The 55,691-nt window shown below is 70.0% G+C and carries 55 protein-coding genes, 1 tRNA gene and 2 pseudogenes (1 of these 58 only partly in view); 11 read left to right on the forward strand and 47 right to left on the reverse strand.

Annotated features, from left to right (window positions below):
• Nucleotides 1-141 precede the first annotated feature (141 nt).
• From OOK31_RS10575 to OOK31_RS10590, 4 genes are all read right to left on the reverse strand, one after another.
• Entirely contained in the window at nucleotides 142-786 is a 645-nt protein-coding gene (locus tag OOK31_RS10575; protein WP_267012178.1) for a LysE family translocator, read from the reverse strand.
• A gap of 62 nt (nucleotides 787-848) precedes the next feature.
• On the reverse strand, nucleotides 849-1,172 hold the full coding sequence (locus tag OOK31_RS10580) for an STAS domain-containing protein (RefSeq protein WP_267012179.1): 324 nt from the start codon (nucleotides 1,170-1,172) through the stop codon (nucleotides 849-851).
• A 187-nt stretch (nucleotides 1,173-1,359) separates the two neighbouring features.
• Complete coding sequence (locus OOK31_RS10585) at nucleotides 1,360-2,208, reverse strand: 3-hydroxyacyl-CoA dehydrogenase family protein (protein WP_267012180.1); 849 nt, start codon at nucleotides 2,206-2,208, stop codon at nucleotides 1,360-1,362.
• 187 nt (nucleotides 2,209-2,395) lie between these two features.
• On the reverse strand, nucleotides 2,396-2,935 hold the full coding sequence (locus OOK31_RS10590; protein ID WP_267012181.1) for a hypothetical protein: 540 nt from the start codon (nucleotides 2,933-2,935) through the stop codon (nucleotides 2,396-2,398).
• 108 nt (nucleotides 2,936-3,043) lie between these two features.
• Here OOK31_RS10590 and OOK31_RS10595 point away from each other — a divergent pair, with 108 nt between their 5' ends.
• Complete coding sequence (locus OOK31_RS10595) at nucleotides 3,044-3,616, forward strand: cob(I)yrinic acid a,c-diamide adenosyltransferase (RefSeq protein WP_267012182.1); 573 nt, start codon at nucleotides 3,044-3,046, stop codon at nucleotides 3,614-3,616.
• Between the two features lie 5 nt (nucleotides 3,617-3,621).
• Here OOK31_RS10595 and OOK31_RS10600 read toward each other — a convergent pair whose 3' ends face one another.
• Nucleotides 3,622-4,194, reverse strand: a complete 573-nt coding sequence (locus OOK31_RS10600; RefSeq protein WP_267012183.1) for a hypothetical protein — start codon at nucleotides 4,192-4,194, stop codon at nucleotides 3,622-3,624.
• A 195-nt stretch (nucleotides 4,195-4,389) separates the two neighbouring features.
• Between OOK31_RS10600 and OOK31_RS10605 the strand changes: the two genes are divergently transcribed.
• The 3 genes from OOK31_RS10605 to OOK31_RS10615 all read left to right on the forward strand — a co-directional run bounded on the left by OOK31_RS10605 (nucleotide 4,390) and on the right by OOK31_RS10615 (nucleotide 8,290).
• Nucleotides 4,390-5,595 (forward strand): sensor histidine kinase, encoded by a 1,206-nt coding sequence (locus OOK31_RS10605; protein WP_267012184.1) that lies wholly within the window; start codon nucleotides 4,390-4,392, stop codon nucleotides 5,593-5,595.
• A complete protein-coding gene (locus OOK31_RS10610; RefSeq protein WP_267012185.1) occupies nucleotides 5,592-6,245 on the forward strand; it encodes a response regulator transcription factor in 654 nt (217 codons plus the stop codon). Before OOK31_RS10605 ends, OOK31_RS10610 begins: the two co-directional genes overlap by 4 nt.
• A 146-nt stretch (nucleotides 6,246-6,391) precedes the next feature.
• Nucleotides 6,392-8,290 carry a glycoside hydrolase family 18 chitinase gene (locus tag OOK31_RS10615; protein WP_267012186.1) on the forward strand — a complete coding sequence of 633 codons (1,899 nt, stop codon included), beginning with the start codon at nucleotides 6,392-6,394 and terminating at the stop codon, nucleotides 8,288-8,290.
• Nucleotides 8,291-8,375: 85 nt separating this feature from the next.
• Here the strand turns inward: OOK31_RS10615 and OOK31_RS10620 are convergent, their stop codons facing one another.
• From OOK31_RS10620 to OOK31_RS10740, 25 genes are all read right to left on the reverse strand, one after another.
• Complete coding sequence (locus OOK31_RS10620) at nucleotides 8,376-8,822, reverse strand: DUF2550 domain-containing protein (RefSeq protein WP_267012187.1); 447 nt, start codon at nucleotides 8,820-8,822, stop codon at nucleotides 8,376-8,378.
• A gap of 129 nt (nucleotides 8,823-8,951) precedes the next feature.
• Complete coding sequence (locus OOK31_RS10625) at nucleotides 8,952-9,326, reverse strand: F0F1 ATP synthase subunit epsilon (RefSeq protein WP_008738187.1); 375 nt, start codon at nucleotides 9,324-9,326, stop codon at nucleotides 8,952-8,954.
• 137 nt (nucleotides 9,327-9,463) lie between these two features.
• Complete coding sequence (atpD, locus tag OOK31_RS10630; protein ID WP_266842334.1) at nucleotides 9,464-10,906, reverse strand: F0F1 ATP synthase subunit beta; 1,443 nt, start codon at nucleotides 10,904-10,906, stop codon at nucleotides 9,464-9,466.
• The gene (locus tag OOK31_RS10635; protein ID WP_267012189.1) at nucleotides 10,906-11,823 is read right to left on the reverse strand and encodes a F0F1 ATP synthase subunit gamma; all 918 of its coding nucleotides are present in this window, start codon (nucleotides 11,821-11,823) and stop codon (nucleotides 10,906-10,908) included. Before OOK31_RS10635 ends, atpD begins: the two co-directional genes overlap by 1 nt.
• Nucleotides 11,824-11,843: 20 nt before the next feature.
• Nucleotides 11,844-13,439 (reverse strand): F0F1 ATP synthase subunit alpha, encoded by a 1,596-nt coding sequence (gene atpA / locus OOK31_RS10640; protein ID WP_215148869.1) that lies wholly within the window; start codon nucleotides 13,437-13,439, stop codon nucleotides 11,844-11,846.
• 131 nt (nucleotides 13,440-13,570) lie between these two features.
• Entirely contained in the window at nucleotides 13,571-14,386 is an 816-nt protein-coding gene (locus tag OOK31_RS10645) for a F0F1 ATP synthase subunit delta (protein WP_267012190.1), read from the reverse strand.
• Complete coding sequence (locus OOK31_RS10650) at nucleotides 14,383-14,895, reverse strand: F0F1 ATP synthase subunit B (RefSeq protein ID WP_267012191.1); 513 nt, start codon at nucleotides 14,893-14,895, stop codon at nucleotides 14,383-14,385. The genes OOK31_RS10645 and OOK31_RS10650 overlap by 4 nt, the downstream gene beginning before the upstream one ends.
• A gap of 70 nt (nucleotides 14,896-14,965) precedes the next feature.
• Nucleotides 14,966-15,199, reverse strand: a complete 234-nt coding sequence (gene atpE / locus OOK31_RS10655; RefSeq protein WP_007266589.1) for an ATP synthase F0 subunit C — start codon at nucleotides 15,197-15,199, stop codon at nucleotides 14,966-14,968.
• A 79-nt stretch (nucleotides 15,200-15,278) separates the two neighbouring features.
• Nucleotides 15,279-16,118, reverse strand: a complete 840-nt coding sequence (gene atpB / locus OOK31_RS10660) for a F0F1 ATP synthase subunit A (RefSeq protein ID WP_267012841.1) — start codon at nucleotides 16,116-16,118, stop codon at nucleotides 15,279-15,281.
• 210 nt (nucleotides 16,119-16,328) lie between these two features.
• Complete coding sequence (locus tag OOK31_RS10665; protein ID WP_267012192.1) at nucleotides 16,329-16,766, reverse strand: hypothetical protein; 438 nt, start codon at nucleotides 16,764-16,766, stop codon at nucleotides 16,329-16,331.
• A 274-nt stretch (nucleotides 16,767-17,040) separates the two neighbouring features.
• Nucleotides 17,041-18,375, reverse strand: coding sequence for an MraY family glycosyltransferase (locus OOK31_RS10670; RefSeq protein ID WP_267012193.1), 1,335 nt, complete (start codon nucleotides 18,373-18,375; stop codon nucleotides 17,041-17,043).
• Nucleotides 18,376-18,490: 115 nt separating this feature from the next.
• Nucleotides 18,491-19,723: a serine hydroxymethyltransferase gene (gene glyA, locus OOK31_RS10675; protein ID WP_267012194.1), complete on the reverse strand. Its 1,233-nt coding sequence runs from the start codon at nucleotides 19,721-19,723 to the stop codon at nucleotides 18,491-18,493.
• A 176-nt stretch (nucleotides 19,724-19,899) separates the two neighbouring features.
• Nucleotides 19,900-20,535, reverse strand: a complete 636-nt coding sequence (locus tag OOK31_RS10680) for a protein-tyrosine-phosphatase (protein ID WP_267012195.1) — start codon at nucleotides 20,533-20,535, stop codon at nucleotides 19,900-19,902.
• The gene (locus OOK31_RS10685; protein WP_267012196.1) at nucleotides 20,532-21,179 is read right to left on the reverse strand and encodes an L-threonylcarbamoyladenylate synthase; all 648 of its coding nucleotides are present in this window, start codon (nucleotides 21,177-21,179) and stop codon (nucleotides 20,532-20,534) included. Before OOK31_RS10685 ends, OOK31_RS10680 begins: the two co-directional genes overlap by 4 nt.
• 52 nt (nucleotides 21,180-21,231) lie before the next feature.
• Nucleotides 21,232-22,077, reverse strand: a complete 846-nt coding sequence (gene prmC / locus OOK31_RS10690; RefSeq protein ID WP_267012197.1) for a peptide chain release factor N(5)-glutamine methyltransferase — start codon at nucleotides 22,075-22,077, stop codon at nucleotides 21,232-21,234.
• 75 nt (nucleotides 22,078-22,152) lie between these two features.
• A complete protein-coding gene (gene prfA, locus OOK31_RS10695; protein WP_267012198.1) occupies nucleotides 22,153-23,232 on the reverse strand; it encodes a peptide chain release factor 1 in 1,080 nt (359 codons plus the stop codon).
• 118 nt (nucleotides 23,233-23,350) lie between these two features.
• Nucleotides 23,351-23,569, reverse strand: coding sequence for a 50S ribosomal protein L31 (rpmE, locus tag OOK31_RS10700; protein WP_030708126.1), 219 nt, complete (start codon nucleotides 23,567-23,569; stop codon nucleotides 23,351-23,353).
• 174 nt (nucleotides 23,570-23,743) lie between these two features.
• On the reverse strand, nucleotides 23,744-24,850 hold the full coding sequence (locus OOK31_RS10705; RefSeq protein ID WP_267012199.1) for an LCP family protein: 1,107 nt from the start codon (nucleotides 24,848-24,850) through the stop codon (nucleotides 23,744-23,746).
• A gap of 332 nt (nucleotides 24,851-25,182) precedes the next feature.
• Nucleotides 25,183-27,297, reverse strand: coding sequence for a transcription termination factor Rho (gene rho, locus OOK31_RS10710; protein ID WP_267012200.1), 2,115 nt, complete (start codon nucleotides 27,295-27,297; stop codon nucleotides 25,183-25,185).
• A gap of 416 nt (nucleotides 27,298-27,713) precedes the next feature.
• Nucleotides 27,714-28,652 (reverse strand): homoserine kinase, encoded by a 939-nt coding sequence (gene thrB / locus OOK31_RS10715; RefSeq protein WP_267012201.1) that lies wholly within the window; start codon nucleotides 28,650-28,652, stop codon nucleotides 27,714-27,716.
• A gap of 317 nt (nucleotides 28,653-28,969) precedes the next feature.
• On the reverse strand, nucleotides 28,970-30,040 hold the full coding sequence (thrC, locus tag OOK31_RS10720; RefSeq protein WP_267012202.1) for a threonine synthase: 1,071 nt from the start codon (nucleotides 30,038-30,040) through the stop codon (nucleotides 28,970-28,972).
• A 6-nt stretch (nucleotides 30,041-30,046) separates the two neighbouring features.
• Nucleotides 30,047-31,336 (reverse strand): homoserine dehydrogenase, encoded by a 1,290-nt coding sequence (locus OOK31_RS10725; protein ID WP_267012842.1) that lies wholly within the window; start codon nucleotides 31,334-31,336, stop codon nucleotides 30,047-30,049.
• A 160-nt stretch (nucleotides 31,337-31,496) separates the two neighbouring features.
• Nucleotides 31,497-32,888: a diaminopimelate decarboxylase gene (lysA, locus tag OOK31_RS10730; RefSeq protein WP_267012203.1), complete on the reverse strand. Its 1,392-nt coding sequence runs from the start codon at nucleotides 32,886-32,888 to the stop codon at nucleotides 31,497-31,499.
• 19 nt (nucleotides 32,889-32,907) lie between these two features.
• Nucleotides 32,908-33,840, reverse strand: coding sequence for an ArgS-related anticodon-binding protein NrtL (gene nrtL / locus OOK31_RS10735; RefSeq protein WP_267012204.1), 933 nt, complete (start codon nucleotides 33,838-33,840; stop codon nucleotides 32,908-32,910).
• A gap of 100 nt (nucleotides 33,841-33,940) precedes the next feature.
• Nucleotides 33,941-34,408 carry a response regulator gene (locus OOK31_RS10740; protein ID WP_267012843.1) on the reverse strand — a complete coding sequence of 156 codons (468 nt, stop codon included), beginning with the start codon at nucleotides 34,406-34,408 and terminating at the stop codon, nucleotides 33,941-33,943.
• Between the two features lie 106 nt (nucleotides 34,409-34,514).
• Between OOK31_RS10740 and OOK31_RS10745 the strand changes: the two genes are divergently transcribed.
• Nucleotides 34,515-34,586 (forward strand) — tRNA-Arg (locus OOK31_RS10745).
• Between the two features lie 217 nt (nucleotides 34,587-34,803).
• On the opposite strand, the gene OOK31_RS10750 is transcribed toward OOK31_RS10745, so the two are convergent.
• The 11 genes and pseudogenes from OOK31_RS10750 to OOK31_RS10800 form a co-directional block, all read right to left on the reverse strand.
• Nucleotides 34,804-36,177 (reverse strand): tyrosine-type recombinase/integrase, encoded by a 1,374-nt coding sequence (locus OOK31_RS10750; RefSeq protein ID WP_267012205.1) that lies wholly within the window; start codon nucleotides 36,175-36,177, stop codon nucleotides 34,804-34,806.
• A pseudogene (locus OOK31_RS10755) lies at nucleotides 36,174-36,347 on the reverse strand (helix-turn-helix transcriptional regulator). Before OOK31_RS10755 ends, OOK31_RS10750 begins: the two are co-directional and overlap by 4 nt.
• A gap of 11 nt (nucleotides 36,348-36,358) precedes the next feature.
• Nucleotides 36,359-37,759 carry a replication initiator protein RepSA gene (gene repSA / locus OOK31_RS10760; RefSeq protein ID WP_267012206.1) on the reverse strand — a complete coding sequence of 467 codons (1,401 nt, stop codon included), beginning with the start codon at nucleotides 37,757-37,759 and terminating at the stop codon, nucleotides 36,359-36,361.
• 4 nt (nucleotides 37,760-37,763) lie between these two features.
• Nucleotides 37,764-37,949 (reverse strand): hypothetical protein, encoded by a 186-nt coding sequence (locus OOK31_RS10765; RefSeq protein ID WP_267012207.1) that lies wholly within the window; start codon nucleotides 37,947-37,949, stop codon nucleotides 37,764-37,766.
• Nucleotides 37,950-37,954: 5 nt separating this feature from the next.
• Complete coding sequence (locus tag OOK31_RS10770; RefSeq protein ID WP_267012208.1) at nucleotides 37,955-38,134, reverse strand: hypothetical protein; 180 nt, start codon at nucleotides 38,132-38,134, stop codon at nucleotides 37,955-37,957.
• Nucleotides 38,135-38,277: 143 nt separating this feature from the next.
• Nucleotides 38,278-38,718, reverse strand: coding sequence for a GGDEF domain-containing protein (locus OOK31_RS10775; RefSeq protein WP_267012844.1), 441 nt, complete (start codon nucleotides 38,716-38,718; stop codon nucleotides 38,278-38,280).
• Nucleotides 38,719-38,723: 5 nt separating this feature from the next.
• Nucleotides 38,724-39,047 carry a SpdD-like protein gene (locus tag OOK31_RS10780; protein WP_267012209.1) on the reverse strand — a complete coding sequence of 108 codons (324 nt, stop codon included), beginning with the start codon at nucleotides 39,045-39,047 and terminating at the stop codon, nucleotides 38,724-38,726.
• An 11-nt stretch (nucleotides 39,048-39,058) separates the two neighbouring features.
• Entirely contained in the window at nucleotides 39,059-39,214 is a 156-nt protein-coding gene (locus OOK31_RS10785) for a hypothetical protein (protein WP_267012210.1), read from the reverse strand.
• 20 nt (nucleotides 39,215-39,234) lie between these two features.
• The gene (locus OOK31_RS10790; RefSeq protein ID WP_267012211.1) at nucleotides 39,235-39,423 is read right to left on the reverse strand and encodes a mobile element transfer protein; all 189 of its coding nucleotides are present in this window, start codon (nucleotides 39,421-39,423) and stop codon (nucleotides 39,235-39,237) included.
• 22 nt (nucleotides 39,424-39,445) lie between these two features.
• Nucleotides 39,446-40,132, reverse strand: a complete 687-nt coding sequence (locus tag OOK31_RS10795) for a DUF2637 domain-containing protein (RefSeq protein ID WP_267012212.1) — start codon at nucleotides 40,130-40,132, stop codon at nucleotides 39,446-39,448.
• Nucleotides 40,129-40,275 (reverse strand): hypothetical protein, encoded by a 147-nt coding sequence (locus OOK31_RS10800; protein WP_267012213.1) that lies wholly within the window; start codon nucleotides 40,273-40,275, stop codon nucleotides 40,129-40,131. The genes OOK31_RS10795 and OOK31_RS10800 overlap by 4 nt, the downstream gene beginning before the upstream one ends.
• A gap of 198 nt (nucleotides 40,276-40,473) precedes the next feature.
• Between OOK31_RS10800 and OOK31_RS10805 the strand changes: the two are divergent.
• A pseudogene (locus tag OOK31_RS10805) lies at nucleotides 40,474-40,944 on the forward strand (UTRA domain-containing protein); the annotation flags it as partial.
• Nucleotides 40,941-41,624, forward strand: a complete 684-nt coding sequence (locus tag OOK31_RS10810; protein ID WP_267012214.1) for a YdcF family protein — start codon at nucleotides 40,941-40,943, stop codon at nucleotides 41,622-41,624. The pseudogene OOK31_RS10805 and the gene OOK31_RS10810, both read left to right, overlap by 4 nt.
• Here the strand turns inward: OOK31_RS10810 and OOK31_RS10815 are convergent.
• On the reverse strand, nucleotides 41,597-42,376 hold the full coding sequence (locus OOK31_RS10815; RefSeq protein WP_267012845.1) for a nuclease-related domain-containing protein: 780 nt from the start codon (nucleotides 42,374-42,376) through the stop codon (nucleotides 41,597-41,599). The genes OOK31_RS10810 and OOK31_RS10815 overlap by 28 nt on opposite strands.
• A 793-nt stretch (nucleotides 42,377-43,169) precedes the next feature.
• Here OOK31_RS10815 and OOK31_RS10820 point away from each other — a divergent pair.
• The gene (locus OOK31_RS10820; protein ID WP_267012215.1) at nucleotides 43,170-43,307 is read left to right on the forward strand and encodes a hypothetical protein; all 138 of its coding nucleotides are present in this window, start codon (nucleotides 43,170-43,172) and stop codon (nucleotides 43,305-43,307) included.
• A gap of 319 nt (nucleotides 43,308-43,626) precedes the next feature.
• Nucleotides 43,627-44,037 (forward strand): YdcF family protein, encoded by a 411-nt coding sequence (locus OOK31_RS10825; protein WP_323188202.1) that lies wholly within the window; start codon nucleotides 43,627-43,629, stop codon nucleotides 44,035-44,037.
• A 147-nt stretch (nucleotides 44,038-44,184) separates the two neighbouring features.
• On the opposite strand, the gene OOK31_RS10830 is transcribed toward OOK31_RS10825, so the two are convergent.
• A complete protein-coding gene (locus OOK31_RS10830) occupies nucleotides 44,185-45,051 on the reverse strand; it encodes a hypothetical protein (RefSeq protein WP_267012216.1) in 867 nt (288 codons plus the stop codon).
• Between the two features lie 790 nt (nucleotides 45,052-45,841).
• On the reverse strand, nucleotides 45,842-46,624 hold the full coding sequence (locus tag OOK31_RS10835; RefSeq protein ID WP_267012217.1) for a site-specific integrase: 783 nt from the start codon (nucleotides 46,622-46,624) through the stop codon (nucleotides 45,842-45,844).
• A 377-nt stretch (nucleotides 46,625-47,001) separates the two neighbouring features.
• Here OOK31_RS10835 and OOK31_RS10840 point away from each other — a divergent pair, with 377 nt between their 5' ends.
• On the forward strand, nucleotides 47,002-47,721 hold the full coding sequence (locus OOK31_RS10840) for a GIY-YIG nuclease family protein (RefSeq protein WP_267012218.1): 720 nt from the start codon (nucleotides 47,002-47,004) through the stop codon (nucleotides 47,719-47,721).
• Between the two features lie 147 nt (nucleotides 47,722-47,868).
• Here the strand turns inward: OOK31_RS10840 and OOK31_RS10845 are convergent, their stop codons facing one another.
• The 3 genes from OOK31_RS10845 to OOK31_RS10855 form a co-directional block, all read right to left on the reverse strand.
• On the reverse strand, nucleotides 47,869-50,346 hold the full coding sequence (locus tag OOK31_RS10845; protein WP_267012219.1) for a helicase-associated domain-containing protein: 2,478 nt from the start codon (nucleotides 50,344-50,346) through the stop codon (nucleotides 47,869-47,871).
• A gap of 173 nt (nucleotides 50,347-50,519) precedes the next feature.
• Entirely contained in the window at nucleotides 50,520-51,953 is a 1,434-nt protein-coding gene (locus OOK31_RS10850; RefSeq protein WP_267012220.1) for a DUF234 domain-containing protein, read from the reverse strand.
• 447 nt (nucleotides 51,954-52,400) lie between these two features.
• Nucleotides 52,401-54,590 (reverse strand): competence protein CoiA family protein, encoded by a 2,190-nt coding sequence (locus OOK31_RS10855; RefSeq protein ID WP_267012221.1) that lies wholly within the window; start codon nucleotides 54,588-54,590, stop codon nucleotides 52,401-52,403.
• 277 nt (nucleotides 54,591-54,867) lie between these two features.
• Here OOK31_RS10855 and OOK31_RS10860 point away from each other — a divergent pair, with 277 nt between their 5' ends.
• Nucleotides 54,868-55,691, forward strand: the 5' portion of a protein-coding gene (locus OOK31_RS10860; protein ID WP_267012223.1) for an XdhC family protein. It continues 157 nt past the right edge of the window; 824 of the gene's 981 nt are visible here — the first part of the coding sequence; it begins with the start codon at nucleotides 54,868-54,870; its stop codon lies beyond the right edge, outside the window.

The following is a 55,691-nucleotide window of genomic DNA, read 5'->3' on the forward strand; positions in this document are numbered from 1 at the left end:
CACGGCGCTGTCGCTGCCGGTCCGGTTTCCGCCCGGAGCCTAGACCGTGGACGGGGCCGCGGAAACCTCAGGGGGTTCCCCGGCACCTGAACGTCATGCTTTCTCCGGACAATCCCGGACACCGCAACGGGAAGGGACGGACTAGTCCTTGCGCCCGGTGGCGGCGACGGTGACGCCGAGCCCGATCATCGTGAGCCCGCCGACCCCTCCGACGAGGGAGAGCCGGCGCGGGGAGCGGGCGAACCAGCCGCGCGTGGTGGCGGCGACCAGTCCCCACAGGCTGTCGCAGACCAGCGCGATGAGGTTGAAGACCAGGCCGAGCAGCAGCATCTGGAGGGTGACGTGCCCCTGTGAGGGGTCGACGAACTGGGGGAGCACGGCGGCGAAGAACACCATGGTCTTCGGGTTGGCCACGCCGACCACGAAGCCCTCCCCCAGGGTCCGCAGGGCGCCGCGCACCGCGGGGACGTCGGCGCCGGTGAGCGCGGCGTGCAGGGACCCGCGCTGCCGTACGGCTTTGACGCCCAGGTACACGAGGTACGCGGCGCCGGCGAGCTTGAGCGCCGTGAAGACGAGGGCGGAACGCTCGACGACGGCTCCGACGCCGAGCGCCACGGCCACGACGAGGACGTAGCAGCCGAGCGTGTTCCCGACGACGGAGGTCAGCGCGACGCGGCGGCCCTGGGCCAGGGCCCGGCCGATGACGAAGAGCACGCTGGGGCCGGGTATCACGATCAGTACGAGGGACATGGCCGCGAAGGCCAGCAGTCTGTCGGTGGACACCATGCGGCCATGAAAGCGGAACCCGAAGACCGCCCGCAGCCCATTTACGCCCGCTCGCGGTCCGCTCAGACGCGGGGCAGGGACTCCGCTTCCAGTCCGCCCTCGATGGCGAGGATGCGGTGCAGCCGGGTCGCGACGAGGAGCCGCTGCATCCGGTCGGGGACCCCGCGCAGGACCAGGCGCCGGCCGGTGCGGCCGGCCCGCCGGTGGGCTCCCATGATCACGCCGAGTCCGGTCGCGTCCCAGGAGTCGAGTCCGGTCAGGTCGAGCACGAGGTCGCCGTGGCCGTCGTCGAGGGCGGCGTGGAGGGCCGAACGGGCGTCCGCCGCGCTGCGCACGTCGAGGCGGCCCCCGACAGCGAGTTCGGCGTGGTCGCCCCTGATGTGCATGTGTGCTCCCCGGCTGTACTGCGTGCGTGTGGTCCGACTGGTCCGTGACCGGCTCCGTGGTCGGCAACTCTCACTTCAACTGACTGCCTCGCGGGCAGGGAAGTTGCCGACCGTGAGCGAACCGATACCTAATTCACCCCGTAGGGTGCGGGGATTCGAACGGTCGTGCTCACTGTTTGCGTCGTGCTCAGTGCTTGTAGAAGCCCTGGCCGCTCTTGCGGCCGAGGTCGCCCGCGTCGACCATCCGGCGCATCAGCTCCGGCGGCGCGAACTTCTCGTCCTGGGACTCGGTGTAGATGTTGCTCGTGGCGTGCAGCAGGATGTCGACGCCCGTGAGGTCGGCGGTGGCCAGCGGCCCCATGGCGTGTCCGAAGCCCAGCTTGCAGGCGATGTCGATGTCCTCGGCGGAGGCCACGCCGGATTCGTAGAGCTTCGCGGCCTCGACGACGAGCGCGGAGATCAGACGGGTCGTCACGAAACCGGCGACGTCGCGGTTGACGACGATGCAGGTCTTGCCGACGGACTCGGCGAAGGCACGGGTGGTGGCGAGGGTCTCGTCGCTCGTCTTGTAGCCGCGGACCAGCTCGCAGAGCTGCATCATCGGGACGGGCGAGAAGAAGTGGGCGCCGACGACCCGCTCCGGACGCTTCGTCACGGCCGCGATCTTGGTGATCGGGATGGCGGAGGTGTTGGAGGCCAGGACGGTGTCCTCGCGCACCAGCTCGTCCAGGGTGCGGAAGATCTCGTGCTTGACCTCCAGCTTCTCGAAGACGGCCTCGACGACGATGTCCACGTCGGCGACCGCTCCGAGGTCGGTGGTCGTGCTGATGCGGGCGAGCGCCGCCTCGGCGTCCTCGGCCGTCATCTTGCCCTTGGAGACGAACTTGTCGTACGAGGCCTTGATGCCGTCCGTGCCACGGGTGAGCGCGGCGTCGGTGACATCCCTCAGAACGACGTCCCATCCCGCCTGAGCGGAGACCTGAGCGATTCCGGAACCCATCAGTCCGGCACCGATGACGGCGAGCTTCCCAGCCACTGCACACCCCACGTTCTTAAGTCAGGCCCAGCCTCGACAAGGCCCGCTCTCGGAGCCTCTCCGGCGGAGACTAGCGTCCGTGAGGGGTCGTGTGACCGCGAAGTAACACGCGTCACGTCTCAGATGACGGACATCACACCGGTCCGGCCCAGCAGCCGTGCGCAGCCCCCCAGTTCACCCGTCCGGTTCATTCCTCGTCGGGGTCGGCGTAGCGGGCGGCCAGTTCGCGCAGCCGTTCCAGTTCCGCCCGCGCGGCCGGCAGGTGGCCGAATTCGACGGCCATGGCGACGCGTCCGGCGAGGTAGTGGGCGTCCGCGCGGGCGTCCGCGTCCGCCGCGGGCAGCGCGCAGAGCTTCCGGAGGGCGTAGGAGGCCATGGAGGCGGTCCAGCCCGCCTCCGGGATGTTCAGCTCGCCCGGCGGGAGCTCGGCGCGCAGCAGGTCCTTCGCGTAGTCCCAGACCCGGCGGTCGTGCTCGGCCGCGCCCGGCTCCGCCGGATGGTGCGGGTTCCCGGCCCAGCGTTCGGCGCGCTCGCGGAGCTCGTACCCGCAGGTGAAGGCCTCGTCCGTGTCGCCGGAGGCCACCGCCGCCCGGCCGGCCGCGGCGTACCCGTCCAGTTCCCGGCGGGACTGCGGGCTGTCCCGGTGGCGGAAGGCGAGGTACCCCGCCCAGAGGTCGATCTGCTGGGCGGCCCCGGCCCGCAGCCAGATGTCGTACAGGTCGGTCAATCCGCTGCTCCCCTTGTCCTACGGGCTCCGGCGGCCCTGCGCGAGGGTACTGCGCGGTGCGCGGGCTCCGCCCGGAATTTCCCCCGGCGGGGCGTCTACCCTGGCCGCATGGTGAACCTGACGCGCATCTACACCCGTACCGGCGACAAGGGCACGACGGCCCTCGGCGACATGAGCCGCACGCAGAAGACCGACCTGCGCATCTCCGCGTACGCCGACGCCAACGAGGCCAACGCGGCCATCGGGACGGCCATCGCGCTGGGCTCGCTGCCCGAGGAGCTGGTGAAGGTCCTGGTCCGGGTGCAGAACGACCTCTTCGACGTCGGCGCGGACCTGTGCACCCCGGTCGTCGAGGACCCGCAGTACCCGCCGCTGCGCGTGGAGCAGTTCTACGTGGACCGCCTGGAGGCGGACTGCGACACCTTCAACGAGCGGCTGGAGAAGCTGCGCAGCTTCATCCTCCCCGGCGGCACCCCCGGCGCGGCCCTGCTGCACCAGGCGTGCACGGTGGTCCGGCGGGCCGAGCGTTCGACGTGGGCGGCGATGGAGGTGCACGGCGAGGTGATGAACCCGCTGACGGCCACCTACCTCAACCGCCTGTCCGACCTCCTGTTCATCCTGGCCCGTGCGGCCAACCAGGAGGTCGGGGACGTGCTCTGGGTCCCGGGCGGCGAGCGCTAGACGAGCTAGCGGTCGACCCTGACCTGCTCCGGCTCGGGCTCCTTGCCCGCCGGGGCCTTGCGCGGCCAGATCGTGTAGGTCGCGGCGATCAGGGCCTGGATTCCGAGGATCCGCAGGGCGACGAGCTGCCAGTTCTGGAGCCCGCTGGTGTCGGCGGAGTCGCCGACGTACCAGATCGCGGTCTGGAGCAGGGCGAGGGCGACGGCGGCGCCGGCCAGGGTCCTGGCCCACAGCTTCCACTCGTGGACCGCGCGGGCCTTGCCGTACGTGGCGCCGGGGGGCTTCGGGCCCCCGGCGAAGCGGTGGGCGGCGTGCCCGTCGAGCCACTTCACGGTGTAGTGGCCGTAGCCGACGGTGTAGCCGATGTAGAGGGCGGCCAGGCCGTGCTTCCAGTCCGGCTCGCCGCCGTTCTTCAGGTCGACGACCGAGGCGATCAGCAGGACCAGCTCCAGCAGCGGCTCGCACAGCAGGACGGCGGCTCCCAGCCGTGGCATCCGCGCGAGGTAGCGCAGCGCCAGTCCGCCGGCCAGCAGCACCCAGAAGCCGATTTCGCAGGCGATGATCAGGGCGAGCAGCACGGCACCTCTCCGTTCCTCCGGGCCGGTGCCCGGTTCGTGCCCCCGGGGCGCTCCCCAGGGTTCCCTTCCAGGCTCGCGGCGGACGGGCCCCGCCGCGTCGTCCGCCGTGACGAAAGGGGGCTGCACCCTTCGATGTAGCGCCCTCTCCGCCCCCGTGCCGAGGCCCGGGCGCCCCGCACCCTGTTGGATGGGACCGTGCTGCTGAAAACCGCGCTGCCGAGGACCGGCCGCCCCCACCGCGACGACGTACTGCTCTGCGTGGTGAGCGTGCTCGCCGGTGTCCTGCTGTGGTCGCTGGGGGTGTACAGCAGCAACAACCGGCAGTTCCTCCCCGAGTGGGCGGTGCTGGTCCCGCTGCTGGTGATCGGCCCGATGGAGCTGGTGCGGCGCACGCTGCCCAACCTCACGCTCGCCGTGGGCACCCTCTGCGTGGTCGCGGACCAGTTCACGGTGGGCAGCATCGCCACCGTCCTGATCTTCACCGACCTGATGTACGCGGCGGTGGTCTACGGAACACCGGCCATGGCCCGGCGCCTGCCGGTCCACACCGGCCTGATCTCCGTTGCCGTCACCATCGGCTTCCTGGTGTGGCTGCGCACCCCGCAGGCCCTGCTGATCGGCGTGGTCACGGGCCTGGTGAGCTTCGCCCCGGCCCTCACCGGCTCCACCTTGCGCAACCACCGGGAGGCCGCCGTGGCCGCCCGGCTGCGCGCCGAGCAGACGGCGCTGCTGGCCGAGATGGACCGTACGCAGGCGGTGGCCGCGGAGCGCGCCCGGATGGCCCGCGAGCTGCACGACATGGTGGCCAACCACCTCTCGGCGATCGCCATCCACTCCACCGCCGCCCTGTCCATCGACTCCCCCGCCACCAGCCACGAGGCCCTCGGGGTGATCCGGGAGAACAGCGTCCAGGGGCTGGCCGAGATGCGCCGGCTGATCGGGCTGCTGCGCGACGCCGGGGGCGGGGCGGGCGAGGAGGCGAGCGCTGTGCCCACCCTCGACGGGCTGGAGTCCCTGCTCGGGCAGGCGCGGACCAACGGGGCGGCGAGCGGGCTGGAGTTCACCCTGTGCGACGACCGCCCGCCGGGGCCCGCGCTGCCGACGCCGGTGGAGCTGGCGGCGTACCGGATCGTGCAGGAGTCGCTGACCAACGCCCTCAAGCACGCCGCGCCGGGCACGGTCACGGTCCGGGTGGCCCGCCTCGGCGCCCTGCTGAGCGTGGAGGTGGACTCCCCGTACGGGGACCGGCCGGGCCCGCGCGCGCCCGGCTCCGGGGCGGGGCTGATGGGGATGGGCGAGCGGACGGAACTGCTCGGCGGCACGTTCGCCGCGGGCCCGCGGGGACATGTCTGGCAGGTGCGGGCGACCTTGCCCGCGGAGGAGAAGGCGGTACGGGAATGACCATCAGGGTCGTGGTGGCCGAGGACCAGGGCTCGGTACGGGCCGGTCTGGTGCTGATCCTGCGCAGTGCGGGCGACATCGAGGTGGTGGGCGAGGCGGGCGACGGCGAGGAGGCGGTGCGCCTGGCGCGTGAACTGCGGCCGGATCTGGTCCTCATGGACGTGCAGATGCCGCGCCTGGACGGGGTGTCGGCCACCCGTGAGGTGGTCGCGGAGGGCCTGGCGGACGTGCTGGTGCTGACCACCTTCGACCTCGACGAGTACGTCTTCGGAGCGCTGCGGGCGGGGGCCTCGGGCTTCCTGCTGAAGGACGCGGAGGCGGCGGAGCTGATCGCGGCGGTGCGCACGGTGGCGCGCGGGGAGGGTCTGATCGCCCCGGCGGTGACCCGGCGGCTGATCGCCGAGTTCGCCGCTCCCCGGGCGGTGCGCGCCCCGGTGTGCCCGCAGACCGCGGAGGCGGTGGCCTCGCTGACGCCGCGGGAGCGGCAGGTGCTGGGGGCGCTGGGCGAGGGGCTGTCGAACGCGGAGATCGCGGTCCGTCTGGAGATGGCGGAGGCCACGGCGAAGACGCACGTCAGCCGGCTGCTGGGGAAGCTGGAGCTGCGCAGTCGGGTCCAAGCGGCAGTCCTGGCCCAGGAGTTGGGGATCTAGACGGGCACTGGAGATGAGGTCTGGACCTCTTGACGCTTGGTCCAGACCTTTCTACTCTCACCGCAACACTGTGGTGAGCGTGCCATGACAAAGGCCGTTCCAGGTCATGACAAGGCGTGCTCACGGGCGGCGCAGGTCCCACCCCCATGTGGCAGTCGGCCCCACGACGGCCACGGACCTACGGAGGAGCACCCTTGAGCACAGCACCCCCACGACGCGTACGGTTCTTCAGGAGGCTGGCCGCCACGGTGGCCGCCCTCGCCCTGCCCGTGGCGGGCCTCGTCGGCCTGGCCGGTCCCGCGCAGGCCGCCGGATCCGCGACGGCCACCTTCACCAAGGTCTCCGACTGGGGCTCCGGCTTCGAGGGCAAGTGGACGGTGAAGAACACCGGCACCACCACCCTGACCAGCTGGACCGTGGAGTGGGACTACCCGGCCGGCACCCAGGTGACCTCGGCCTGGGACGCCACCGTCACCAGCTCCGGCACCCACTGGACGGCCAAGAACGTCGGCTGGAACGGCACCCTCTCCCCCGGCGCCACCGCCAGCTTCGGCTTCAACGGCAGCGGCTCCGGCGCCCCCGGCGGCTGCAAGATCAACGGCGGCACCTGCGACGGCGGCACGACCCCCACCGACACCCCGCCCTCGGCCCCCGGCACCCCCACCGCGACCGGCGTCACCGAGACCGCGCTGACCCTGTCCTGGTCGGCGGCCACCGACGACAAGGGCGTCAAGAACTACGACGTCCACCGCAACGGCACCAAGCTCACCACCGTCACGGGCACCAGCTTCAACGACAGCGGCCTGACCAAGGGCACCGCGTACAGCTACACGGTCACCGCCCGCGACACCGCCGACCAGACCGGCCCCGCCTCCGGCGCCCTCTCCGTCACCACCCCCGGCGGCGGCACCGGCCCCGGACCCGACCCGGGCGCCAAGGTCAAGCTCGGCTACTTCACCGACTGGGGCGTCTACCAGCGCAACTACCACGTGAAGAACCTGGTCACCTCCGGCTCCGCCGCGAAGATCACCCACATCAACTACGCCTTCGGCAACGTCCAGAACGGCAAGTGCACCATCGGTGACTCCTACGCCGACTACGACAAGGCCTACACCGCCGACCAGAGCGTCGACGGCGTCGCCGACACCTGGGACCAGCCCCTGCGCGGCAACTTCAACCAGCTGCGCAAGCTGAAGGCCAAGTACCCGAACATCAAGGTCATCTACTCCTTCGGCGGCTGGACCTGGTCCGGCGGCTTCGGCCAGGCCGCCCAGAACCCGGCCGCCTTCGCCCAGTCCTGCCACGACCTGGTCGAGGACCCCCGCTGGGCGGACGTCTTCGACGGCATCGACATCGACTGGGAGTACCCGAACGCCTGCGGCCTGTCCTGCGACACCAGCGGCGCCGCGTCCTTCAAGAACCTGATGTCGGCCCTGCGCACCAAGTTCGGCGGCTCCAACCTGGTCACCGCCGCCATCTCCGCCGACGGCTCCAACGGCGGCAAGCTCGACCTCGCCGACTACGGCGGCGCCGCCCAGTACGTCGACTTCTACAACGTCATGACGTACGACTTCTTCGGCGCCTGGGACGCGAAGGGCCCGACCGCCCCGCACTCCCCGCTGACCTCCTACAACGGCATCCCGATCGCCGGCTTCAACTCCGAGGCCGCCATCACCAAGCTCAAGGGCAAGGGGATCGCCGGCTCCAAGCTCAACCTCGGCATCGGCTTCTACGGCCGCGGCTGGACCGGCGTCACCCAGGACGCCCCCGGCGGCGCCGCCACCGGCCCGGCCCCGGGCACCTACGAGCAGGGCATCGAGGACTACAAGGTCCTCAAGACCAGCTGCCCCACCACCGGGACCGTCGCCGGCACCGCCTACGCCAAGTGCGGCAGCAACTGGTGGAGCTACGACACCCCCGCCACCATCGCCGGGAAGATGACCTGGGCCAAGAACCAGGGCCTCAAGGGGGCTTTCTTCTGGGAGTTCAGCGGTGACACCGCGAACGGCGAACTGGCGAACGCGATCCACACCGGCCTGCAGTAGCCCCCACGCACTGCCCCGGTGACGAAACGAAGCCGGGGAGACGGGTCCGCCCCCGTCTCCCCGGCTTCCTCACGTCCAGCGGCCCTCAGGCCACGTTCACCCTCTGCCCCGGAGGAGCCGCCTCCAGCCAGGCCAGGAACCCGGTCAGCGCGTCCTCGCTCATCGCCAGCTCCAGGCGGGTCCCTTTGTGGGAACAGCCGAGCACGACGGCGTCGGACAGCAGGGCCAGCTCCTCCTCGCCCTCGGGCGCGCGGCGGGCGAGCACCTCGATGGAGGAACGCTCCAGCAGCCGGCGCGGCCGCGGGGAGTACGAGAACACGCGGAACCATTCGATGCGGTCACCGCTGTAGCGGGCGACCCCGTAGACCCAGCCCTTGCCGGAGACGTCGGTCTCCTCGGCCACGTCCCAGCGCAGGCTGCAGTCGAAGGTTCCGCCGGAGCGCTGGATCAGTCTGCGGCGCAGGCCGAACACAAACAGCCCGATCACCACCAGGGCTACGACCAGGCCGCTCACAAGCAGAGCGAGGAGCATCTTCACCGACCTCCTCGCTCATCGAATTCCCGCAAAACAAAAAAGGATCCGCATCGCCTCAGCCGCGACCCGGTCTGGAAAATTCCAGAACGGACCGCGGCTGAGGAATCAAACTCTTCGGTACGAGGCTCAGTGCCCCGTCACCGCGCGCAGCCGGACATCGGCGCGACGTTCGGCGGCCGCGTCGGCCTCCGACTTCGCGCGCTCCAGTGCCCGCTCCGCCCGCTGGACGTCGATCTCGTCAGCGAGCTCGGCGATCTCGGCCAGCAGGGACAGCTTGTTGTCCGCGAACGAGATGAAACCGCCGTGCACCGCGGCGACGACAGTGTTGCCCTCGCTGGTGCGGATGGTCACCGGGCCCGATTCCAGCACACCGAGAAGCGGCTGGTGACCGGGCATGACGCCGATGTCGCCGGACGTGGTGCGGGCGACAACAAGGGTGGCCTCGCCGGACCAGACATTGCGGTCCGCCGCGACCAGCTCGACGTGCAGCTCAGCAGCCAAGGTGGCTCCTCGGGTCACCACCCGGCGGGTCGGCCGGGTGTTGGGTCAAATTCTAATGGGCGTGGGGAGAGGGACGGGACATACCCGCCCCTCTCCGTCGTTCTGCGAATCGGATGCGCTCCGGGGAGCGCGCCCGACTAGGAGACGCCCAGCTCCTTGGCGTTGGCCTTCAGGTCCTCGATACCACCGCACAGGAAGAACGCCTGCTCGGGGAAGTGGTCGTAGTCACCGTCGCAGATGGCGTTGAACGCGGTGATCGACTCGTCGAGCGGAACGTCCGAACCGTCCACGCCGGTGAACTGCTTGGCGACGTGGGTGTTCTGCGACAGGAAGCGCTCGACACGACGGGCACGGTGGACAACGAGCTTGTCCTCCTCGCCCAGCTCGTCGATACCGAGGATCGCGATGATGTCCTGGAGGTCCTTGTACTTCTGCAGGATCCCCTTGACGCGCATCGCGGTGGCGTAGTGGTCCGCCGCGATGTACCGCGGGTCGAGGATGCGGGACGTCGAGTCCAGCGGGTCCACGGCCGGGTAGATGCCCTTCTCGGAGATCGGACGGGAAAGAACCGTCGTCGCGTCGAGGTGGGCGAAGGTGGTGGCCGGCGCCGGGTCGGTCAGGTCGTCCGCGGGGACGTAGATCGCCTGCATCGAGGTGATCGAGTGACCGCGGGTCGAGGTGATGCGCTCCTGCAGCAGACCCATCTCGTCAGCCAGGTTCGGCTGGTAACCCACGGCGGACGGCATGCGGCCCAGAAGGGTCGACACCTCCGAACCGGCCTGGGTGTAACGGAAGATGTTGTCGATGAAGAAGAGCACGTCCTGCTTCTGCACATCGCGGAAGTACTCCGCCATGGTCAGACCGGCCAGGGCGACGCGCAGACGGGTGCCCGGGGGCTCGTCCATCTGGCCGAAGACAAGCGCCGTCTTGTCGATGACGCCCGAGTCGGCCATTTCCTCGATGAGGTCGTTGCCCTCACGGGTACGCTCACCGACGCCCGCGAACACCGACACACCGTCGTGGTTGTTGGCGACGCGGTAGATCATTTCCTGGATCAGAACGGTCTTGCCGACACCGGCACCACCGAACAGACCGATCTTTCCACCCTTGACGTACGGGGTGAGAAGGTCGATGACCTTGACGCCGGTCTCGAACATCTCGGTCTTCGACTCGAGCTCGTCGAAGCGGGGCGCCTTGCGGTGGATGGGCCAGCGCTCGGTGACCTCGGCGTTCGCCTCGGGGTAGTTCAGCACCTCACCCAGGGTGTTGAACACCTTGCCCTTGGTGAAGTCACCGACGGGGACGGTGATGCCCTCGCCCGTGTCGGTCACCGGGGCCTGGCGGACCAGACCGTCGGTCGGCTGCATCGAGATGGTACGGACGAGGCCGTCACCCAGGTGCTGCGCGACCTCGAGGGTCAGGGTCTTGAGCTTGCCGTCCTCGGCCGGGTCAGCGACCTGGACCTTGAGGGCGTTGTAGATCTCGGGCATGGCGTCGACGGGGAACTCCACGTCGACGACCGGGCCGATGACCCGGGCGACGCGGCCCGTGGCGGCGGCCGTCTCAACAGTGGTCGTCATTACTTGTCACTCCCCGCGGTCGCGTCAGCCATGGCGCTCGCGCCACCGACGATCTCGCTGATTTCCTGGGTGATTTCGGCCTGGCGGGCCGCGTTGGCAAGCCGGGAGAGGCTCTTGATGAGGTCCCCGGCGTTGTCGGTGGCCGACTTCATCGCGCGGCGGCGGGCGGCGTGCTCGGAAGCGGCCGACTGCAGCAGTGCGTTGTAGATACGGCTCTCGACGTAGCGCGGCAGAAGGGCGTCGAGGACGTCCTCCGCCGACGGCTCGAAGTCGAACAGCGGAAGGATCTCGCCCTTCGCACCGTCCTCCTCCGCGGCCTTCTCGAGGCTGAGCGGCAGCATCCGGCCGTCGACCGGGTTCTGCGTCATCATCGACACGAATTCCGTGTAGACGATGTGCAGCTCGTCGACGCCGCCGTCGGCCGTCTCCTTCTCGATGGCCTCGATCAGCGGTCCGGCGACGCGCTTGGCGTCGGCGTAGGCCGGGCTGTCGGTGAAGCCGGTCCACGAATCCGCGACCTTGCGCTCGCGGAACCCGAAGTAGGCGACACCCTTGCGGCCGACGATGTACGAGTCGACCTCCTTGCCCTCAGCGCGCAGCCGCTCGGTGAGCCGCTCCGCCTGCTTGATGGCGTTCGAGGAGTAGCCGCCGGCCAGACCGCGGTCGCTCGTGATGAGCAGGATCGCGGCACGGGTCGGCTTCTCGACCTCGGTCGTCAGGGCGTGCTTGGTGTTCGAGCCGGTCGCCACCGCGGTCACCGCACGGGTGAGCTCGGTCGCGTACGGCATCGACGCCGCCACCTTGCGCTGCGCCTTGACGATGCGCGAGGCGGCGATCATCTCCATCGCCTTGGTGATCTTCTTGGTCGCCGTGATGGCACGGATGCGACGCTTGTAGACCCGGAGCTGCGCTCCCATGAGTCAGGTCCCTTCCGTCGTCACTTGGAGACGTTGACGGCCGGTGCGTCCTCGCCCAGGAGCTTGCCGTCCGAGGTCTCGAACTGGCGCTTGAAGCCGGCGATGGCGTCAGCGATCGACGTCAGGGTGTCGTCCGACATCTTGCCGCCGTCGGCGATGGAGGTGAGGAGGTCCTTGCGCTCACGGCGCAGGTGCTCCAGCAGCTCCGACTCGAAGCGACGGATGTCGTTGACCGGGACGTCGTCCATCTTGCCGGTGGTGCCGGCCCAGACGGAGACGACCTGCTCCTCGACGGGCATCGGCTGGTACTGGCCCTGCTTCAGCAGCTCGACCAGACGCTTGCCGCGCTCCAGCGAGGCCTTCGAAGCGGCGTCCAGGTCGGAACCGAAGGCGGCGAACGCCTCCAGCTCGCGGTACTGGGCGAGGTCCAGGCGCAGACGGCCGGAAACCTGCTTCATGGCCTTGTGCTGGGCCGAGCCACCGACGCGGGAGACCGAGATACCGACGTTCAGCGCCGGGCGCTGGCCCGCGTTGAACAGGTCGGACTCCAGGAAGCACTGGCCGTCGGTGATGGAGATGACGTTGGTCGGGATGAACGCCGACACGTCGTTCGCCTTGGTCTCGACGATCGGCAGACCGGTCATCGAACCGGCACCCATGTCGTCGGAGAGCTTCGCGCAGCGCTCCAGCAGACGGGAGTGCAGGTAGAAGACGTCACCCGGGTAGGCCTCACGGCCCGGCGGGCGGCGCAGCAGCAGCGACACGGCGCGGTAGGCGTCGGCCTGCTTCGACAGGTCGTCGAAGATGATCAGGACGTGCTTGCCGGCGTACATCCAGTGCTGGCCGATGGCGGAACCGGTGTACGGCGCCAGGTACTTGAAGCCGGCCGGGTCGGACGCCGGGGCGGCGACGATCGTCGTGTACTCGAGCGCGCCGGCGTCTTCCAGGGCGCCGCGAACGGACGCGATGGTCGAGCCCTTCTGGCCGATGGCGACGTAGATGCAGCGAACCTGCTTGTTCACGTCGCCGGAGCGCCAGTTGTCGCGCTGGTTGATGATCGTGTCGACGGCCAGAGCGGTCTTGCCGGTCTGACGGTCACCGATGATCAGCTGACGCTGGCCACGGCCGACCGGCACCATCGCGTCGATGGCCTTGTAGCCGGTCTGCATGGGCTCATGCACCGACTTACGGACCATGACGCCCGGGGCCTGCAGCTCGAGGGCGCGACGGCCTTCGGTCGCGATCTCGCCGAGACCGTCGATCGGGTTGCCGAGCGGGTCGACGACGCGGCCGAGGTAGCCCTCGCCGACGCCGACGGAGAGCACCTCACCGGTGCGCTGCACCGGCTGGCCCTCCTCGATACCGCTGAACTCGCCGAGGACGACCGCACCGATCTCGCGCTCCTCGAGGTTGAGGGCGAGACCGAGGGTGCCGTCCTCGAACTTCAGCAGCTCGTTCGCCATGGCGGAGGGCAGGCCCTCCACCTTCGCGATGCCGTCGCCGGCAACGCTGACCGTTCCGACCTCCTCGCGCGAGGCCGCGTCCGGCTGGTACGACTGGACAAAGTTCTCCAGTGCGTCCCGGATCTCCTCCGGCCGGATCGTGAGCTCCGCCATCTGGGTTCCCTGCTCTCCTTGTTGGGCCTGAAGCTTCTTAGGGGTCTGGGGGCGACCCCCAGGAATCTTCTGCAAGTTCTGCACGGCCCAACCGGGCCGCTAGGAATGCGTTGTTCTATTGGTGGCTGAGGTCAGCCGGCCATGCGGCGGGACGCCTCTTCGAGGCGGTCCGCGATGGTGCCGTCGATGACCTCGTCGCCGACTCGCACCGAGATCCCGCCGAGGACCGTGGGGTCCACGTCGAGGTTCAGGTGCATCTGGCGGCCGTACAGCTTGGCCAGCACCGCGCCGAGACGCTGCTTCTGGACGTCGCTGAGCGGAACCGCGCTGGTCACGGTGGCGACCATGCGGTTGCGGCGCTCCGCGGCGAGCGTGGAGAGGGACTCGAGTCCCGCTTCCAGGCTACGTCCACGCGGCTGCGTGACGAGACGGACGACCAGGCGCTCCGTGACGGCGTTCGCCTTGCCACCGAGCAGGCTGCGCAGCAGCTCGCTCTTGGCGGAGGCGGTGGCCGCACGGTCGGTCAGCGCGGAACGCAGCTCGGTGTTCGAGGCGACGATCCGGCCGAAGCGGAAGACCTCGTCCTCGACGTTGTCGAGCGCGCCGCCCTGCTGGGCGGCGGTGAGGTCGGCGGTGGCCGCCAGCTCCTCCAGCGCGTCCACCAGGTCGCGGGACTGCGACCAGCGGGAGCGCGCCATGCCGGACACGAGGTCGAGGGTTTCCCCGCCGACCTGGCCGGACAGCAGCCGGCCGACCAGCTCGGCCTTGGCCTCGCCGGACTGCGCCGGGTCCGTGATGACCCGACGCAGCGAGACCTCACGGTCGAGCAGCGCGGTGACGGCTGCCAGCTCACCGGCGAGCTTCGCCGCGTCGACGGACGTGTTGTCCGTCAGCGCGTCGAGACGCTCGCGCGCGGAGGCCAGCGCCTCGCGGCTCGCTCCGTTCATCGGGCCGCCTCGGCCTTCTCCTCGAGCTCGCTGAGGAAGCGGTCGATCGTGCGGCTCTGTCGGGCGTGGTCCTCGAGGGACTCGCCGACGAGCTTTCCGGCCAGGTCCGTGGCGAGCTTGCCCACGTCCTGACGCAGCGCCTGGGAAGCGGCCTTGCGGTCCGCGGCGATCTGGGCGTGACCGGCAGCGATGATCTCCTCACGCTGCCGCTGGCCCTCTGCGCGCAGTTCTTCCTTGAGCGCAGTGCCCTGCTCCAGCGCGTCCTGGCGCAGGCGCGCGGCCTCGTGCCGGGCCTCGGCGAGCTGAGCCTTGTACTGCTCAAGAACGCTCTGGGCCTCGATCTGAGCGGCCTGCGCCGCCTCGATACCGCCTTCGATCGCCGCGTGGCGCTCGTCCAGAACCTTGTTGATGTTCGGGAGGAGCTTCTTCGCGAGGAAGCCGAAGACGATGACGAAGGCGATCAGACCGATGACGAGCTCGGGGATCGGCGGGAAGAGAGGGTTTTCCATCTCAGCCGCCAGAACCAGGAGGTTCACATCAGTGCCTTTCGTCTAATGGACTGTTCGTCGAGACCGAGGATCAGGAGCTCGGGTAGACGAACGGCATGACCAGACCGATCAGGGCGAGCGCCTCACAGAAGGCGAAGCCGAGGATCTGGTTGGCGCGGATCAGGCCGGCAGCCTCGGGCTGACGGGCGAGGGCCTGGGTGCCGTTACCGAAGATGATGCCGACGCCGACGCCGGGGCCGATGGCCGCGAGACCGTAACCAACGGAGCTGAGGGAGCCGGTGACGGCGGCAAGGGTCTGGGACATGCCAGTTCTTCCTTCTCTTTCACGGACCGGTGGGGGTTGGCCACCGGACGAATGGGGGCTGAGCGGGGGCGGGCCCGGCTCAGTGGTGCTCGGCGACCGCGCCCTGGATGAAGCTGCAGGCCAGGAGGACGAAGACGTACGCCTGGACGGCCTGGATGAAGAGCTCGAAGGCGGTCATCACGATCACCATCACGAACGACACACCGGCGTAGGCGATGCCGATGCCGTTCAGCAGGTACCAGCTGGCGATCGTGAAGAGCAGCAGCAGGGTGTGACCGGCGAACATGTTCGCGAACAGTCGGACCGCGTGGGTGAACGGGCGCACCAGGACGTTCGAGAAGAACTCGATGACCATGATCAGCGGCAGCACGCCACCGAGCGTCTTGTCGTAGCCCGTGAGGTTCTTCAGGCCGCCGACGAAGCCGTGGCGCTTGAAGGTGACCGACATCCAGAGGATGTAGACGCCCAGCGCGAGGATCATCGGGTACGCGATGATCGAGGTCACCGGGAACTGTGCCACCGGGATGATCGACCAGACGTTCAGGATCCAGACGAAGAAGAACAGCGAGACCATCAGGGGGACGTACTTCTCGCCCTCCTTCCTGCCCAGCGTCTGGTAGACGATGCCGTTGCGCACGAAGTCGTAGCCGGCCTCGGCGATCATCTGGAGCTTGCCGGGAACGACCTTCGGCTTGGCGAAGGCGGCCCAGAAGAAGCCCACGATGATGATCGAGCCCAGGAGGGCCAGCAGCATCGGCTTGTTGAAGTAGACACTGGTCAGACCAGGCTCGCCCCACAGCGGCTCGAAGAGGAACGAGTGCAGGCCCGGACCGGGGAAGCCACATCCGTCGAAGATGTGACAGTCGGTCTCGAAAGCGAGCACCTGAGTCGGGTCAGCACTCACCGCGGGCTCCTTCAGCGTGGCGCATAGGTACGGCAACCTCGTTGTGTCGGCGCGGCGAGCAGCCGCGGTTCGGCACTGGACTGGTGTTACGGATGGTGGGGCGGCGGTCAGGCATCGAGCTTCGCGATGGAACAGGCGTCAGCTCAGGTGCCCGGGCCCGCAGTGCCGCATATGGCACCGGACGATAGCAGCATCCCGAACACGCACTTATCCCGGCCCTACCCCTCACGACTTCGACCCCGGATTTTCGGGCTTTTCGCCCTTCGTCGAGTCCGGCTCGACGTAAAGGATCTTGGCTTTCATATGAGCACGCGTCTGTGCGCCGATCCACACGAGGGTGGTGGCGACGAGCGTGATCGCGAACGCCCGGGGGTTGAAGAGTGTCGTGTTCTTGAACACGGCGAGAAAGACGAAGAGCAGCAGGATCTGAGCCGCGTAGAGCATGAGACCCATGGCCTGGAACAGATGCGGCAGTGATTTCGCCGTGCGCTGCAGAACAACGAATCCGATGCCCATGAACAGAATCACGACCACGGTCGCGACAACGGCTCCGACCGCCCCCTTGCCGCCTACGACCAACGCGCTGATCCCGGCGGCAATGGCGCCGGCGGCAGCTGTGGGCACAGCGGTGTGGAGGAGGGATCGGACGTCATCTGACCGCATGGCGGTTTGCTCCGCGTGGTGGTGGGGGCACGGGACTCGTACGGGACGAGCGTAAGCCCGGTCCGAGTGAGAGCCTCGGGCCAATGGACCGTCGCACTACGGTCCTTCGGCTCTGTCGCCGGGTTTAGTGAACGGTATCACAAACTATTTGATGAGAGCTTTACCTGTCCGGTGTGCTGACTGTCACACATGAGGGCTAACCCGCCCGTGTGTGCAGGACGGGCAACCACCTTGTCTGGTAAAGGGCGTTCATGTCGGACATGGTCCGGGGGCGTCAGCGCGCCGATCCGGCCTTCCGCCGGTCGGGGAGGCGCGAACGGGGGCCTACGGCGGTCGCCCCGTTGACGCCGGACACCCCGGCCGCGACCGGCCGCGGCGGCGCCGGCTCCGAAGCCTCGTCCTCGCGTACGGCGGCCTCGGCCGCGGCCTCCGCCGCCCGCGCCGCGTGCCGGTAGCGCGGCGGCACCAGGCCCTCGGCCCAGCGCGGCGCCCTCGGGGTGAACCGCGGCAGCAGGAGCAGGACGAGGCCCAGCGCGCTCAGCGCGGCGATGGCGAGCACGATCCACATCGTCGCAGAACTGACCGAATAGGCCACCGTCCCGAAGGCGATCAGCCCCGACCAGAAGTACATGATCAGCACCGCGCGGCTGTGGGAATGGCCGAGTTCCAGCAGCCGGTGGTGCAGGTGCCCGCGGTCCGCCGCGAAGGGCGACTGGCCGTTCCAGGTGCGCCGCACGATGGCCAGGACCAGGTCCGCGACCGGGATCGCGATGATCGTCAGCGGCAGCAGCAGCGGGATGAACACCGGCAGCATCGCGTGCGTCGCGTTGCGCTCGCCGCCCGCGAACAGGGCCAGCGCGTCCGGGTCCACCTGGCCGGTGATGGAGATCGCGGAGGCGGCCAGCACCAGGCCGATGAGCATGGAGCCGGAGTCGCCCATGAAGATCCGGGCGGGGTGCATGTTGTGCGGCAGGAAGCCCAGGCACATGCCCATCAGGATGGCGGCGAAGAGGGTCGCGGGCGCCGCGGCCTCGATCCCGTAGCCGAACCAGATCCGGTACGCGTAGAGGAAGAGCGCGCAGGTCGCGATGCAGACCATGCCGGCGGCCAGGCCGTCGAGGCCGTCCACGAAGTTCACGGCGTTGATGGTGATCACGACGAGGGCCACCGTCAGCAGGTTGCCCTGCCACTGGGTGAGCGGGACCGTCCCGACGCCGGGGATGGGGATCCACAGGATGGTCAGGCCCTGCATGACCATCACGCCGGCGGCGATCATCTGCGCGCCCAGCTTGATCAGGGCGTCGATCTCGAACTTGTCGTCCAGTACGCCGACCAGCCAGATCAGCGCCGCGCCCGAGAGCAGGGCCCGCGGTTCGTTCGACTGCTCGAAGACCCCGTTGAGGTTGCGCAGGTGGTCGGCGACCAGCAGGCCCGCGCAGAGACCGCCGAACATGGCGATGCCGCCCAGCCGCGGAGTCGGCTCCCGGTGCACGTCGCGGGCGCGGATCTCCGGCATGGCGCCGGCCGCGATCGCGAACTTCCGAACGGGCCCGGTCAGCAGGTAGGTCACCGCGACCGTGACGCAAAGCGTCAGCAGATATTCACGCACGGGCTGCCCCAGATGTATCGCCGGCCATCTCAGCCCCACACATTAGCCCTGATGTCATCGCAGACGAGGACGCGCGGAGGGCCCGTTCCGGTTGCGGTACGCCCTGTCTGCCCCTTTAGGCCCCGTACGGGGGAAATCCCGCGGTGAGCTCGGCCACCTCCGTACGGGTCCCCGCGGCCGCGCCCTCGCGCAGCGCCGCGGTGAACAGTTCCGCGATCCGGACCATCTGCGGCTCCCCCATCCCCTGGGTGGTCACCGCCGCCGTGCCCAGCCGGATCCCGCGCTGGTCCCCGTACGGGAGGGCGCAGGTGTCCAGGACGATCCCGGCGGCGGCCAGGCGGCCGCGCGCGGTGGGCCCGTCGACGCCGAGCGCCACCGGGTCCGCGCTGATCAGGTGGGTGTCGGTGCCGCCGGTCGTCACCCCGAAACCCCGGTCCGCGAGGGCCTGGGCGAGGGCGCGGGCGTTGGCGACGACCCGGTGCGCGTACGTGGTGAAGGCGGGCCCGGCCGCCTCCCCGAACGCCACCGCCTTCGCGGCGATGGTGTGCATCTGGGCCCCGCCCTGGGTGAAGGGGAACACCGCCCGGTCGACGCGCTCGGCGAACTCGGCGCCGCACAGGACCATCCCGCCGCGCGGTCCGCGCAGCACCTTGTGCGTGGTCGCGCACACCAGGTCGGCGTACGGGACGGGGCTGGGCGCGGCCCCGCCGGCCACCAGCCCGATCGGATGGGCGGCGTCGGCGATCAGGTAGGCCCCGACCTCGTCGGCGATCTCGCGGAACGCCGAGTACTCCGGGTGGCGCGGGTAGGAGATCGAGCCGCACACGATCGCCTTGGGCCGGTGCGCGCGGGCCAGGCGCTGCACCTGTTCGTAGTCGATGAGCCCGGTCGCGGCGTCCACCCCGTAGCCGACGAAGTCGAACCAGCGGCCGGAGATGTTGGTGGGCGAGCCGTGGGTGAGGTGGCCGCCGTACGGGAGGCCCATGGCCAGCACCGTGTCCCCGGGCCGCAGCAGGGCGGCGTACGCGGCGAGCACGGCGGAGGAACCGGAGTGCGGCTGTACGTTGGCGTGCTCGACCCCGAAGAGCGCCCTGGCCCGCTCGACGGCGACCCGCTCGGCGAGGTCGGCGTACTCGCAGCCCCCGTGGTGGCGGGCGCCGGGGTACCCCTCGGCGTACTTGTTGGCGAGGGGGGAGCCGAGCGCGGTGAGCACGGCGGGCGAGGTGAAGTTCTCGGCGGCGCTCATCTGGAGGGTGACGGCCTGCCGCTGCGCCTCCCCGGCGAGTACGTCGGCCATCTGCGGATCCTGCTGCCGCAGCAGGTCCGTGGGCTGCGTGATGACGCTCATGGCGCGACTCCAGGGGGCTACCCGTCAGGTACCAGCCACGATAGCCCCGCACCCCTTTCGCCGCCGCTCGCACAACCAGCCTCGTCGGCGTTTGAGGCGCGGGGTCCGGGGCGGAGCCCCGGGGAACGGAGGAAGGGCGGGGCGGGGAGCGGCTCCGCGCAGCGGGACCCGGAGGGTCAGCGGGGAGCGGTGACGCCCGTCAGGGCCGTGACCACGGGGTCCAGCGCCTGGTTGATCTCGTCGCCGATCGAGCGGAAGAAGGTGATCGGCGCCCCGTACGGGTCGTACACCTCGTCCGCGTCGGCGGAAGGCGCCAGCAGCCACCCGCGCAGCGCCGCGGCGGCCCGCACGAGCGCCCGCGCCCGCTCGGCCATGCCCTCGTCCAGCGGCGGCAGCGTGGCCGGGTCTATGGCCCGCACGAGCCGCGTGAACTCCTTCAGCGTGAAGGTCCGCAGCCCGGCCGAGTGCCCCATGGAGATGACCTGCGCCCGGTGGTCACGGGTCGCGGTCAGCACCAGGTCGGCGCGTATGACGTGCTCGTCCAGCAGCTCCCGCCCGGTGAACCCGGTCGCGTCGGCCCCGAAGTCGGCGAGGACGGCGGCGGCGTTGGCCTCCATCGGGGCGCCCTCGTGGCCCCAGGTGCCGGCGCTCTCCACGATGAGGTCCCCGGTGACGAAACCGCCCAGCCGGTGCTCCAGGGCGTGCCGCGTCAGCCGCTCGGTGATGGGCGAGCGGCAGACGTTGCCGGTGCTGACGTGGAGTATGCGGAAGGACTCTCCCCCGTCGGCTATGCCACGCCCCTGAGGGCTCACGGGGCCACCTCGAGGTCGGGTACGACCTCCCGCAGCTGCTCGGCGGTGAGCGCCCCGGCGCGCAGCAGGACGGGCACCTTGCCGGTGACGTCGACGATCGACGACGGCAGGGTGCTGGGGGTCGGGCCGCCGTCCAGGTACACGGACACGGAGTCGCCCAGCATGGCGCGCGCGGCGTCGCAGTCCTCGGGCGCCGGGTGCCCGGACAGGTTCGCGGAGGAGACGGCCATCGGGCCGACCTCGGTCAGCAGCTCGATCGCGACGGGGTGCAGGGGCATGCGTACGGCGACGGTCCCGCGGGTCTCGCCCAGGTCCCACGCCAGCGAGGGCTGGTGCTTGGCGACGAGGGTCAGCCCGCCCGGCCAGAAGGCGTCGACGAGCTCCCACGCCTGCTCGGAGAAGTCCGTGACGAGGCCGTGGAGGGTGTTCGGGGAGCCGATGAGCACGGGGGTGGGCATGTTGCGGCCCCGCCCCTTGGCGGCGAGCAGGTCACCGACGGCCTCGGAGCTGAAGGCGTCCGCGCCGATCCCGTAGAGGGTGTCGGTGGGCAGCACGACGAGCTCGCCGCGGCGTACGGCGGATGCCGCTTCACGCAGACCCGTCTTGCGGTCCGTCGCGTCGTTGCAGTCGTATCGCCGGGCCATCAGCGGGCCTCCTCGTGCAGCGGGGTGGTGTCGGTGGGCGGGGTCGCGCGGATCACGGCAGCGCCTTGCGGGCGGTCGCGAAGCGCGGGCGGTTGTTCAGGTCGGGGTGGTCTGCGGAGTCCGCCCAGCCCCGTTCGTCGGCGAAGATCCACGGCACCTGCCCGCCCTGGGTGTCGGCGTGCTCGATGACGACGATGCCGCCGGGCCGCAGCAGCCGGTGGGCGGTGCGCTCGATCCCGCGGATGGTGTCGAGGCCGTCCTCGCCGGAGAACAGCGCCATCTCGGGGTCGTGGTCCCGGGCCTCGGGGGCCACGTACTCCCACTCGGTGAGCGGGATGTACGGCGGGTTGGAGATGACCAGGTCGACCTGCCCGTCCAGCTCGGGGAGCGCGGTGAGCGCGTCGCCCTGGTGGACGGTGACCCGGGAGCCCTCGGCGTTCTTGCGGGTCCAGCGCAGCGCGTCCTCGGACAGCTCCACGGCGTGCACGCGCGAGCGCGGCACCTCCTGGGCCATGGCGAGCGCGATGGCGCCGGAGCCGGTGCACAGGTCGACGATCAGCGGCTCGACGACGTCCATCGCCCGGACGGCCTGTATGGCCCAGTCCACGACCGACTCGGTCTCGGGCCGGGGTACGAACACCCCGGGTCCGACCTGGAGCTCCAGGTAGCGGAAGAAGGCGCGGCCGGTGATGTGCTGGAGCGGCTCGCGCGCCTCGCGGCGGGCGACGGCCTCCCAGTAGCGGGCGTCGAAGTCCGCGTCCTTGACGTGGTGCAGTTCCCCCCGCTTGACGCCGTGCACGAAGGCGGCGAGCTCCTCCGCGTCGAAACGCGGAGAGGGCACGCCGGCGGCGGCCAGCCGCTGAGTGGCCTGGGCCACCTCGGCAAGCAGCAAGTTCACGCTGGTCCTCCGGGCTGCTGTCGTACGGGGGGTGGTGCGGGAATCAGGCAGGGGTCGGGCAGGGCCGGACGCGGATCAGTGCGCGGCCGCGAGCTTGGCGGCGGAGTCCGTGTCGACGCAGGCCTGGATGACCGAGTCGAGGTCGCCGTCGAGCACCTGGTCCAAGTTGTACGCCTTGAAACCGGTCCGGTGGTCCGAGATCCGGTTTTCCGGGTAGTTGTACGTACGGATCTTCTCGGAGCGGTCCACGCTGCGCACCTGGCTGCGGCGCACGTCGGAGGCCTCCTGCTCGGCGGCTTCCTGCGCGGCGGCCAGCAGGCGCGAGCGCAGGATGCGCATGGCCTGCTCCTTGTTCTGGAGCTGGCTCTTCTCGTTCTGGCAGGAGGCGACCACACCGGTGGGGAGGTGCGTGATGCGCACGGCCGAGTCGGTGGTGTTGACGGACTGGCCGCCGGGGCCGGACGAGCGGTACACGTCGATGCGGAGGTCGTTCATGTTGATCTCGACCTCGACCTCCTCGGCTTCCGGGGTGACGAGCACGCCGGCGGCGGAGGTGTGGATGCGGCCCTGGGACTCGGTGGCCGGAACGCGCTGGACGCGGTGCACGCCGCCCTCGTACTTCAGGCGGGCCCACACGCCCTGGCCGGGCTCGGTCGCGCCGTTGCCGCCCTTGGTGCGGACGGAGACCTGGACGTCCTTGTAGCCGCCGAGCTCGGACTCGGTGGCGTCGATGATCTCGGTCTTCCAGCCCACGCGCTCGGCGTAGCGCAGGTACATGCGCAGCAGGTCGCCCGCGAAGAGGGCGGACTCGTCGCCGCCGGCGCCGGCCTTGACCTCCAGGAGCACGTCCTTGTCGTCGCTGGGGTCGCGCGGGACGAGCAGCAGGCGGAGCTTCTCGGTGAGCTCTTCGCGCTGGGCGCTCAGTTCCTTGACCTCGGCGGCGAAGTCGGGGTCGTCGGCCGCGAACTCCTTGGCCGTCTCGATGTCCTCGGCCGACTGCTTCCAGGCGCGGAAGGTCGCCACGATCGGGGTCAGCTCCGCGTAGCGCTTGTTCAGCTTGCGCGCGTTGGCCTGATCGGAGTGGACCGAAGGGTCGGCGAGCTTCTTCTCAAGATCGGCGTGCTCGCCGACCAGTTCCTCGACCGCCTCGAACATCGGATGCTCCTGTGGTGAAAGTCAAAAATGGGCTGGGTGGGCGACACGACGACAAAGGCGCCGGTCCGGCCGCCCCCGCGTGATCAGGGGGCGGCCGGTGACCGGCGCCTGGGTCGCGCTACTTCTTGGCCGCACCCTTGCCGAAGCGGGCCTCGAAGCGGGCCACGCGGCCACCGGTGTCGAGGATCTTCTGCTTGCCCGTGTAGAACGGGTGGCACTCGGAGCAGACCTCGGCTCGGATGGAGCCCTCGGTCAGGGTGCTACGGGTGGTGAACGACGCGCCACAGGTGCAGCTGACCTGGGTCTCGACGTACTCGGGGTGAACATCGCGCTTCAAGGTGTCTCCTAGATTCGGGAGGGCGCCGGGTCGCAGGAGCCGAATTGCGCACTGCGTGAACCGGGGCCGACAGACCAGTCTGCCAGGACCGGGCCGCCTGTCAAAATTCTGAGGACGCTCCCCTCAACGGGGACGGTCCGGCATCTATTCCTGCCGGGTCCCGGCAGGGAAGCACTACTGGACGATCGAGCCCGCGACGCTCTTGTCCCCGGTCGACTTCTCGGTGGCCTCGGCGGGGATCGGCTGGTCGGCGAGCAGGGCGTCCCAGACCATCTTGGACTCCTTGGCGAGCGGGACGACGCGGTCCTTGTCCCGCGGGTCGTAGACCACCGGGAGGGTGATCATGTGCATGTCTTCGGAGTCGATGCCCTGGAGTCCCTGGGCGAAGCCCATGAGGGACTTCACGTCGCCGAGCGCCTTGTCGGTGGTGAGCGCCTTGGTGGCGGAGTCGGCGAGATCGAGCAGCTTCTTGGGGTTGTCGAACACCCCGATGCCCTTGACCTGCTTGATCAGGGCCTTGATGAAGGCCTGCTGGAGCTGTATTCGGCCCAGGTCGGTGCCGTCGCCGACGCTCTTGCGGGTCCGGACGAGGCCGAGGGCCTGCTCCCCGTTGAGCTTGTGGGGGCCGGGCTGGAGGTCCAGGTGGCTGTCTTTGTCCTTGATCGGCTTGGTCGTGGTGAGCTGGACCCCGCCGAGGTTGTCGATGATCTTCTTGAAGCCGGTGAAGTCGACCTCGAGGTAGTGGTCCATGCGGATGCCCGACATCGTCTCCACGGTCTTCACCGCGCAGGCGGCCCCGCCGATGGTGTAGGCCTCGTTGAACTGCGAGCGGGCGCTGCCGGGGTTCGTCTTGCCCTTGCCGACGGCGCAGGCGGGCCGCGGGGCCATCGTGTCGCGCGGGATCGACACGACGCTCGCCCGCTGGTGGCCCTCGTAGAGGTGGACGATCATCGCGGTGTCGGAGCGGGCGGAGCCGCCGTCGTCCTCGCCGTACTCGCCGTTGGCGCCGCCGCGGGAGTCGGAGCCGAGGACGAGGATGTCCATGGAGCCGTTGTCGATGTTGGCGGGGCGGTCCTTGCCGAGGGCCTGGTCGATGTCGACGGTCTTCAGGTTGCCGTTGAACTTGACGTAGAAGTAGCCGAGGCCCGCACCGCCCAGCAGGACCACTCCGGCGACGGTCCACGCGGCGACGCGCACGCCCTTGCGGCGCTCCGGCGCCTTGCGCCGGCTCCGGCCCCGCCCCACGGCTCGTCGGCCCCGGACCTTGCTGTCCTCGCTCATGCTCTCCTCGGTCCTGCTCCGTATGCCCGCTCGGCAGCCCGCTCGGCCCGCTGTCCTCTCACTCAGACGGACGAGCGCGTTCCAGGGTTCCACGCCGCGGCACGGGGCCGGGACCAGCCCGGCGGACCGCCTGTACCGGGAGCGACGTCCCGTCACGCTGCGCCCACCTGCCTCTCCCGTACGGGGGCCCGGGCGCCCCGTACGGGCCCTTGGACCCCCGCGGATGTGGCGAAGGTCGCACGGTGCGGGAGCCGCCCCAAAACGCGGGACCGCCCCCACCGCGGCTGCGGTGGGGGCGGTCCCGGACGTGCGTGCCTCGCCGGTGGCGGGGGTCAGTCGTCGTTCTTGCCCGCCGGGGTCGTCTTGGCGATCTGCATCAGGAACTCGGCGTTCGACTTCGTCTGCTTCATCTTGTCGAGCAGCAGCTCGATCGCCTGCTGCGAGTCGAGCGCGTGCAGCACCCGGCGCAGCTTCCAGACGATGGCGAGCTCCTCCGCGTTGAGGAGGATCTCCTCCTTGCGGGTGCCCGACGGGTCGACGTCGACGGCCGGGAAGATGCGCTTGTCGGCGAGCTTGCGGTCGAGCTTGAGCTCCATGTTGCCGGTGCCCTTGAACTCCTCGAAGATCACCTCGTCCATGCGCGAGCCGGTGTCGACCAGCGCGGTGGCCAGGATGGTCAGCGAGCCGCCGTCCTCGATGTTGCGCGCGGCACCGAAGAAGCGCTTCGGCGGGTACAGCGCGGTCGAGTCGACACCACCGGACAGGATGCGGCCGGAGGCGGGGGCCGAGAGGTTGTACGCACGGCCCAGACGGGTGATGGAGTCCAGCAGGACGACCACGTCGTGACCCAGCTCGACGAGACGCTTGGCGCGCTCGATGGCCAGCTCGGCGACGGTGGTGTGGTCCTCGGCCGGGCGGTCGAAGGTCGAGGAGATGACCTCGCCCTTGACCGACCGCTGCATGTCGGTGACCTCTTCCGGACGCTCGTCGACCAGGACGACCATCAGGTGGCACTCGGGGTTGTTGACGGTGATCGCGTTGGCGATCGCCTGCATGATCATGGTCTTGCCGGTCTTCGGCGGGGCCACGATCAGGCCTCGCTGGCCCTTGCCGATCGGCGACACGAGGTCGATGATGCGGGTCGTCAGCACACCCGGGTCGGTCTCCAGACGGAGCCGGTCCTGGGGGTACAGCGGGGTCAGCTTCTGGAACTCCGGGCGGCCGCGGCCGGATTCGGGCGCCATGCCGTTGACGGAGTCCAGGCGCACGAGCGCGTTGAACTTCTCGCGGCGCTCGCCGTCCTTGGGCTGGCGGACCGCACCGGTGGTGTGGTCGCCCTTGCGGAGCCCGGCCTTGCGGACCTGGGCGAGGGAGACGTACACGTCGTTCGGGCCGGGCAGGTAGCCCGAGGTCCGGATGAACGCGTAGTTGTCGAGGATGTCGAGGATGCCGGCGACGGGGATCAGTACGTCGTCGTCGGCGACCTGCGGCTCGTTCGGCGCGAACTCGTCGCGGCCGCGACGGCCACGGCGGTCGCGGTAGCGTCCGCGCCGGCCGCGACGGCCGTCCTCGTCGAAGTCGTCCTGCGGGCCGTTGTCCTGACGGTCCTGACGACCCTGCTGGCCCTGGCCCCGGCCGCCCTGCTGCTGACGGTCGGCGCGGTCCTGACGGTCCGCACGGTCCTGACGGCCGCCGGCCTGGCCACCCTGGCCGCCGCCGGCCTGGCCGCCGGCCTGACCGCCCTGCTGCTGGCCCTGCTGGTCGTCCGTCTTGGCACCGCGCTCACGGCGGCCCTGCTGACGGTCACCGCGCTCGGCACGGTCACCGCGCTCGCCACGCTCGCCGCGGTCACGGCGGTCACGGCGGGTGCGGCCCTCGCCGGCCTCCTGCGCCTGGCCCTGGGCCTGGGCGGAGACCGCCGTCGCGGCCTCGGCCTTGGCCTCGGTCTGCGCGGCGGGAGCGGTCTCGGTCTTCTGCTCGACCTGCACGACGGCGGGGGCCGAGGACTCCGGGCTGCCGGAGGGGGCGGTGGCGCGACGGCGGCGACGCTCGCCGACCGGAGCGTCCTCGCTCGCAGGCTGACCGGGGATCTCGATCTGCGCCTGCGCGGCGGGCTTCTCGGCGGGGGCCGCGGCGGCGGCCTCGCCCGTGCGGGCCTTGCTGGTGGCGCGGCGCTTCGGCTTGGTCTCGGCGGCATCGGCGGCGGGGGCCGCGGCCTTGGGGGCGCTGCCGCCCTGCGCCTCCTTGATGACCTCGATCAGCTGGCTCTTGCGCATCCGCGCGGTGCCCCTGATACCGAGGCCCGACGCGACCTGCTGCAGCTCGGCCAGGACCATGCCCTCAAGGCCGGTGCCGGAGCGGCGACGCTTGGGTGCGGCGCCCGCGGCGGGAGCACTGGTGTCGACGTTGGTGTCGGCAGCGCCCATCAGATCGGTGGTGTCGCTCACGAAGGGTCCTTCCCTGGAGCGGACGTCGGCCTGTCTGGCTCGGCGACCGGTTGTGCTGTCCGACGACGGTCTGTGTGTGGACCGTGCCGGGGCGGTGGTCCGCCGATAGATGTACGGCGGAGAGAAACGTGCATGGGTGGTTCCGGCGAGAAGCCCCCGAGCTGGAAGCGTGGGAATGTCACGCCGATTCCGGAGCGTGCTCGAAACTGCTGGCAGCGATCAAAGCAGTCGGGGAGGCTCCCGGAAGAAAGGTGGTCCCGAATGGGGACACTGAGCACCGAGCCATGGCGGCTTCGGATGCGCACTTGAGACTAACACTACCGGATCCAACAGACATTCCCCCTCTCAATCACCGGCAATCGCCCCCTCCGCGGGCCGGCGGCCTGCCCGGCCGCCCGCCCGGTGGGGCCGTGTCGCTAGGACACGGACTGCCCGCCGTGCGTGCCCAGCGGAAGGACGCTCGCGCCCGCGGCGTCGAGTGCGAGCCGGTTGGCCGCCCACCCCTCGCCCGCGAGCCGCGCGACCTTGTCGGCCGCGTCGTTGTCGACCAGCGCGAGGACCGTGGGGCCCGCGCCGGAGATGACCGCGGGGATGCCGTCCGCCCGCAGCCGGCCCACGAGGGCGACGCTCTCGGGCATCGCCGGGGCTCGGTACTCCTGGTGCAGCCGGTCCTCGGTGGCCGGCAGCAGGAACTCGGGACGCCTGGTCATGGCCTCCACGAGCAGGCCGGCCCGGCCCGCGTTCACGGCCGCGTCCACGTGCGGCACGGTGCGCGGCAGCAGGCCTCGCGCGGTCTCGGTCAGGACCGGCTTGGAGGGAACGAAGACCACCGGAACGATGGAATCGGCGGGGTCCATACGGATCGCCTTGGCACTGCCCCCGTCCATCCAGGCCAGGGTGAAGCCGCCGAGCAGGCAGGCGGCGACGTTGTCGGGGTGGCCCTCGATCTCCGTGGCGAGTTCCAGCAGCGCCGCGTCGTCGAGCTTGGCCTCGCCGCCTATGGTCACGGCGCGGGCGGCGACGATGCCGGCGCAGATCGCGGCGGAGGAGGAGCCGAGGCCCCGGCCGTGCGGGATGCGGTTGGCGCAGACGACCTCCAGGCCGCGCGGCTGGCCGCCCAGCAGGTCGAAGGCGGTGCGCATGGAGCGTACGAGGAGGTGGCTCTCGTCCCGCGGGAGGGTGTCGGCGCCCTCACCCGCGATGTCGATGTTCAGGCCGGAGTCGGCTACGCGGACGACCACGTCGTCGTAGAGCCCCAGGGCCAGGCCGAGGGCGTCGAAGCCGGGGCCGAGGTTGGCACTGCTGGCGGGGACGCGCACCCGTACGGCGGCGGCGCGGAACGCTGGACCTGCCATCGGTCGATGACACTCCTTGTGACTGTGCGAGATCTGGTGACGGTGCGGGATCTTCGCTGCGAATGTACTGGAGAACGTACGACACCCGAAGGCCCTCGGGGCAGCACCACGGGTCATATGCGCGGTGGCGGATGTAAGTACAGCGTATCGAAGGAAGGTTCTCTCGCGACATAGGGCGCACAGGAGGCGCACGATGCGTGTCGCGGACTTCCGCTGAATTCCGTTGACTTTTGGTGTCGTACGGGCCGAGTTGCCGGATTCCGGAGGCTTCCGGAATCCGGCAACGAGGCGTCGTGCGGGTGAGCCCGGGGGCTCGGTCAGACCAGGCCGAGACGGATGGCCGCGGCCTCGGCGTCCACCGGAACGGTGACCGGCTGCGGAGCGCCCGCGACCGCCCAGTCGGGGTCCTTGAGGCCATTGCCGGTGACCGTGCAGACGATCGTCTGGCCCGGGTCGACCAGACCGGCTTCGGCGGCCTTGAGCAGGCCCGCCACGGACGCGGCGGAGGCGGGCTCGACGAAGACGCCCTCCTGCGCGGCCAACAGCCGGTAGGCGGACAGGATCTGGCGGTCCGTCACCTCGTCGATGAAGCCGCCCGACTCGTCCCGGGCCTGCAGGGCGTAGTCCCAGGAGGCCGGGTTGCCGATCCGGATCGCGGTGGCGATGGTGTGCGGCTCCTTGACGATCTCTCCGCGCACGATGGGCGCGGAACCGGACGCCTGGAAACCCCACACACGGGGCGTACGGGAGGCCAGGCCGTCGGCCTTGTACTCCTTGAAGCCCTTCCAGTACGCGGTGATGTTGCCGGCGTTGCCGACGGGCAGCACGTGGATGTCGGGGGCGTCGCCGAGCGCGTCGACGATCTCGAACGCGGCCGTCTTCTGGCCCTCGATGCGCACCGGGTTGACCGAATTGACCAGCGCCACCGGGTAGTTGTCGGACAGCGCGCGGGCCAGGTCCAGGCAGTCGTCGAAGTTGCCGTCGACCTGCAGGATCTTGGCGCCGTGGATCAGCGCCTGGCCCATCTTGCCGAGCGCGATCTTGCCGCGGGGCACGAGGACGGCGGACACCATGCCGGCGCGCACCGCGTACGCGGCGGCGGAGGCGGAGGTGTTGCCCGTGGAGGCGCAGATGACGGCCTTGGCGCCGTCCTCCTTGGCCTTGGTGATCGCCATGGTCATGCCGCGGTCCTTGAAGGACCCGGTGGGGTTGGCCCCCTCCACCTTGAGGTGGACCTCGCAGCCGGTGCGCTCGGAGAGCACCTGCGCGGGGACGAGGGGAGTGCCGCCCTCGCGGAGCGTGACCACGGGAGTCTTGTCCGTCACCGGCAGGCGGTCCCGGTACTCCTCGATGATGCCGCGCCACTGGTGGGTGCGATTGCTGCTCATGGGTCCTTACTCCCCTTCAACACGCATGATGCTGGCGACACCGCGCACGGTGTCCAGCTTCCGCAGTGCCTCGACGGTCCCGGAGAGGGCGGCGTCGGGCGCGCGGTGGGTGACGACGACGAGGGAGGCCTCGCCGTCCTTCCCCTGCTGGCGGACGGTGTCGATGGAGACACCGTGCTCCGCGAAGGTGGTCGCCACCTGGGCGAGGACGCCCGGCTTGTCCGCCACATCGAGGCTGATGTGGTAGCGGGTGACGACATCCCCCATGGGGCTGACCGGCAGCTGGGTGTACGCCGACTCGCCGGGCCCCGTTGCCTCGGCGAGCTTGTTACGGCAGACCGCGACGAGGTCGCCGAGGACCGCGGACGCGGTCGGCGAGCCGCCCGCGCCGGGCCCGTAGAACATGAGGCGCCCGGCGGCCTCCGCCTCGACGAAGACGGCGTTGTACGCCTCGCGGACGGAGGCGAGCGGGTGGGTGAGCGGGATCATCGCCGGGTGCACGCGGGCGGTGACGGACTCGCCGTCGGCGGCGCGCTCGAGGATCGCCAGGAGCTTGATGGTGCAGCCCATCCGCTTGGCGGAGGCGAAGTCGGAGGCGCTGACCTCGGTCATGCCCTCGCGGTAGACGTCGTCGAGGCGGACCCGGGTGTGGAAAGCGATGCCGGCCAGGATCGCGGCCTTGGCGGCGGCGTCGTAGCCCTCGACGTCGGCGGTGGGGTCGGCCTCGGCGTACCCGAGGGCGGTGGCCTCGTCCAGGGCCTCCTGGTAGCCGGCGCCGGTCGAGTCCATCTTGTCGAGGATGAAGTTCGTCGTGCCGTTGACGATGCCCATCACCCGGTTGATCTTGTCGCCGGCGAGGGACTCGCGCATCGGGCGGACCAGCGGGATGGCGCCGGCGACGGCGGCCTCGTAGTACAGGTCCAGCCCGTGCTGCTCGGCGGCGGCGTGCAGCGCGGCGCCGTCCTGGGCGAGGAGCGCCTTGTTGGCGGAGACGACGGAGGCGCCGTTCTCGAAGGCGGTGGTGATCAGGGTGCGGGCGGGCTCGATCCCGCCGATGACCTCGATGACGACGTCGATGTCGCCCCGTTTGAGGAGGGCGGTGGCATCGGTGGTGACCAGCGCCGGATCGATGCCCTCACGGACCTTGGAGGGCCGCCGGACCGCGACGCCGGCGAGCTCGACCGGGGCGCCGATCCTGGCCGTCAGATCATCGGCGTGCGTCGTCATGATGCGCGCCACCTCTGAGCCGACCACTCCACAGCCCAGCAGCGCCACCTTCAGCGGACGCGTACGCATCATTCGACCTACGCCTTTCGATCTTTCTTCGCTCCCCGGCGCGCGGTTTGCGCGTCAGGTGTGAACCAGTCTCACTCAATGGACATGAGTTTCCATCCTCGGTCCATTGAGTGAGACACCTATTTTGAGGGGCGGATGCCCTGTCCCAGCAATATGGGAATCATCCGAGGTCGAGACGCAGGAGATCTTCCTCCGTCTCGCGGCGGACGATCACCCGCGCCTGCCCGTCGCGCACGGCGACGACGGGCGGGCGGAGCGCGTGGTTGTAGTTGCTGGCCATGGAGCGGCAGTACGCCCCGGTGGCCGGTACGGCGAGGAGGTCGCCCGGCGCCAGGTCGGCGGGCAGGAAGGCGTCCTTCACCACGATGTCACCGCTCTCGCAGTGCTTCCCGACGACGCGGACGAGCATCGGCTCGGCGTCGGAGACGCGGGAGACGAGGGTGACCGCGTACTCGGCGTCGTAGAGGGCCGTACGGATGTTGTCGGACATGCCCCCGTCGACGGAGACGTAGGTCCGCAGGCCTTCGAGGGGCTTGATCGTGCCGACCTCGTAGAGGGTGAAGGCGGTGGGCCCGACGATGGCGCGGCCGGGCTCCACGGAGATGCGGGGCGCCTTGAGGCCGGCGCCCTCGCACTCGCGGGCGACGATCTCGGTGAGGGCCTTGGCGATCTCGTGGGGCTCGCGCGGGTCGTCGGCGGAGGTGTAGGCGATGCCGAGGCCGCCGCCGAGGTCGATCTCGGGGAGTTCGACGCCGTGCTCGTCGCGGACGGCGGCCAGCAGCTGGATCACCCGCTTGGCGGACACCTCGAAGCCGGCCATGTCGAAGATCTGCGAGCCGATGTGGGAGTGGACGCCGAGGAGGTCGAGGCTGTCGTGCCCGAGGGCGCGGCGCACGGCCTCGGCGGCGGAGCCGTCGGCGACGGCGATGCCGAACTTCTGGTCCTCGTGGGCGGTCGCGATGAACTCGTGCGTGTGCGCCTCGACGCCGACGGTGACGCGGATCTGCACGGGCTGGCGCACGCCGAGCTCGCGGGCGACGTGCGCGACGCGGGCGATCTCCTGGAAGGAGTCCAGCACGATCCGTCCGACGCCGGCCTCGACGGCCCGGCGGATCTCGGCCCCGGACTTGTTGTTGCCGTGGAAGGCGATCCGGTCGGCGGGCATCCCGGCGGCGAGGGCGGTGGCGAGCTCGCCGCCGGAGCACACGTCCAGGTTCAGCCCCTCCTCCTTCAGCCACTTCACGACGGCCTTGGAGAGGAACGCCTTGCCGGCGTAGAAGACGTCGGCGTCCTTGCCGAAGGCGTGCGCCCAGGCGCGGCAGCGGGCCCGGAAGTCCTCCTCGTCGAGGAAGTAGGCGGGGGTCCCGAACTCCTCCGCGAGCCGGGTCACTTCGATCCCGCCCACACTGACGACGCCGTCGTCGCCCCGCGTGACCGTCCGGGACCAGACCTTCTCGTCGAGGACGTTGAGGTCGTCGGCGGGCGGGGCGTAGTGGCCCTCGGGCAGGACGTCGGCGTGGCGGGGTCCGGCGGGGTGCGCGGAACGGCTCATCGGTATCTCTCTTCGCGTTTCACAGGAAGTCGGGTGCGTCTATGCCGAGCAGGGCGAGGCCACCGGCCAGCACCGTCCCGGCGGCTTCGGCGAGAGCCAGCCGGGCACGGTGGGCGGCCGAGGGTTTCTCGTCCCCCTGGGGCAGCACGTGGTGCTGGAAGTCGAGGAGCGCGTCGGCCACGGCGACGAGGTGCCGCACGAGGCGCTCGGGCGCCCGGTGGTGCGCGGCCGCCTCGAGGACGAGGGGATGGTCGGCCAGGAGCCGCAGCAGCGGCTCCTCCCCCACCTCCGCGGGGCCGGCGCGGAACCCGAGCAGCTCGGCGTTGCGGGTGAGGGCCCGGCAGCGGGAGTGGGCGTAGCGCACACGGAAGTACTCGCTGGACTCGTCCTGCGCGAGGAGGCCCGGCGTGAAGGCGGGCGTCTCGCGGGCGGGCACGGCGAGCACGGCCCAGGTGGCCGCACCGGCCCCGTACACGGCGACGACGTCCCCGTCCCGCTGCGCGACGGGCGCGATGCGCGGCTGCTCGCCGGCGTTGTCCGTCCCCTGGGTCCAGAGGATGCGGGTGACGGCCTCGCGCACGGCCCGCTCGCGGAAGCCGGGTGCCGGCTCGGCGTAGCCGTAGCGGGGGCCGAGGCGGAGCACGTCGCCGACGAGGGCGGCGGCGGGCAGCGGCATCAGCGTGAAGTTCAGGAATCCGGGTCCGGTGACGTCCACACGGGTGATCCCGGCCTCACCGCCGAGCCGCCGCGCGAGCACACGGGCGACGTCCCCGGGTGTGCCCTGACCGCCCTTCGCGAGCTGGAAGGCGACGGGTGTGGCGTACTCCCCCACCCCTCCGGGACGCGTCCGCTCGACGACGACGCGCGCCGGGACCGGCCCGGCCAGTTCCCCGTCCTCGACGGCACGGCGCACGGCGTGTACGACGGCACGAGAGAGGTCGACGGGGATCACGGCACCCAGCGTAGGCGAGAAGGCCGATACGCATGCATCGGGTTTCGCCATGTGAACAGCCCGCCACCACAGCGGTCGGCGGCCCCCTCACCCGCCTCCCCTAAACACCCCTCCGCACAGGGGCGCTCTTCCGCTCCCGCCGGTCCTTGCGCTCGACGAGCCTGCGCACGACCCGCACGAGCTCGGCGGGCTCGAAGGGCTTCGCGACGAACGCGTCCACCCCGGCGGCGATCCCCGCCTCGACCTCGTGCTGCGTACAGGCGCTGACGATGGCGACGGGCAGATGCCGCGTCCGCGGATCGGCCCGCAACTGCGCGGCGGCCCCGAACCCGTCCAGCCGGGGCATGACCACATCAAGGGTGATGGCGTCCGGACACACGCGGTGGACGATGTCCAGACACTCGGCACCATCGTTCGCGGTCACGACCTCGAAGCCCTCCAGCTCGAGATTGACCTTGATCAGCTGCCGGATGACCTTGTTGTCGTCGACAACAAGCACCCGGCCCGAGGCGCCTGGCACAACTCGAGAGTAGGTCGCCCTAAGCCCCCGCGTCCGGGTTTTCGCCACTTCCACCCCCTGCGGGCGACCGACCTCCCCCTCCCGCCCAAATCGGTTCCTGATCACCCACCGGAAGCTGGTAGTGTTCAACCCGTCGCCGCAACGCGGACGACACGCCCCCGTAGCTCAGGGGATAGAGCAACGGCCTCCGGAGCCGTGTGCGCAGGTTCGAATCCTGCCGGGGGCACTTCACAGGAAGTGCCCAAGACCCCGCCATCAGCGGCAACGCTGAGACGGGGTCTTCGCGTATGTGCAGCCAACTGCCGCCGTACGCAGCCCTATGTCAGGACCTGTGGACTATTCGTGGACAGGATCTTGGCGCATCGGCCCAGGTCAGCGGTAGAAACGCGGAAGGCCCCCGGACAGGTCCAGGGGCCTCGCAGGCTATCGCCAGTCACTCGCGATCACTCGTACTCGCGCAGCAGATCTTCGATCCTCCGGTTGGCCACCTCCTGGCGGCCGTCGAGGCACTTCGCGTACCGACTGAGCAGCACCTCCACGCTGTTGCCCGCGCGCTCGGCGACCTCGGTCGGGTCGACTCCGGCGTTGAGCCACGTGGAGAGCGCCGAGTGCCGGAGGTCGTAGGGCCGACTCGCCAGCGGTGAGGCGGCCGTGGCCGGCGGCAGGGCCAGGAGCCGGGCCTCCTGCCACGCCCGGTAGTAGGTGGAGGAGGAGACCACTCCCCCGGCCTCGCTGAAGAACAGCCGGCCGTCCTTGGCGGTCCCGAAGGTGTCGAGGTGCTCGCGGAGGATCACCACGAGCTGCGGAGGGATCGGCACCCGGCGCACGTCCTCCATGGGACGGTTCTTCAGCCCGCGGTCGTCGTGGCTCTCCCCCGAGTCGGTCCACTGCTTGCCCACGCTCGGCCTGGTCCGGTGGAGCAGGGCCGTGCCCCACCCGGAGCCCGGCAGCGTCAGATCCGACTCAGCCAGCCCCACGACCTCGGCCGGCCGAAAGCCCCCGAAGTACATCCCGGCGAAGAGCCCCACCAGGCGACGGCCCCGGGCCCGGCGGTAGCCCCCGACGTAGGAGACGGCGTGCAGGAGCGACCGGGCTTGCTCGGGGTTGGCCACCACCCGGGGATCGACCTCGTTCGACACCTTGGGCTTCTGCCAGCGAACAGCGGCGAGGGGGTTCTCCTTGAACTCGCCGAGGTCCACCTCGTAGTGGAGGGCGTTGACCAGAGTGCGGCGCTTCCGTCGAACGGTCTCGGCAGCCGCCGCGGTCCCATCCAGTTTGATCTTCAGGGAATCGAGTACAGCTCGACCCAGAGCCGTATCGGTGAGGTCGGACAGCGGGCGGGAAGCCTTGGAAACCCAGTGCAGGACATTCCCGATCTCCGAAGGGAGTTCCCTGTCGTCCGGACCCGGCAGAACGAAAGCCCACTTCCGAAGAGCTTTCCGAAGTTCGGCATCCGCTGGCCGACCCGGGCGCTCAGCCAGCAGGGCCATCGTGATCGAGGTCAGGGCTTCGTTGACCCCGTCCCTGGTGTTGGGCGCCGCGTGCGGCCACTTCATCGCAAGGTACTTGAGCGCGAAGGCGTACCAGCTCAGCGTCGCTTTCTGTTCTGCCATCGACGCGGGCAGGCCCGATTCCGTGTCGAACTCCTCGCCGTCGCGGGCCGCGCGCATCAGCTTGGATCGGAAGTTGTCGGCGAGCCCCTTCGTCCTGAACGACTCGGGGAAGACATTGCCGGCCACGGACCAGCGCACGTCGCAGGAAGGCCGCTTGGTGTCGCGCTTACGAACACTCCAGATCTTGACGTCCAACGACTTCATGCCGCCGCACCCTCCCTTTCCCGCAGCCACGCAAGAAAGTCACTCCGCCAGAACCGCAGTTCACCGTTCGGAAGCGTGAGTGCCTGCGGGGCCTTTCCGAGCTCCCGTCAGCGGTAGAAGGTGCGCCGCGAAATCCCCTTCAGCTCGGAAAGGATCTCCGCAGTGGTCATCAGCTCGTCTTTCACGCAACCTCTCCTTCCAAGTCGCGTAGGGCTTCCCGCGCCGTTTCGCGGTTGAGCTGGATGTCTCGGCGGATGTTGGCGGCGAGCCAGGACTCGCCGGGGGTGGAGCCGTGGCCGGCGTAGGACCAGTGGGCGACGACGAGGAGGGTTGCCTCCGGGTGGTCGTCGGGGTCGGGTAGGCCGAGCGAGGCGCGTTGCTGGGCGGCTCGGTAGTCGGCGCGGACCTGGCGTAAGGCGCCCAGGGTGGTCGAGTAGCGACGGGACTTGGTCGAGAAGTGCCCGCGGAAGCCGAGCATGTGCGCCCAAGCCCGCAGGCGCCGGTCCGGGTAGGCCCGGTCGAGGTCCATGCAGGCTTCCATGAGCCGTCGGGGGTGGTCGGGCACGCCGAGGAGGACGAGCGCTTCCTTGTTGCCCACCGGGTGGTCCACGGTGCCGGTCGTCTCGGCGGCCTTGGTGGCGTACTTGGCGACGTAGGAGGCAACGGCCTGCTCGGTCAGCTCTTCCCCGTCCCCGAAGGCGCCGATGGGCTGGACGTCGAGCTGATCGCCCCACAAGAGCACCCAGTCGTTCTCGAACCCGCGCTCCGGATTGGCCGGCACGACGACCCGGACGCGAGTGGCGGCGGCACGGATGGCGTCGGTGAGCAGATCGAGGGTGGCCCACGCGGGAGGCGGGGTGTCAGGGCCCTTCGGTCCGTCGAAGCGGACCACGGCGTGAAAGTGGACGGCCCCGCGCTTCTGGTACTCCGCGACCTTGCCGAAGGAGACGCGGGACTGCTCGCGAGCGGCCTTCTGCGTCAGGCCGGCGCGACGGGCGACTTCCCGGCGGAGGTAGATCGTGAAGTAGCGCCAGAGCTCGGAGGCGTGGTTGTTCCAGAGCACCGCGCCCGCGTAGTCGTACGTGTCGGGGTCGAGCGGGGTGCCGAGTTCGGGCGCGTCCTCGGGGTGGCGGAGGCCGCAGCGGCACGGGCGGGGGCCGGGGCGGTTGTGGACAGGGCCGAAGGACGGGGCGGTGAGGGTGGCGAAGACGCGGGGGTGGTCGCGGATCGTCTCGGGGGTGCCCTTGGCCCGGTCGCCGACGAGTCCGGCGCGGATCAGGTGGTAGGTGTCGCCGGCGTACGTCCAGGCGCAGGCGCAGGCGGGGCATCGGGAGGCCCGGCGGTTGCCGCAGGCGACGCGGAGGACGCCACCGGGTTCAGCGTCGGTGTTGTACGCGTGGAGCACGGTCCGGGTGGCCGGGTCGAGGGTCTTCGTGCCGCCGCTGAGCCGGATCGGGGCGGCGCATCCCCCGGTGCGGCGGATCTGCTCGTGAAGGCGGTCGAAGCCGGGGGCCCCGGCCACCCGGAGCAGATCGCTCAGGGTGGCCGGGTCCAGGCCCGCCGCAGTGGCGGTGTCGGTCACGTGATCACTTCCCGTGCGTGGGGCCGTGGTTGGTGTTCCAACCGGCGACCAGGGCGCCTACCTGTGCGTCTCCCTTGGCCGAGGCGGAGGCGCCGCAGTGGCAGACGGCGGAGGCCGTGGCGGGCTCGGACGGGGACGGCTTGCTGACGTGCAGGCCGGGCGCGTCGTTCGTGGGGGTCAGGTTCGCCATGGCGGTCACCGGCCGAGCCGGACGAGGAGCGAGGGGATGGTGCGGCCGAGGCCCCGGCAGGTCGGGCAGTTGACGCGGACGGTCGTCCGGGTGCCGTCGGAGGTACGGGAGCCGGTGGTGATCGTGGCGGTGGCGAAGCCGTCGCAGTCGCGGCAGACGGGCGGGGTCGAGGCGCTCTGGGGCATGATGAGTTGTCCCTTTCGGGTCCGTTGGATCTGGGAGGGGTCCAGGCGCCCGGGGCGGCGGAAGTTTGGCGACCGAGGCCGCCCCGGGGGCCGCTCAGCGTGTGTTGCGCCTGCCGTGGCCCTTGGCCGCGTACATCTCTGCGTCAGCAGCGGACCGACGCGGAGACCGGCACGACGTGTCCGTTGTGCGTGACCGGGGTGTCCAGTGCGGACCAGAGGTCGAAGAGGTTGGCGGCGCCGAAGTTGGTGATGGCGGCGGCGAATTCGTCTCCGCCGAGGCGGGCGGCGATGCCGTGGTGTCCGCACCAGTTGCTCAGCCGTTGTGCCGTGGTGGTGAGGACGGCGTCGCCGGCGGCGTGGCCGTGGGTGTCGTTGATGGCCTTGAAGTTGTCCAGGTCGAGCAGGAGCACGAGCGCACACGGGTGCTTGGCGATAAGGCGTTCGGCGCGGGCGGTCCAACCGGCCCGGGTGTGCAGGCCGGTCAGCGGGTCGCGGCGGGCGGTGGCCAGGCGGCGCAGGAGCAGCCCACCGTGGAGAGCCCAGCCCAGGGCCGGTAAGCCCGCAGCGACGATGTGGGTGTCCATGCTGGTCACAGCCCCCTCTGGAGGTCCTTGACGAGCAGGCGCAGGACCACGGCGACAACGGCGAGGGAGACGCCGGTGATGGCGACCGCCAGCAGCATCGAAACGAGGACAGCACCGACGACCAGGACCACGGCGCCACCGGCCGCCGCAAGAGCGACCGTGCTGCCGGGGGTGAGCTGGACCGGGAGACGTCCCGGGGCGGCCGGGGTGGTCGGGGCGTGGTTGGCGGCGGCCGGCGTCGAGGGCTCGTGGCGGGACTCGATGACGGACGTGTGCGGGGTGACGATGCCGGTCGGGGACGGGTTCACCGGGATACGCGGTCGGAGCATGGCAGGTTCTCCTACTTGGTGATCGGGTCGATGAGCGGGGCGATGAAGCTGTCGGCGAGGAGGTAGCCGCCGAGGAGGATCACCGCGACGAGCCACAGCGGCGGGCGGATGAGCTTGTAGCCGAGGACTCCGACGACGATCAGGGCGAGCCAGAGCGGGACGTCCATGACGCGGATCTCCTTCGCGGTCAGCGCGGGTTGCAGCGGTGGGTACGGGCGGCGAGTTCGGCGGCGGCGCGGGTGCTGTAGTCGGCGGAGAAGTCGCAGCCGGGGGCCGTGCAGACGGCGGTGTGCTTGACGCGACCCCGGCCGTCGCTGTGGCTGCCGACGTGCACCGGGCCGAAGCGGATGACGTTGTAGAAGCGGTTCGGACGCATGGAGCCTGCGTCTCCTCTCAGATCAGGCGAGGGCGAGGGTGATCGAGTCCGCCAGTGCCTCGGAGACTCCGAGGCGGCTCCGAAGGGTCGCGGCGTCCATCGCGGTGCCGGTCTGGGCGCGATGGGCGTCCGCGATCTTCCGCGCGTGGTCGAGCAGCGCGGGCGGAACGGGCGGAACGGGCGCGGTGGGTACCGGGGGAGCAAGGGCGGGCGGTGCTGCCGGGGGCTCGGGTTCGGCTGGCGGCAGTTCGGGCGCCGGTTCGGGAGCGCGCTCCACAGTGAGATCGGCGAGGGCTTCGCGCTCTTGCGTCGCCATGGGTTCGGGGTCCTGCGACGGGTCGGGAGCCGGGGCCGGGCCGTGGGCGAGGAGCGTGCCGCCGAGGAACGCGAGCGCAGGCCATCCGGCGACGAGGATGCGCAGCCAGGCCGGGACGTCGTGCAGGTCGAGCAGTCCGGCGGTGGCGACGTTGGCGCCGAGCGAGGCGACCAGGGCGATGGCGAACCACAGCCACGCGTCACGGTTCTCCGCGTCCGTTCGCATCCGGCGCCATGCCGCGACGAGCAGCAGATCGACGCTGACGGGGTAGGCCCAGGCCTTCCAGCCGTCCTGCCCTGCCGCCGCAGCGAGGTCGTGCATGTGGGCGAAGGACAGGGCACCGGCGATGACGGCCTGGACGAGAACGGCGTCCAGGCGCAGGCGGGCAGTCACGTCACCGACCGGTCGAACGGGCGGAGAACACCGAGCATCAGCTCCGTCTCCTTCTCGGAGATGTCCCGCCAGGGGCAGTTGCCGATCTCGTGATCGGAGCCGGTCTTCTCTCCGTTGTCGTCGCCGCAAAGCGTGCAGAACATCGGTTCTCCCGAGTCTGGGCATGGGTGGGGTAGGGACCTGGCGCGAGACGGTCGCGCTGACCGAGGGGAGAGAGTTGTCAGTCCGTCGCCGGGATCGGCTTCGGAAGCCAGGCGGGTCCCGCAGCTGCGGATTCGGTGCGGATCACCGGCCGATAGGCAGCGAGCGCGGGAAGGTCCGGAGTCAGATGCGCGAACTGGGAGCAGACCCAGTCGGTCAGTCTCGTTGACGCGCCACCCGAGGCGGCTGCCGCACACGGCCTACCAGCAGGCGCGCAGGTCTACGCACGTGCACGGCTGGTGAAGGAGGGCGACCAGCCGACGCACACGCTGACCAGCTACTACCGGCCCGAGCATGTCGAAGGGACCCGGCTGGTGGATCCGACGCCCGGTCCGGCCGGCCGCGGCGGTGGATTCCGCGTTCTGTACGACGCCGGATACGAGATCGACCACATGAAGGAGCGGATCTTCGCCCGCACGCCCACTGCCGACGAAGTGAGGCTCTTGCAGCTTCCGCAGGGCGAACCGGTGGTCGAGCTGCACCGGACGACCTACACGGCCGACGGCACCGTGATCGAATTCGCCCTCGGGGTGCACGCTGCTTCGCGCTTTGCCTGGGAATACGACTTCCAGGTACCGGACTCGGCGAACGACAGGGAAGGCCAGGAGTGATCTCGACCCAGGACTGGGCAGACACCCGACTCATCTGGGACTACCACCAGATGGGCCACGCTCCGCAGCCGTGCTCGGTCGCAATCGGGCTCGGCAGCCACGACTTGGGGGTGGCCGACGCAGCGGTCGACCTCTACAGGCGCGGTATGGCTCCCCTGCTCGTATTCACCGGAGCCACCAGCCCGACCACGCGCGAACGAATGCCCCGCGGTGAGGCCGTCCACTACCGCGAGCGGGCCTTGGAGCTTGGGGTGCCCAGCTCAACCGTGCTCGTGGAACCGCGGGCTCGGAACACGGGCGAGAACATCCGCTTCTGCCGAGAACTCCTTCAAGAGGCCGGCGTCGACGTGTCCTCTGTGCTGCTGATCAGCAAGCCGTACGAGGAGCGGCGTGCCTACGCCACGGCGCGGAAGCTCTGGCCCGGAGTGGAGATCGTCAGCGCTTCCAGCCCGATGACGCTCGACGAATACGTCGACTCCATCGGCGACGCCCGCTTGGTCATCGACATGCTGGTCGGCGCGTTACAGCGACTGCTGGTCTACCCGGAACAGGGCTTCATGATCAGCCAGCAGGTCCCGGACGACGTGACCGAGGCCTACGACCGACTGCGCCGGCAGGGCTTCACGAGTCGCCTCCTGCCGGATGAGCCGGGTCAGGCGCGGAGCCAGACGCGTCGGTGACGAGCGACGCCATGCACGTGCTCCACCTGCGCCGGAGTGAGCTTCCCGGCGAGCGGGCCCAGAGCCGCCACCTCCCGCTCCTGGTAGATGCGGACGGTGTACTGCGTCGCTGCCCGGTTCAGGGACGTGATGCCAACGAAGACCAGGACCGGTTCGACAGGCACCTCGAAGTCGCAGTACCGCCCCAGCACCCTCCGTACGAAGTCCGCCTCAGCCTGGCTTGCCGCAGCGTACGGCCGTGGCTTCCCGCCGTTGACTTTGGCCATCGAGTCACCGACCCAGACCGAGGCGCCCTGGTGGTTCTTGGTGTTGATGCTGAACACGCCGCCAGGCCCGATCAGCAGGTGGTCGATGTCGCCGCCGTTGCTCTTCTCAATGCCGTGAAGCACCCGCCAGCCGAGTGGGGACAGGCGTTCCAGCTCGCGTCCCACCCGGCGCTCACCTTCCAGGCCCGCGTACCAGCTGTCCCACTCCGAGGACTGTCGCAGTAACTTCGCCTTCAGCCGTTGAACCGTCGGCGGACCTCGCTCAGCGAGCAAGCTGACAACGCGGGAGCCGGGCCGGTTCTTGGCCAGGTCCTCACTGGGGCTGAGAGGTGGCAGAGGAGCCGGCCGTTCAGATCGGTGCTTCGGGGTTGCGTGCCCGGGGCTCCCTGACTGCCGAGAGGCAGCGTCGGGACGAGGTGCCCGCCCCGGCGAAGGAGGCGAGCTGACGGTAAGCCCCTCACCAAGGTGACGTCGAAGAGGATCCATAGCCTCGTCCTGGTACTTCCGAAGCTTGATCGTCACGGTCTTGATCGCTCGATCCGCCCAGGCAACCGCCGTTCCATCCGGCAGGTTCACATAGAGCCGATCCTTGCCATGCCTCTTCCACGAATGGACCGTCAGATCGCCCACCAGCCGCCCCCCTGCGTGCCGTCGCCACACATATGCCAACAGCTGGTGGCCAGATCAGCAAGACCGCCGGAGACAGAGCGAGCTGTTACAGGTTTCTCTACCTCATCAAGCACCCGGCTGCGCTCCGCTCCGCCGGGCGGGCTTCCCGGCTCCGCTCCGCGCGACGCTCCTGCCTTCGGCCCGCTCCGCGCGCGCTGCGCCGACGCGCCCCTGTAGGCGGGTAGGCCCGAGGGCATGAGTCGAGCCCTACGGGCCGGCGGTGTCATCGCTCAAGGACATGCCGCCGGCGGGGGCGCTCCGACTCCGGGATGGACGGGGCGCCGTACGCGGGTGCCGGCGCGTCGGGGCGAGCGTGGGGGCTCCCATCCCGTCTGCCGTCGACCCAGACAAGCCGAGCAGACACGGGCCCTGGCGTCCAGGTCGTTCGTACAGTGGCGCGCTCCACCTGGACGCCAGGGCCCGCGCCCGCTCCACATACGTGTGGGTCGACGGCAGACGGGATGGGAGCCGGGGCAGTCGTGGGTACAAGTGGTCGTCAGGTGCCGCGTGGCACCTCCCAACCAAAGCCGCGCCACGGCCTAGATGCGCTTGGTGCCCGTCCGGCCGAGCAGGGCTCGCCATCATGGTCCACCAGCCATAGCGTCAGCGTATGTCCGACAGCGGAATGGAAGGCCTCTTTGGGTGCTGCCTGGTTCCAGTTGCCTTGGTGCTGCTCTTCTTCGTGATCAGCCTGATCATCTTGATTGTCCAGTGGATCAGCACCGGACAGTGGTCCTGGGAGTTCTGACCTATGAGGCGACGAATCAGAGCGTGGCCGTGCCCTTTCCGTGCCCGTTCGGTGGGGGAACGGCGGGGAACAGCGGTCGCTGGCGGACAACACTCATACGAACGACCCCTGACCGTTCTGGCTGGTCAGGGGCCGTTCATCTGCGGTGGGTGTGGGATTTTAACCCACGGTGACTCGCGCCACGACGGTTTTCAAGAGGGTCGTTCTTGCGTCGGCCGCAAGCCCCCGACCTTTGCCACAGCCAGCGCGGGTTCCGGGGTGACGGATCCCGAGAGACACCTGTGAGACAAGAACAGGCTCCGGACCCCGCGGCGAGGCGGTGCACTACCGCGAACGGGCCCTGGAACTAGGGGTCCCGCCGGAGAACGTGCTGGTTGAGCCTCACGCTCCGAACACGGGCGAGAACATCCAACTCACTCGCGCCCTACTCGAAGAGGCCGGCCACCACGTCGAGTCGGTGCTGTTGGTCAGCAAGCCATACGAGGAACGCAGGGCGTACACCACCGCCCGCAAACTGTGGCCTGAAGTCAAGGGTAGTGAGCACGTCATCACCGATGACCTTGTCGAGTACGTCGACTCGATCCGTGATCCGCGCCCTGGTCATCGACATGCTCGTCGGCGCTCTACAGCGGCTACTGCTCTACCCCGCCCAGGGCCTCATGGTGCATCCGCCCGTGCCGCACCAGTTTCTGATGGCGTACCAGCGCCTATGCGACCAGGGTTTCACTAGCCGGCTCATCCGCGCGTCGGCGGGACAGCTGGCAGAGCGCAGCCATATTCCCCCCACTCCAGCCCGGGCAGGACACCGGCCAAATCCTCTCCCCCGAACCTTTAACCCTCACAGGATGTGGGACTTCTGGCTATTCAGCCTCTTGGCTCAGCTCCAGCGAGCCGCACCCAGGGAGGGAGTTGTCCCAACCTGGCCGGAATGCGGTGATTGAACGAGCAAGCTCCTAAGGATGCGTTGGTCGTTCTCGTTCAGGCAGGCCTGGAACCTGTCAAAGTCAGCTCGCCGGACCCGCGCGGCGAAGGCAACGAGGTTGACGTAGCGCTTCACCAGATGCGGACGGTCCTGCGACAGTTCGGCAAAACGGGGAAGAGGATTCCTGCCTACTCGACTGGCCTGATCTAGAATGCCTGAAGGTGACATTTCAGGAGCCATTTCCTTGCCGACGGTGAGTCGCGCTATTACGCCGAGTGAGGCGTCCAGACTTCCGGCACACAGGTATCCGATCTGGTCACGCGTGTACATCGAGGCGCGATAGTAGGGCAGGATCCATGGGTTGATGAAAGCCGTCCACTTCATGGCCTCCAGAACCGTCAGAGGAAGGGCCAGCTGACCGTGCCGAGCCTTGAGCGCGCCGATGTAGCCTCCCAGGAGGAAGCGCAGGGGTTCAGGCCCCTCCTGCTGGAGGTCGGCAGCGAATCCCCCCTCGATAAGGAGTACGCGGGTCCCCAGCACGCTGGTCATCGTCATCTTGCCCTCGACATCGTCGGCCACATAGACGTCGACGGGGCGACTATAGTCCAGTTTTCGCTGAAGACCGGCGAATTCAGCATGGATTACCGGAAAACTCTCCGGCGTCACCTTGATCGCCCGCCCGAGAAGACGGGCCCTCCTGAGGCGGTGACTAAACCAAATGACACCGACAAGAAGGAGAATTAGGAAGAGGAACCCCAGGATGGCTCCGAGTTGCGCCGACGCCGCAATAATAATGGCCAGGAGAACAATGAAATAGATCACCAGACAGCATATGGCGAGCGTCAGCCTTGAGCGTTCATGGGGGTATACCACGGCTCGGGACCGGAGGTTGGGGTCGCGATCCGGCATATTAGGGAACGTCATGTCGCCTCCCCTCTCACCCCTCCATCTTCCTCCTCGCGAGCCCATCCCGCCCGTCGCCGGGTGAGCACGTCGGGATCCCTTCCTCAGTCAACTCGCCGACTACAGCCGCCTCACGGGTAGGAGGCCATCTCCCTAGGGAGGCTCTGCACCTACCAAGCTCTGGGAAGGGCGGCGTGCGGAATCAACCCGGTGCCATCAGGCATGAGGAAGATATACGTGGCCAACTCGTAGCCGTCGACACCGCCAAGATCCAATCAGCGCCCCAACGCTCCAGAGCGGGGAGAGACGTGCCGCCTGTGCGTGGCCTATTCGTGGACGGCGGGGTCGCGCCGAAGCTCTCGCCACAGCCTGACCAGCAACAGTACGCAGGACGCACGGGGCCTCCGGAGCCGTGTGCGCAGGTTCGAATCCTGCCGGGGGCACTTCGCAAGGAGTGCTAGAGAAGCCTCTGACCTGCAGGAATGCAAGTCAGAGGCTTTCTTGTTCATGCCAAAAGACACACGGCCTGTGTGACCGTTGCACTTTCCAGCACCTTGCCCCTCACACGTCCCTGTCCTGTGCTTTCGCCTCGACACGTCGACGGGATCGGGCGTGCCCGACCGCGTGAAACCGGCTCGCGCGGGAGATACGTGGGACGCAAAAGGCCTACGCGGACCGCTTGATTCTCCATGGGAATCATGACGGCCCCTCAGTTGTACTCGTCCAGAAGCGCGTCGATGCGTTTGTCCGCGAGGGCCTGGCGCCCATAAAGGCACTTCGCATACCGGGTCATGAGGACCTCCACGCTGTTCCCAGCCCGTTCGGCGACTTCGGTGGGATCGACGCCGGCGTTCAGCCAGGTGGACAGGGCCGAGTGCCGCAGGTCGTAGGGGCGGGCGGCGAGGGGGATGCCACCAGGCCCGGCGAAAGCGCGAGTTCGCGGGCCTCGTGCCAGGCACGGTCGTAGGTGGTGGATCCCACGATGCCGCCCTTCTCGTTGAAGAACAGCCGACCGTCGTCCGGTGCCGAAGGTGTCGACACTCTCCCGCCACAGGCTGACGAGTTCGTGCGGGAGTGGCACCGTACGCGTGCCTCCCGGCGGGCGACTCTTCAGACCGCGCAGGTCGTGATTCCGTCCGCTGTCGGTCCACTTCTTGCCGACGGAGGGGCGGGTGGCATGAAAGATCACGCTGCCCCACCCCTCCGTCGGCAGTTCGCAGTCCGGCAACGTAACCGCCACGGCTTCGACCGGCCGCAGCCCCCCGTAGTACATCCCGGCGAAGAGGCCGACCAGCCTCCGCCCCCGCGCCCGCCCGTAACCACCGACGTAGGAGACCGCACAGAGCAGGTTCCGCGCCTGCACGGGATTGACGACCACCCGGGGATCGACCTGCTGAACGGTTTCGGTGATGCGCCAGCTGATGTTGGCCAGTGGATCGGCGCGGAGCTGACCTAGCTCGATCGCGTACCGCACCGCGTTCACGAGCGTCATCCGTTTGCGCCGCTGCGTCTCGGCAGCCGCGACCGTGGGCCTGGAGCACACCGTGCATCATGGCTGGGTCCAGCAGGTCATCCAGGGGGTGCGAAGCCCGAGCGACCCAGCCCAGGGCAAGCCGCACCTCTGTGGGCGCCGTGCGTACATCGGGACCGGGCACCACGAACGCCCAGTTTCGCAACGCCCGCCGCAACAACTCGTCATCCGGCCGGCCTCGCGTCCTTCGGAGCATGGCCTCGGTGATCGAGCACAGAGCATCGTTGGTCTCGCTCCGGGTCTTCGCCGCGACCTGCACCCAACGCGCCTCCAGATAGTCGAGCGAGAAGGCGTACCAGCTGATGAGGGCCGGAACGCGCCCCTTCCTCGCCCGGGACATGCTCAAGATCGGCTATACCGAGCAGCTTGCAGAAGACCGGGCGAGAGCCCTCTCGGACACGTCGGTTCCCTACCCGTTCGAGGTGCTCTTCAGGGTCACGACCGCCCGGGCCCCCGAGGTCGAGCGCGCAGTGCACCGCTTCCTGGCGGGTCACAGGGTCTCCGCCAACCGGGAGTTCTTCCGCGTCTCCCTGGATGCTGCCAAGAGAGCGATCCATCATTGCCAGCAAGTCGTGACCGGCATTCGCACGTGGGGGTCGCTGCCCGCCGTCCACCGGCTGCGGGCCGGCGATCGTGTTGCCCTACCCCTCCAGGCCGGCCAGGTCTTCGCACTCACAGCCCGGCCTGACTTCTTCAGCGATTCCGCCGACGTACTCGACCTCTGGCAGGCACATTCGGACGACGACCTACTGGAGATCCACGCAACGCACGATCCCGGCCACGTGGCGGGGCTCAGTGACAACGACCCGGGCGGAGAAACGGATCCGGTACCGTTCCTCGACCGCGAGGGGACCGCCCACAACCGCCTACTCATGGGTCGAGAGCGCCTGGTCGCTGGAGACAGCCTGGTCTGGCTGTCGGATCGGGAGGGGCCGAACAACTGTCGGAGTGTCGTATTCGAAGCTGACGGCTTCTGCCAGGTGACGTACCGAACTTCGTCACCGCAATTCCATTCATCAGGAATGGGCCGGGTACGCGACACACCCTCAGCCTCCTGAGTACTGGCTGCCCCAGCTGGGCCACCGGACGCGGCGAGCCCCCTGAACGGCCATGGTCAGCACTGATCGCACCCGTCCCCACCCCTGTCGCCCCGGTGCCTTGTGCACCAGACGTGGGCACCGAAGGCGACGTCTGACGCGCGCCTCCTAGCCGGCCGCGGTGAGGGTGGCGGCCAGTAGGCGGGCGCTCGCAGGGGCGCCGCGACCCGGTTCACCGTGTGCAGCGTGAGCGTGGTCCAGAGTGGGCGTGAGGCTCAGGGCGCGGTCGGTGGGGGCGCGGTCCAGGAGGGTGGTGCCCGTTTCGGCTTCCTGGGTGGGGGCGTAGCCGGCCGTGCGGAGGGCTGACAGCGTCTCCTCCGGCGGGGCCGTGGAGATCAGGACCGTGGGGGCGATCCGGCGCAGGCGGAGTCTGGTCAGGGCTCGGGACTGGGCCACCTCGGCGATCAGGGCGGTGTCGTCCGAGCGGATGCAGCAGGCGGAGCGGACGACCTTGAGTTGTCCGTGGGTGCGGGCGGTGTCCTTGATCGTGTAGGCCAGTGGTTGGGGGAGGGGGGTGTCGCGCTCGCTTGCCGCCGTGAGGCGGTCGAGTAGTTCGTCCGCGCTCCAGCCGGCGTCCAGGGCCCGGCGGATGGAGGTTGCCGTGATGCGCCAGACCACCGCGTGGCCCTCGGACTCGATGTCGCCGACCGCGGAGAGCAGGTCAGCTAGGGCGGGCGCGGGCGCGCCGGTGACGGTGGCGGTCAGGTCGCTCTGGAACCGGGCCTTGTCGCTGGGCTCGGGCAGCGCTGCGTACAGCTCCTCGCGGAGGGTGGTCACCGCCTTCGCCAGGGTGGGGCGGAGGGATAGGTCTTCACCCAGGCCCTCCGAGCCGCGGGCGGACGGGTCGGTGCCCGCGCCGGGCACTGCCGGGTAGTGGTGGGCGGCTCCCGCCTCCAGTAGTCGACACAAGGCCCGCCCGGCGGGGGTGAGCGCGCCGTGGGCGACCACGCCGAGCAGGGCTGCCTCTGTCAGGGTGGCCGCCATGCGGTCGAGGACTCCGTCCAGGCCGGTCAGCTCCCCCGTGGCGTCTGCGGCCAGGTGAGCGCGCAGGGCGGGCTGGAACCATGCGGCCAGGGAGAGCAGTTCGGTGTATCCCCGCGCGTTCCCGGTCAGCCCGTGTCCGTCGGGGAGGACGGCGAGCGCTCGCAGGACCCCGGTGCGGAGGGTCACGGCGTCCTCGTCCTGCGGGCTGATGAGCGCGACCGGGGTCTCGTCGGGGTCCGGCCAGTGACTGAGTACTGCGGGGACCACGGCCCAGGCTGCCAGCAGCGGCAGCAGTTTGCCCGCGGGCGGAGCGGCGGCCCAGGCGTCGTAGCGGTCGCTGGGCAGCAGCCGGGCGGAGGGCTTGGGGGCCTTGGGGTTCCGGCGGCCGCGGGAAGCGGGGGCCGGTTCGTCGTCCCGGGGCGCGGCCAGTCCGGCGTTCACCGCGAGGTCCAGCCACAGCCGGGTGTCGGCCTCATCGGCCCCGGCCGCCTTGGCCAGCCGCCGGGTGTCCCGTACGGCGATCCCGCCCGCCTTGCGGATCGCGACCGGCTGGGCGGCCAGCGCCCGCAGGACCAGTTCGGCCCGCCAGGCGGCCGCCGCGGCGGCCGTGCCACCCTCGCCCTCCCAGCCGGACGGCAGCGGCGCGGCGGCGGTGAACGGCTCCGGTTCCAGCCGGGGGCTGGGCGCCGCGCCCTCATCGCGGAGCGCACGGGCGACCTCGTACGGAAGTTCCACCAGGTCGAGGCCGGAGGGGATCAGTAGTCCGCGCCCGGCCAGCCAGTCGGTGCCCTCGTCACCGCTGCCGCCCTCCCGGAAGACGTACTTGGCGTCCGGGCCCGCGGACTGCGACCCGTACCGGCCGACGAAGCAGTGGGTCCGCAGCAGCGGCGGGCCGGGTACCAGGTGGTCCAGCAGCTCCAGCGCCCGGACCGGGGCGTCCGCCACCAGTGCCCGCACCCGGGCGGGATCGGCGAGCAGAGCGGTGATCAGCTCCTGGGCCTGGTCGCGGGTACGGGCCGCGCCCTCGCCGAAGAGGTTCGCGGCGATCCGCTTGACCTCGGGGGCGTTGTAGGCGCTGGTCAGCAGCCGGTCGGCCGTACGCCCGTATCCGTCGAACCCGGCGGCGCGGACGTGCAGCAGTGGTGGGAGCGCCAGTCGGCCCTTGGGCGCGGGGAGCAGCAGCGCGCGCTCCCGCAGTCGGGTGAGTGTGTGTTCCGCCCGCTGCCGCTTCTCCCCCGGCTCGAACCAGGACAGTACGTCCCGCTCAGGCACCAATCGGTCCGCGGGTTCCACCGGGGGAACGGGCTTCCGCTGTTGCCAGGGATACCGGGGCCCGTCCTCGACCTCACCACCGGCTACGGGGCCGTGCCGCTCCAGGGCAAGGGCGGCGATGGAAGCGAGCAATTCCAGTTCTCCGGCGGTGCCCGCCATCAGGCCCTGGCCCACCGACTCGTCGGTGAGCAGGTGTGCGGCGAGCTCGCGGAGGGTGGTGATCCGTTGGTACCCGGCGGCGAGCGGCAGATCCCGCTCCTCCAGCAACGCAGTCAGCCGCTGAGGATCCAGGGTCCCCAGCCATTTCACAAGGGCGGTACGCGCATTCACCCGGCCAGGCTAGCGCCGTCCGGTCACCCCGCGGGGGTGAACCGGACCCGTCACCTCGCCGCCGCGCAGACGGGCTTCGACGTCCGGAAGGTTCTGAGAACGCAGTCGATGTCTCCCGCCACTGGGCGCCCGAGGCAGGTACATCACCATGACCACCCTGGCGGTTTCCCTGGCTACCGCCAGGCACGGACAAGGTCCTCCGGACCCCAATGCGCCGCAAGAGGGAGATCGTCCTCGACACCGCAACGGGACACCGCAACCAGCGCCGTGTCCGGCTCGGCACCGGGCACGGCGAGCATGTCCCGTACCAGGGCGTCGTACTCACGACGGCCGAACGGCTGCGACTCCAGCCACTTCACCGAGCCGATGAAGTGAACCTGCCCTGCCACGGGTTCGCGGTCGGCTCCGATCAGGTCGATCTCCGGGTTGTTCTGCCGGTTCCACCATCCCCCGACCGCCTCCGTCTGCGGCCACATCTCGTCGGGCAGCAGCCGCAGCAGCGACTCCCGGACGACCGGCTCGACGGCCCGGCCCCGCCATGTCGTCCACGACCGCTCGATGCGCTCCAGCGCCAGATCACCACGGCCACGCTCGATGAGGGGGATCCCGCGCTGCAGGAAAGCCAGCCAGAACCGGAGATACGGATCGGCGATCCGATAGCGCTTGTTCTTGCTGTCCGCCTTGACCGAGAGCGGCAGGTCAGCGGCCAGGACCCGCTTGGCCAGCAGCGTGTTCAGCAGCGGAGACAGCGTGCCCGAGGGCAGCGCGCCGGCACCACCGGCTTGTGCGGCAATGGTGGAGAAGGTCCGCTCGCCGCTGCCGACCGCTTCCAGGATCGCGCGTGAGTGGGACGCCTCGGGAAACTCCCCCAGCAGCGACAGTTCGCCCGCCACCAACAGCGGCGCAAGCGGGTTGGACACAGCCTCGCGCAGGAAGTCTCGGCGGCCCATCCCCGGCCGCCAGGACTGAACGATCTCCGGGAACCCTCCGGTGATCAGCAGCGCGTCCACCGCTTCCGCCGCGTCAAGGCCGGTCATCGCCTGCACATCGGCCAGATGCAGCGGCTGTACGGTCATCTTGGCCGCCCGGCCGAAGAAGGGACGGCCATAGGACTGCAGCGCCTCCATCACCGACATGTCACTGCCGACCAGGATCAACAGGACGGGCTTGGCGGACAGGTGCCGGTCCCAGACCGTCTGCAGCGCCCCCTCGAACTCCCCGTCCTGCTCCACCAGCCACGGCACCTCATCCAGCACCGCAATACTCGGGGCATCGTCCGGAACCGCGACCGCCAGGGAACGCAGTGCCTGGTTCCAGTCGGCGGCCTGCAACCCGGCCACCAGCTCAGCCCCGGGCAGAGCGGAATGCGCCAGCGTTGCGGCGAAGTCCGCCCGCTCGGTCACCGCGTTGCGTCCCCGGGTCGCCTGGAAGACCACGTACGGAAGCCCGGAACGGTCGCAGAACTCCTGGACCAGGCGAGACTTCCCCACCCGGCGCCGGCCCGTCACGATCACAGCCTGACCACGCGTGGCGCCCGTACCGCCGACCACCAGACCCAGCTGCCGAGCCAGCTGATCCAGATCAGCGGACCTGCCCTTGAACTCCATCGGCGCCTCATCCCCCAGGCTTCATGAAACATAGATTCGATCTTACGTAGATTGAATCTTACTTAGATGCTAGCTCGCTTCTGGCGGTCCCGTCGGCAACCTCGCCGAGGCGGCGGGGAAGGATCCGCGCGCCGGCGCCTCAGCCACCACAGCCCACACCATGCACATTCTGTAACATTAAGTACATTTCCGAGTCGTGGGACATGCGTGGGACGACAGGCCTGACGACCCATCAGCTATCCATCCGGCCTGGGCAAACGCCTCGGCAACGCTGAGACGGGGTCTTCGCGTATGTGCGGCCAAGTGTCCTGTGGTTCGCGGGGGTTGGCCGCGTCAGGTGGTGCCTGGTCGGCCGTCGGGCTCGGTGGGGAGCTGTCGGGGCTTCGGGACGGTGCGGGGCTTCGCTCCGGACTTCGTCCCGCACAACCGCGGTCGTCCTGGCGGGGATCAGGCCGTGGTCCCCTGTCGGTAGATCCGGAACGCATGGGCCTGCTCGTACTTGCGTACCTGGCCGAGTTGGATGGGGTGCAGGTCGTGCGGGCGGCCCAGTTCCCTGAGGAGGTCGGCGAAATAGGGGACGGGTGCGTGCCCGGCTCCGATCACCAGCGAGGACAGCATCACCCCGGTCGTGCGGGCGGCGCGGTCCACCGCCGCCAGGACGGCGAGCCGGTCCCTCTCGGTGAACTCCTTGGGGTGTCTCCCGACGGCATCCGCCAGGGTGTGCCAGCCCACGCAGACTTGGCGACGGGCCGCGTCGACCAGCGTCCGCCGTATCGTTTTCACCAGTGCCGCCTGGTCCGCGCCGAGCTTCGACGAGGCCTCGGCAGCGCCCTTGCCGATCACATGCCCGGCAGCGAGGTAGGCGGCGTCCCGGCCCGCTCTCCACGCGGCGAAAACGGTGGGAGTGGCCGCGGTCGGCTTCCAGCCCAGCTCGGCCAGGACGTCCTCGAAGAAGGGTGCCGGCCCCGCCTTCTGGCCCTGCGTCTTCACCAGCGCGGAAAGCAGGGGGGCGCCTGCTCGGTGGGGCCTGTCCACGGCTGCGAGGAGTCGTACCCGGGCCGCCGGCGGGACGGAGCTCTTGTCCAGGCCCTGCTGCCTGAGCAAGGTGTCCCATTTGATGACGCCCCGGCCCTTGGCCACTTGACGGAGCGCCTGACGGAGCCTGGTGGCCAGATCCCCCTCGTCCGTCTCGGTTTTCACCGGCGCGACGAGCAGCGGCCGCTCGGCCCGAACCAGCGAGTACGCGGTCTTCCTCTGGCGCTCCCAGATCTCCGCGACCCGCGCACGGGGCAGGTCGGCCTTCCAGCCGAGCCCGGCCAGTACCTCGGCGAAGAACGGAGCGGGTCCCGACTCCTGGTGCGCCGCTTTGACCAGCGAGGAGAGCACGGGCTTCCCGTCCCTGCGCGGACGGTCCAGCATGGCGAAGAGTTCGACCCGCTGGACGGTCGAGAAGTCCGCCGGTTCGTGTCCTGCGGAACGGACGAGGTCCTCCCAGTCAACGAGCCCTTGTCGGTGCGCGGCGTCCGTCAGGCGGGTGCGGAAATGCCCGACCAGTCGTTCCCTGTCCCCCACCGCGGGTGGCCTCGGCGGTGCGGGAGGCCTGAGTTCCGGCCAGCGCGGGTCCGCGGAACTCTGGAGCGGGACCACGCTCTCGGCGCGTATGACCCACCGGCCCGTGGGCTCGTCTGCGAGGGGAAGGAGGCAGGGGGCTCCGTCGAGCAGGTGCACCAGATGGGTCGGCGGGGCGGGGACATGGGTCGGCAACGCGATCCGGGCCCGGATCGCGGCTGATCCCAGGGGCTGCGCGTCCACGTCGTAGTGGCGTCTGCCATCCCCGGCGGAGGTCGGAACCTCGACAGCGCCGGTGAACGCGATGGCTCCCGGCGCCAGTGGAAACGTCACCGGCGACGGTACCGGCCCCTGCTCCGGCGCCACGGTGGGCGGGTCGGCCGGACGGCTGGTGACGATCCCGCGGTCCGTCAGGCGGCATTCGGCAAGCGGCACGAATACGACCGCGCGCCCGCCGGACTGCGTTCCGACGTAGACCTCACGGGTACCGCGCTCGGTGCGGCACGAGAAACGGACGGCGTGCCCGGACACCTCGACCTCGTTGTGGGCGAGGCCGCTGTCGGGACCGTACGCCCAGTGGACTCCGTCGGCGTGCGTCCTTCCCAACCGGTCGCGTGCGTCCCTCCACGTCCGGGAGGGCAGCCGATCCATCTGCACGCGAAGGAGCCGGGCCCCCGAGGCGAACCGGAGCTCGACCGCGCCACCGGGACCGGAACCGAGATCGGGATACGAGACGGCGACTCCGCGATGGCCTTGTCGGCGCAGCCATCGTTGGAGGGCCTGCCCGATGTAGAGGTGGTCGGCGCTCGACTCACCGTTCGCCGTGCGACGGCAGTGGACGGGCGGGCGATGCGCGAAGTGGCACTTCTTGTCCGTGTACCTCTTCGCCGTCAGCTTCTTCCCGCACCCTCCAAGGAGCGTTCCGCAGTAGAAGTCCTCGCGGGTACGGCCCCGCATGAACGTGTCGAAGTCCGCCGGGTCATAGGGAAGGAACACCGGGGAGTCGGAGCCGGCCCTGCCGACGACGGCCGTCTGGACCTTCCGGGTGTCATCCTCGTCGAACGGCATGTGGCGGGACTCCGGGCTTGCGGGGGATCTGGCCTTCTGCGGTGCGTCGCGGGCGAGTTGGGTGTCGGACCGGGGCGCCGCGGTCAGGATACGGCCACCTCACCGGGGCATCGATCCCGTGGTTCCGGTGGTCCGTACGAGGGGGGTGGGGTGGGGTCTGTGGGATTGGGGGGTGGGTGGGGGTGGGGGGCGTGCGTAGGGTGGTCGGTGAGGCCGCATTGTGCCGTTGACCAGGCGCTTTGCGGGGAGACAGCGCGTACAGGATGGGGCGACGAGGATGCGTGAGCTGGCGGAGACCGCGCGGCAGTGGCTGGCCGAGGGGCGGGTGGCGTTTCTGGCGCGGCCCGTGACCGAGCAGGGGTTCGGGCCCCGGGATCCTGCCGGGGCGGTGCTCGTGGACGCGGGCGGGGAGTGTGTCGGGGCCCTGTACCGCGGGGTCTTCGACGCCGAGCTGGTCGCCGAGGCCGGGGCCGTGGGGGCGGGTGACGGGGCGCGGGTGTGCGAGGTGTCCGTGGGGCGGGCCGAGGCCGAGGAGGCCCGGCTGACGTGCGGCGGGCAGGCCGAGGTGCTGCTCCAGCCGCTGGCCGCGGTGCCCGCCGAGTGGTGGGAACTGCTCGGCAGCGGGGCCGGGGTGGCGCTGGTGACCCGGCTGAGCGAGACGGCCGACCGGGCGGTGAGCGAGGTGGTCCGGGCCGGTGAGCCGGCCGCCGACGACGCCGCGCGGCGGGCCGGTGAGCTGCTCGGGACCCGGCGGCCCGGGCGGGACGCGCTGTACGGGGGGTCCGGGCTGGTGCTCGTGGAGGCGTACCCGTCCGCGCCGTACGTGGTGATCGGCGGCGGCGGTGAGCTGGCAGCGGTGATCGGGCGGCAGGCGGAGCTGCTGGGGTGGGAGGCGGTGACGGTGGACACCGCCGTCGCGGCGGAGAAGGCGCTGCACGCGCACCGGGACGCCGCCTGCCTGGTGCTGCTGAGCCACGAGCCGGACTTCGACGTGCCGACGCTGCGGACGGCGCTCGCGCTGGGGATCCCGTACGTGGGGGCGCTCGGTTCGCGGCGGACCACCGCGCGGCGCCGCGAGGGGCTGGTCGGGGCGGGGGTCCC

It is taken from the genome of Streptomyces sp. NBC_00249, from assembly GCF_026342355.1.
GTDB lineage: Bacteria > Actinomycetota > Actinomycetes > Streptomycetales > Streptomycetaceae > Streptomyces.

Coding starts and splice junctions, on each gene's coding strand:
- OOK31_RS10750 (WP_267012205.1), bottom strand. CDS start 36,177: ATGAAGTCGTTGGACGTCAAGATCTGGAGTGTTCGTAAGCGCGACACC.
- atpA (WP_215148869.1), bottom strand. CDS start 13,439: ATGGCGGAGCTCACGATCCGGCCGGAGGAGATCCGGGACGCACTGGAG.
- OOK31_RS10780 (WP_267012209.1), bottom strand. CDS start 39,047: ATGCTCCGACCGCGTATCCCGGTGAACCCGTCCCCGACCGGCATCGTC.
- OOK31_RS10620 (WP_267012187.1), bottom strand. CDS start 8,822: ATGCTCCTCGCTCTGCTTGTGAGCGGCCTGGTCGTAGCCCTGGTGGTG.
- OOK31_RS10840 (WP_267012218.1), top strand. CDS start 47,002: ATGCTCAAGATCGGCTATACCGAGCAGCTTGCAGAAGACCGGGCGAGA.
- thrC (WP_267012202.1), bottom strand. CDS start 30,040: ATGAGCAGCAATCGCACCCACCAGTGGCGCGGCATCATCGAGGAGTAC.
- OOK31_RS10850 (WP_267012220.1), bottom strand. CDS start 51,953: ATGGAGTTCAAGGGCAGGTCCGCTGATCTGGATCAGCTGGCTCGGCAG.
- OOK31_RS10765 (WP_267012207.1), bottom strand. CDS start 37,949: ATGGCGAACCTGACCCCCACGAACGACGCGCCCGGCCTGCACGTCAGC.
- OOK31_RS10820 (WP_267012215.1), top strand. CDS start 43,170: ATGTCCGACAGCGGAATGGAAGGCCTCTTTGGGTGCTGCCTGGTTCCA.
- OOK31_RS10815 (WP_267012845.1), bottom strand. CDS start 42,376: ATGGATCCTCTTCGACGTCACCTTGGTGAGGGGCTTACCGTCAGCTCG.
- lysA (WP_267012203.1), bottom strand. CDS start 32,888: ATGAGCCGTTCCGCGCACCCCGCCGGACCCCGCCACGCCGACGTCCTG.
- OOK31_RS10725 (WP_267012842.1), bottom strand. CDS start 31,336: ATGCGTACGCGTCCGCTGAAGGTGGCGCTGCTGGGCTGTGGAGTGGTC.
- OOK31_RS10650 (WP_267012191.1), bottom strand. CDS start 14,895: ATGGAAAACCCTCTCTTCCCGCCGATCCCCGAGCTCGTCATCGGTCTG.
- OOK31_RS10610 (WP_267012185.1), top strand. CDS start 5,592: ATGACCATCAGGGTCGTGGTGGCCGAGGACCAGGGCTCGGTACGGGCC.
- OOK31_RS10835 (WP_267012217.1), bottom strand. CDS start 46,624: ATGACGCTCGTGAACGCGGTGCGGTACGCGATCGAGCTAGGTCAGCTC.
- OOK31_RS10705 (WP_267012199.1), bottom strand. CDS start 24,850: ATGAGCGAGGACAGCAAGGTCCGGGGCCGACGAGCCGTGGGGCGGGGC.
- OOK31_RS10790 (WP_267012211.1), bottom strand. CDS start 39,423: ATGCGTCCGAACCGCTTCTACAACGTCATCCGCTTCGGCCCGGTGCAC.
- OOK31_RS10595 (WP_267012182.1), top strand. CDS start 3,044: ATGGTGAACCTGACGCGCATCTACACCCGTACCGGCGACAAGGGCACG.
- OOK31_RS10785 (WP_267012210.1), bottom strand. CDS start 39,214: ATGGACGTCCCGCTCTGGCTCGCCCTGATCGTCGTCGGAGTCCTCGGC.
- OOK31_RS10685 (WP_267012196.1), bottom strand. CDS start 21,179: ATGGCCCGGCGATACGACTGCAACGACGCGACGGACCGCAAGACGGGT.
- OOK31_RS10855 (WP_267012221.1), bottom strand. CDS start 54,590: ATGCCGTTCGACGAGGATGACACCCGGAAGGTCCAGACGGCCGTCGTC.
- OOK31_RS10575 (WP_267012178.1), bottom strand. CDS start 786: ATGGTGTCCACCGACAGACTGCTGGCCTTCGCGGCCATGTCCCTCGTA.
- atpD (WP_266842334.1), bottom strand. CDS start 10,906: ATGACGACCACTGTTGAGACGGCCGCCGCCACGGGCCGCGTCGCCCGG.
- glyA (WP_267012194.1), bottom strand. CDS start 19,723: ATGAGCGTCATCACGCAGCCCACGGACCTGCTGCGGCAGCAGGATCCG.
- OOK31_RS10635 (WP_267012189.1), bottom strand. CDS start 11,823: ATGGGAGCGCAGCTCCGGGTCTACAAGCGTCGCATCCGTGCCATCACG.
- thrB (WP_267012201.1), bottom strand. CDS start 28,652: ATGGCAGGTCCAGCGTTCCGCGCCGCCGCCGTACGGGTGCGCGTCCCC.
- OOK31_RS10615 (WP_267012186.1), top strand. CDS start 6,392: ATGTGGCAGTCGGCCCCACGACGGCCACGGACCTACGGAGGAGCACCC.
- OOK31_RS10800 (WP_267012213.1), bottom strand. CDS start 40,275: ATGTTCTGCACGCTTTGCGGCGACGACAACGGAGAGAAGACCGGCTCC.
- OOK31_RS10645 (WP_267012190.1), bottom strand. CDS start 14,386: ATGAACGGAGCGAGCCGCGAGGCGCTGGCCTCCGCGCGCGAGCGTCTC.
- atpE (WP_007266589.1), bottom strand. CDS start 15,199: ATGTCCCAGACCCTTGCCGCCGTCACCGGCTCCCTCAGCTCCGTTGGT.
- prfA (WP_267012198.1), bottom strand. CDS start 23,232: ATGTTCGAGGCGGTCGAGGAACTGGTCGGCGAGCACGCCGATCTTGAG.
- OOK31_RS10770 (WP_267012208.1), bottom strand. CDS start 38,134: ATGCCCCAGAGCGCCTCGACCCCGCCCGTCTGCCGCGACTGCGACGGC.
- OOK31_RS10665 (WP_267012192.1), bottom strand. CDS start 16,766: ATGCGGTCAGATGACGTCCGATCCCTCCTCCACACCGCTGTGCCCACA.
- OOK31_RS10775 (WP_267012844.1), bottom strand. CDS start 38,718: ATGGACACCCACATCGTCGCTGCGGGCTTACCGGCCCTGGGCTGGGCT.
- OOK31_RS10580 (WP_267012179.1), bottom strand. CDS start 1,172: ATGCACATCAGGGGCGACCACGCCGAACTCGCTGTCGGGGGCCGCCTC.